Here is a 48512-nt window from a genome sequence, read left to right on the forward strand (position 1 = left end):
ATCTGCCGGTAGTCGCGGGCCTCGAACAGCTTCTCCGCGCCCCGGTGCATGTAGCCGATCACCGGCTCGGCGGTGACGATCCGCTCGCCGTCGAGCAGCAGCCGCAGCCGCAGCACGCCGTGGGTGGCCGGGTGCTGCGGGCCGATGTTGAGCACCATGTCGGTGGCGCCCGCCTCGCCGGTGAAGTTCTCGGCTCCCGCCCCGATGCCGACCGTCGTCTCCCTCATGACCCCAGAGTCTGCCATCCCGGCAGCCCACCGAGGCTTTCCGCCCTCTCGAAAACGTCAAGGGGCGGCATGCGGACGGCCTGCAGGACCCAGCCGAAGCCGCCCAGCCCCGCCGGGTCGGTGAGCTCGGCCCCCTCCCCCGCGTCGCTCAGCGCCCGCAGGTAGGCCGCCGGGTCGGTGGAGGCGAGCGCCAGCGGCGGACGCCCGCCGCTGACCCCGAGCGCGCGCAGGGCCTCGCGCTGGGTCGTCCACAGGCTGTGGAGACCGGGCACGGCGACGGCGTCCAGCGCGACGTGCGCGGTCACGTCACAGGACCCGTCCGGCACCGGGGCCACCTCCCGGCCGTCCCGGAAACCGGTGAAGGTGCCGAACGGCGGCCGCCGCCCCGCCGTGTGCCCGTAGTCGACAGCGACGGCCAGTCCGCGCTCCAGCCCGGCCACGGCCCGCGCCCAGGCGGCGTCCCGGGGCCCGCCGAACTCCACCACCTCCCCGGGCTCCGCGACCGGCCACCAGCGCGCGGCCCAGGCCGCGTCCGCCGCCGAGACCGGCTCGCCCAGGCGCTCCTCGCCGGTCGCGGTGTCCACCTCGCGGTAGCGCAGCACCCCGTCCCCGTCCACCTCCCCGGCGTCCAGCGGCACGTTGTCCAGCCATTCGTTGGCGAACAGCAGCCCGGTCGCGCCGCGCGGCGGCTCCGTCGTCCACAGGACTGTGGACGAGAGCCCGCCCGGACGCTCCGCGAGCTCCACGCCGTACGGGCGCAGCCGGGCCAGCACCTCGCCGGGCAGCTCGGCCAGCACGCCGGTCAGCAGCTCGCCGCGCCCGGCCCCGACGTCCACCAGGGCCAGCTCCTCCGGACGACCGAGGGCCTCGTCAACCTCCAGCAGCAGCCGGGCCACCGCACGGGCGAACCGGGGCGAGGCGTGCACCGAGGTGCGGAAGTGCCCTGCCGGGCCCTCCGGCCTGCGGTAGAAGCCGCCCTCCGGGTCGTACAGGGCCCGTTCCATGGCGGGCGCCCACCGCATCCAAGTCATGGGGCGGGACGTTACCGGGCCTCTCTGATCGGAGCGGGGGCCTCCCAACCGGAACCGGGACGTCTCCGACCTACGGAGTAGGACGGATCGCCCTACCGGCGGACCTGGGCACCTTCCCCGACTGCCTAGGCTGGAGAGGTGCATCGACTCAACGCCTGGCTCCGCCGTCACCCGATGGTGGTCGACGCCGCCTGGGCGTCGATCGTTCTCCTCCTGGGCCTGCTCCCGGACGGCAGCGTCCCCGACACCGGCTGGCGACACGACTCCGTGATCCTGGTCGCGGTGCTGCTGCCGCTGCTGATGGTCTTCCGCCGGCGTTACCCGGACGTCACCGTGGCCGCGGCCACCGGGGTCGCCGTCGGCCAGGTGGCCGCCGACATCGACCCGGGCGCCTCCTCCATCGCCTACCTGGTCTTCGCCTACACCGGCGCCGCCTTCGGCCAGAAGTGGACCTCCCGGCTCGCGCTGGTCGCGGGGCTCGCCGCCGGGCCGCTGGTGTTCTGGCGGATGCACCTGGTGAAGACCTCCACGGACCACACCGGGATCTACGTCTCCCGCCCGTACGGCCTGGGCGAGGCGGCGCTGATCACCCTCCTGATGAGCACCCCGTTCATCCTCTGCTGGGCGTGGGGCCGGCTGACCCGGGTGCGCCGCGCCTACCTGACCGAGCTGGAGGACCGCGCGGCGCGGCTGGAGCGCGAGCGGGACGCCCAGTCCAAGGTGGCGGTCGCGGCCGAACGGGCCCGGATCGCCCGCGAGCTGCACGACGTGGTCGCGCACAACGTCTCGGTGATGATCGTCCAGGCCGACGGCGCCGCCTACGTCCTCGACAACTCCCCGCAGCAGGCGAAGGAGGCGCTCGGCACGATCGCCTCCACCGGACGGCAGGCCCTGGTCGAGATGCGCCGCCTGCTGGGCGTGCTGCGCACCGCCGACACCGCCGAGGAGTACGTCCCGCAGCCGGGTGTCGAAGAGCTGCCGGACCTTCTGGAGCAGGTCCGGACGGCCGGGCTGGCCGTGGACTACGCGACCTCCGGGCACCCGCGCGAGCTGCCGCGCGGCGTCGAGCTGACGGTCTACCGGATCGTCCAGGAGGCGCTGACCAACGTCCGCAAGCACGGCGGCCCCGACGCCCACGCCCGGGTCGCGGTCGACTTCGGCGAACGCGAGCTGGCCGTCCTGGTGGAGGACGACGGCCGCGGCAGCACCGACGAGCAACTGACCGCCGGCGGCGCGGACGGTCTGGGCCACGGCCTGATCGGCATGCGCGAGCGGGTCGGCATGGTCAGCGGCAGCCTCGACGTGGGCCCCCGCCCCGGCGGCGGCTTCCGGATCCGCGCCGTCCTCCCGCTCAAGGCGGCGCACTAACCCCTCTTAGGAGCCCCCTTTGACCATCCGCGTGATGCTCGTCGACGACCAGGAGCTGCTGCGCACCGGCTTCCGGATGATCCTCCAGTCGCAGGGCGACATCGAGATCGCCGCCGAGGCGGGCGACGGCGCCCAGGCCCTGGAACTGCTGCGGCGCACGCCGGTGGACGTGATCCTCATGGACGTCCGGATGCCGCGCCTGGACGGGGTGCAGGCGACCCGCCGGATCTGCCTGGCCGAGGACGGCAGCCCGCTGCCGAACGCCCCGCACGTGCTCATCCTCACCACCTTCGACCTGGACGAGTACGCCTTCGCCGCGCTCAAGGCCGGGGCCAGCGGCTTCCTGCTCAAGGACGTCCCGCCGACCGAGCTGGTGGCCGCGATCCGCGCGGTGCACGGCGGGGACGCCGTGGTCGCCCCGACCACCACCCGCCGGATGATCGACCGCTTCGCCGAGGTGCTGCCCACCCCGCAGAGCGCGCCCGGCTCGGACGTCCTCGGTCCACTGACCGAGCGCGAGCGGGAGGTGTTCCTGCTGGTCGCCCAGGGGCTGTCGAACGGCGAGATCGCGGCCCGGCTGGTGCTCTCCGAGGCCACCGTGAAGACCCACGTCGGCCGGATCCTGGCCAAGCTGGGGCTGCGCGACCGGGTCCAGGCCGTGGTGCTGGCGTACGAGGCCGGACTGATCCGGGCCGGGTCGGCGGACTGACGCGCCCGTACACTGGGGCGGTACGTCCGGTACCCGTTGAGGACTGGAACGGTCATTCAGGACAAGGGTGGACATGGGTTCGTCCGACTTCGGCGACTTCGGTGAGTTCGCACCGCTCGGTGATCCCAGCGACCCCGGCAACCGCCCGGCGCGGCTCGCGGTCGGCGTGATCGGCACCGGCCGGGTCGGCCCGGCACTGGGCGCCGCGCTGCAGCTCGCCGGGCACACCGTGGTCGCCGCCTCCGGGGTGTCCGCCGCCTCCCGGCGCCGCGCCGACGCCCTGCTGCCGGGTGTGCGGATCGTCACCCCGCCGCAGGTCATGGCCGCCGCCGACCTGGTCCTGCTGACCGTCCCGGACGACGCCCTGGCCGACCTGGTGTCCGGCCTGGCCGCCACCGGCGCCGTCCGCCCCGGCCAGCTGCTGGTGCACACCTCCGGCGCGCACGGCGTCGGCATCCTGGAGCCCGCCACCCGGGCCGGGGCGCTGCCGCTGGCCCTGCACCCCGCGATGACCTTCGCCGGCACCTCCGTCGACCTGGCCCGGCTGGCCGGCTGCCCGTTCGGCGTGACCGCCCCCGAGGAGCTGCGACCGGTCGCCGAGGCCCTGGTGGTGGAGATGGGCGGCGAGCCCGAGTGGGTGCCCGAGGAGGTCCGCCCGCTCTACCACACCGCCCTCGCGCACGGCGCGAACCACCTGGTCACCCTGGTCGCCCAGGCCGTCGAGCTGCTGCGCACGGCCGGCGTCGCCGAGCCCGGCCGGATGCTCGGCCCGCTGCTCGGCGCCGCGCTGGACAACAGCCTGCGCTCCGGCGACGCGGCCCTCACCGGCCCGGTCGCCCGGGGCGACGCGGGCACCGTACGGCGCCACCTGGCCCAGCTCAGTACGGTGTCCCCGGACATCCCGGCGGCCTACAGGGCGATGGCCCGCGCCACGGCGCAGCGGGCGCTCGCCAACGGAACGATCGACGACGCGTCGGCGGCGGCGCTGCTGGACGTACTGAACGAGGAGAAGCGGTAGAGATGGCACGCGGTAAGCAGCCGAGCAAGCCCCAGCGGACGCCGAAGGTCCACCGGGCCGTCGTCACCCGCACCGTGGACGACTTCGAGGCCGCGTTCTGGCCGGACGAGAGCCCGGTGGACAACGCCGTGGTGATGACCATGGGCGCGCTGCACGAGGGCCACGCCGCGCTGATCCGGGCCGCCCGCAACCAGGTCGGCCGGGACGGCCGGGTCGCGGTGACGGTCTTCGTCAACCCGCTGCAGTTCGGCCCGTCCGAGGACCTGGAGCGCTACCCGCGCACCCTCGACGACGACGTGAAGCTGGCCGAGGAGAACGGCGCCGACGTGGTCTTCGCGCCGTCCGTGGACGAGGTCTACCCGAACGGCGAGCCGCAGGTGCGCCTGGCGGCCGGCCCGATGGGCGACCGCTTCGAGGGCGCCACCCGGCCCGGCCACTTCGACGGCGTGCTGACCGTCGTCGCCAAGCTGCTGCACATCACGGACCCGGACTTCGCCTTCTTCGGGGAGAAGGACGCCCAGCAGCTGGCGGTCATCCAGCGGATGGTCGCCGACCTGGACTTCGACGTCGAGGTCGTCGGCGTTCCGACCGTCCGCGAGGAGGACGGCCTGGCGCTGTCCTCGCGCAACCGCTACCTCTCCGAGGAGGAGCGCGGTCACGCCCTCGCCCTGTCCAGGGCCCTGTTCGCCGGCCGGGATGTCGCCGCCCAGGGCCCGAAGGCCGTGCGCGAGGCCGCCGCGGCCGTCCTGGACGGCGCCGAGGGCGTCACCCTTGACTACCTCGCCCTGATCGACCCGCACGACTTCACCGAGGCGGCGGACGACTTCCAGGGCGAGGCGGTGCTGGCCGTCGCCGCGAAGGTGGGCTCGACCCGCCTGATCGACAACGTCCGCATCATCGTTCGCTGAGAACCCGCTGCGTCCCGGCAGCAAGAAGCCCTTCAGGCATGCACTCACAGGAGGCGTGACCCGCAATGCTCCGCACCATGCTCAAGTCCAAGATCCACCGGGCCACCGTGACCCAGGCCGACCTGCACTACGTCGGCTCCGTCACGGTGGACGAGGACCTGCTCGACGCCGCCGACCTGCTCCCCGGCGAGCTGGTCCACATCGTCGACATCAACAACGGCGCCCGGCTGGAGACCTACACCATCGCCGGCCCGCGCGGCACCGGCGTGATCGGCATCAACGGCGCCGCCGCCCGCCTGGTCCACCCGGGCGACCTGGTCATACTCATCGCCTACGGGCAGATGGACACGGCCGAGGCCAAGGGCTACGAGCCGAAGGTCGTGTTCGTGGACGAGCACAACCGGATCACCGGCCTGGGCGGGGACCCCGCCGAGGCCCAGGAGGGCACCGGACTGCTGCGCGGTGACCAGGCGTACGGTGGCGAGGACGGCGCGGCCACCGCGGCCACGCGCTGAAGGAGCCACTGAGCCATGTCCGTTACCCATCGCCTCACCGCCCCGACCCCCGGTTGGACCGCCACCACCGACGTGGTCGTGGTCGGCTCCGGGGTCGCCGGTCTCACCGTCGCCCTCAACGTCCGCAAGGCCGGCCTGCGGGCCATGGTGGTCACCAAGGCGATGCTGGACGAGGGCTCGACCCGCTGGGCCCAGGGCGGCGTGGCCGCCGCCCTGGGCGAGGGGGACACCCCCGAGCAGCACCTGGCCGACACCCTGGTGGCCGGCGCCGGGATCTGTGACGAGGAGGCCGTCCGCACCCTGGTCACCGAGGGCCCGGACGCCGTCCGTCGGCTGATCGCCGCCGGCGCCCTGTTCGACCGCGGCGAGGACGGCGAGATCCTGCTGACCCGCGAGGGCGGCCACCACCGCGACCGGATCGTCCACGCGGGCGGGGACGCGACCGGCGCCGAGATATCGCGTGCCCTGGTCTCCGCCGTCCGCGCCGCCCCCGAGATCGAGCTGATCGAGCACGCGCTCGTCCTCGACCTGCTGACCGACGCCGAGGGCCACGCGGCCGGGCTGACCCTGCACGTGATGGGCGAGGGCCAGCGCGACGGCGTCGGCGCCGTCCGGGCCCGCGCGGTGGTGCTCGCCACCGGCGGCATGGGCCAGGTGTTCTCCGCCACCACCAACCCGGCGGTCTCCACCGGCGACGGCGTGGCGCTGGCGCTGCGGGCCGGCGCCGCCGTCACCGACCTGGAGTTCGTCCAGTTCCACCCCACCGTGCTCTGGCTCGGCCCGGAGGCCGAGGGACAGCAGCCGCTGGTCTCCGAGGCGGTGCGCGGCGAGGGCGCCCACCTGGTGGACGCCGACGGCGTCCGCTTCATGGTCGGGCAGCACGAGCTGGCCGAGCTGGCCCCGCGCGACATCGTCGCCAAGGCGATCACCCGGCGCATGCAGGAGCAGGGCGCCGAGCACATGTTCCTGGACGGGCGGCACTTCGGCGCCGAGATGTGGGAGCACCGCTTCCCGACCATCCTGGCCTCCTGCCGTGCACACGGCATCGACCCGGTCACCGCACCGATCCCGGTCGCCCCGGCCGCGCACTACGCCTCCGGCGGCGTCCGCACCGACCGGCGGGGCCGCACCAGCGTCCCGGGCCTGTACGCCTGCGGCGAGGTCGCCTGCACCGGCGTGCACGGCGCCAACCGGCTGGCCTCCAACTCGCTGCTGGAGGGCCTGGTCTTCGCCGAGCGGATCGCCGCCGACCTCGCCGGCCGGCACGCGGCCGGCGAGCTGCCCGAGCGCACGGTGGACGTCGCCGCCGCCCGGGCCGCCCACCCGGTGCCGCTGCCGCCGTCCGAGGCGCGGGCCGAGGTCCAGCGCCTGATGTCGCGCGGCGTGGGCGTGCTGCGCTCCGCCGCCTCGATGGCCGACGCCGCGGCCGGGCTCGCCCTGGTCGCCGGGCAGGCCCACTCGCACGCGGCCGAGGAGAAGCCGGCCGACCCCCGGGTGGAGACCTGGGAGGCCGCCAACCTGCTGCTGGTCGCCACCGCCCTGGTCGCGGCCGCGGCGCAGCGCGAGGAGACCCGCGGCTGCCACTGGCGCGAGGACTTCCCCGAGCGCGACGACGCCCACTGGCGGCGCCACCTGATCACCACTCTCGCCGCCTCCGGCGACCCCGTCAGCACCCCTGAGGAGCAGTAGAACCATGACCCACTCCCACGAGGAACTCCCCCTGGCCGACCAGGGCGGCTGCGGCGACGGCTGCGCCTGCGGGGACGGCGAGGGCTACGAGACCGGTCTGGACCCGCAGCTCGCCGAGCTGCTGGAGCAGGCCGGACTCGACCCGATCGAGGTCGAGGACATCGCCACCCTGGCGCTGGCCGAGGACCTGGCCGGCGGCGAGGACGTCACCTCGGTGGCCACCGTGCCCGCCGACGCCGTCGCGACCGCCGACTTCACCGCCCGCCAGGCCGGCGTGGTGGCCGGTCTGCGGGTCGCCGAGGCCGTCGTCTCGCTGGTCTGCGAGGAGGAGTTCGAGGTCGAGCGGCACGTCGAGGACGGCGACCGGGTGGAGGCCGGACAGGTCCTGCTGTCGGTCCGCTCCCGCACCCGCGACCTGCTGACCGCCGAGCGCAGCGCGCTCAACCTGCTCTGCCACCTGTCCGGCATCGCCACCGCGACCCGGGCCTGGGCGGACGCCCTGGAGGGCACCGGCGCCGTCGTCCGGGACACCCGCAAGACCACCCCGGGCCTGCGCGCTCTGGAGAAGTTCGCGGTGCGCTGCGGCGGCGGCGCCAACCACCGGATGGCGCTCTCGGACGCCGCCCTGGTGAAGGACAACCACGTGGTGGCGGCCGGCGGCGTGGCCGAGGCCTTCCGGGCCGTCCGGGCCGCGTACCCGGAGCTGCCGGTCGAGGTCGAGGTGGACGCGGTGGAGCAGATCGCGCCGGTGCTGGAGGCCGGGGCCGACCTGATCCTGCTGGACAACTTCTCCGTGGAGCAGCTGAAGGAGGCCGTCGCCCTGGTGGCCGGCCGGGCGAAGCTGGAGGCCTCCGGCGGACTGACCCTGGCCAGCGCGCGCGAGGTCGCCCAGACTGGTGTGGACTACCTGGCCGTGGGCGCGCTGACCCACTCCTCGCCGGTCCTGGACATCGGCCTGGACCTGCGCGCCTGACCGTCAGGTCGAGAGCAGTCCCTGCCCCGACCCCGTCCCGACTCGCAGAAAGCGTCCCCGTGCTCCTCACCATCGACGTCGGCAACACCCAGACCACGCTCGGCCTGTTCGACGGCGAGGAAGTGGTGGAACACTGGCGGATCTCCACCGATCCGCGCCGCACGGCCGATGAACTGGCGGTGCTGCTGCAGGGGTTGATGGGCAACCACACCGCGGTCCGGGAGGCCGCGGTGGAGGGCCTGGCGATCTGCTCGTCCGTCCCCGCCGTGCTCCACGAGCTCCGCGAGGTGACCCGCCGCTACTACGGCGACGTCCCCGCGGTGATCGTGGAGCCCGGCGTGAAGACCGGGGTGCACGTCCTGATGGACAACCCCAAGGAGGTCGGCGCCGACCGGATCGTCAACGCGCTGGCCGCCAACCACCTGTACGGCGGCCCGTGCATCGTGGTCGACTTCGGCACCGCGACCACCTTCGACGCCGTCAACGCCCGCGGCGACTACGTCGGCGGCGCGATCGCCCCCGGCATCGAGATCTCCGTCGAGGCGCTCGGCGTCCGCGGCGCCCAGCTGCGCAAGATCGAGCTGGCCCGCCCGCGCAACGTGATCGGCAAGAACACCGTCGAGGGCATGCAGTCCGGCATCCTCTACGGCTTCGCCGGACAGGTCGACGGCCTGGTCGAGCGGATGGCCCGGGAGCTGGCCAAGGACCCGGACGACGTCCAGGTGATCGCCACCGGCGGCCTCGCCCCGCTGGTCCTCGGCGAGGCCACCACCATCGACGTCCACGAGCCCTGGCTGACCCTGATCGGCCTGCGCCTGGTGTACGAGCGCAACCGGCCCAGCTGACCGGCGAGGGCCCGTCCGGCGGGATCCGCCGGGCAGGCCCTGGTCCCGTCGGGCCGATCGTGCGGAATTCGGCGCGACGTTACCGACAAATCGGATATTCCTCACGTAGTGTCAGCCCATGCCTACGCCACACGGATCGCGCGGCGGCATGGCCTTCAGCGCCGACGAAGTCCGCGTGCTGCGCCGAGCCCTCGCCCAAGCCCTGCACCCCGCCGTTCCCGTCCACCTCCAGGGGCCCGACCGGACGGCGTTCGCCGGGCCGGGCGCCGAGCTGTGGGCGGAGGACGTCCAGGACGCCCTGCGCCTGACCGAAGCGATCGACGAGGCCGTCCAGGAGGGCGGCCGGCTGCGCGCCTTCCTGCTCGCCGACCTCGGCCGCTACCGCTCCGCCCTGCCCGGCAGCACCCCCGGCTACCTGGAGCGACTGGAGGAGGCCGTGACCGACGGCTACCTGCCCGGGCCCGAGGACCTCACCGCGCTGCGCGGGCTGACGCGCCAGCCCTGCGGCCACGGCGAACGGGCCCGCCGCTCCCGGCTGGCCGGACGCTGCCACGCGCTGGCCGAGGCCGCCGTGCGCGAACGGCTCGCGCTCACCGCCGGGCCCCCGCGCCACCTGGTGGCCGTACCGAACCCCGCCGCACCCCCGAGCAGTCTCACCACCCCTGTAGGAGGACGGACCACGATGAGCAGCACCGACTCCCGGGACTCCCGCCCGGAGCAGCCCGCCGCCACGCCGACCCCGCCCCGCCCGCACCGGATGCCCACCCCGGCCGAACTCTTCGGCCGCCGTCCCAAGCCCCCGGCCCGCGCGGCCGAACCGGCCGAACCGGCCGAGGAGACCCCGGACGAGATCGAACTGCGCACCGGCACCGGCTGAACCGCCCGACCCCCGGAGGGGAGGCCGTCGACCCGACGGCCTCCCCTCCGTCCATCCCGACGCGGAGCACGGTGTACGGCTGGCTACCCTTGTGGGGTGAGCGATCAGAGCGTGATTCCCGCGACCGACGACCTTCCCGAGCAGATGCGCGTCCGGCGCGAGAAGCTGGACCGGCTCCGGGCGGCCGGCGTCGACCCGTACCCGGTCGGCTTCCCCCGCACCAGCACCATCGCGGACCTGCGTGCCAAGCACCCGGACCTGGAGGCCGACACCGCCACCGGTGAGCGCGCCGGCATCACCGGCCGGGTGATCCTCTCCCGCACCGGCGGCAAGCTCTGCTTCGCCACCCTGCGTGACGGCACCGGCGACCTCCAGGTGATGCTCTCCCTGGACAAGCTCGGCGCCGAGCGGCTGGCGGCCTGGAAGTCGGACATCGACCTGGGCGACCAGGTCGGCGTCGAGGGCGAGGTGATCACCTCCAAGCGCGGCGAGCTGTCGGTGATGGTGGACCGCTGGGAGCTCACCGCCAAGTGCCTGCGTCCGCTGCCGGACAAGCACAAGGGCCTGACCGACCCGGAGGCCCGGGTCCGCCAGCGCTACGTCGACCTGATCGTGAACCCCGAGGCCCGCGAGATCCTGCACCTGCGCAGCAAGGTCGTCCGCTCGATCCGCCGCACCTACGAGGACCGCGGCTACATCGAGGTCGAGACCCCGATGCTGCAGCCGGTGCACGGCGGCGCCAACGCCCGGCCGTTCAAGACGCACATCAACGCGTACGACATCGACCTCTACATGCGCATCGCGCCCGAGCTGTACCTCAAGCGGCTGGTGGTCGGCGGCGCCGAGAAGGTCTTCGAGATCAACCGCAACTTCCGCAACGAGGGCGCGGACTCCACCCACAACCCGGAGTTCACCTCGCTGGAGTCGTACGAGGCCTACGGCGACTACGACACCCAGGCCGAGCTGATCCGCGAGACGATCGTCAACGCCGCGCGGGACGCCCTGGGCACCACCGTGATCAAGGGCCTGGACCCGCACGGCGTGGAGCACGAGATCGACCTGGCCGAGCCGTGGGAGGAGGTCAGCGTCTACCCGGGCATCTCCGCCCACCTGGGCGTCGAGGTCACCCCGGAGACCGGCGTCGAGGAGCTGCGCGCGTTGGCCACCGAGCACGGCATCCCGTTCGAGAAGAACTGGGGCCACGGTCAGATCGTGCTGGAGATGGTCGAGCGCCTGCTGGAGGAGAACGCCGTCCGGCCGACCTTCATCAAGGACTACCCGACCGAGGTCTCCCCGCTGACCCGCCAGCACCGCTCGGTCGCCGGCGTGGCCGAGAAGTGGGACCTGGTGATCTTCGGCACCGAGATCGGCACCGCCTACTCCGAGCTGGTCGACCCGGTCGAGCAGCGCGCCCGCCTCACCGCCCAGTCCCTGCTGGCCGCGGGCGGCGACGTCGAGGCGATGCAGGTGGACGAGGACTTCCTGCGCGCCCTGGAGTACGCGATGCCCCCGACCGGTGGCCTCGGTCTCGGCGTGGACCGCCTGATCATGCTGCTGACCGGCAAGAACATCCGGGAGACCGTGCTCTTCCCGCTGGTGAAGCCGGAGCCGAAGGCTTCCGCCGCGACGGCGGAGAAGACCGAGGAGGAGTGACCTGATGGACTACGTCAGCGCGATCGTGCCGCCGCTGGTCATGGCGATCGGCTTCGGGTTCCTGGTGCGGGCGATCATCCGCAGCCAGGGCGGGGCCCAGAAGGCCAAGGAAGACGTCGACTGATCGACTGACGCCGTCCGCCCTCCCGAGCGACCCGCGCGCCGCCATTCCCGATTCCCGGGGGTGGCGGCGCGCCGGTTTGGCGCACTTCACAAGCTTTGCCCCATTCACTCCCTATCCTGGCCGCACTATGGTCCGGCAACTCGGCGAACTTGAGAACGCCATCATGACCCGGGTGTGGCAGTGGAACCGACCGGTGACGGTTCGCGAGGTTCTCCTGGATCTGCAGTCGGAACGCGAAATCGCGTACACCACGGTGATGACCGTCCTGGACAAGCTGCACAGAAAGGGCTGGTTGCGCCGCGAGCGGGCCGGCCGGGCCTATCGATATGAACCGGTCTCCTCGCGCGAGGCGTACACGGCGGCTCTGATGAACGACGCCTGGGCCACCAGTGACAATCCGGCCGCGGCCCTGGTGCACTTCTTCGGCCTGATGTCCCCCGAGCAACGCGAGGCACTGCGGGACGCGTTGCGGGTGGCGGCACTGTTCCCGTCCGATCCGCCCGGCGAGGATTCCGCCGAGGACAGCCCGGATACCGGCGGAGCGGATACCGGGGAGACCGAGCCCGGCGCGACGCGATAACGTCCCGCCATGGAGGTCACCATCCGCCGCGCGCGGACCACGGACGTACGGGCCGTACGCGGGCTCATCGACGCCTACTCGCGCGACGGCATTCTGCTCGACAAGCCCACAGTCACACTGTTCGAATCCGTCCAGGAGTTCTGGGTCGCGGAACGCGACGACGACGGCGCGGTGGTGGCCTGCGGCGCCCTGCACGTGATGTGGGAGGACCTCGCCGAGGTCCGCACGCTCGCGGTCGATCCGTCCTGCCGGGGCTTCGGGATCGGGCACCTCCTGCTGGAGAAGCTGGTGCAGACGGCGCGCTGGCTGGGCGTCCGTCGGATTTTCTGCTTGACGTTCGAGGTCCCGTTCTTCGCGAAACACGGTTTCGTCGAGATCGGCGAGGTTCAGGAAACCGATGATGGTACGACAGACCCGGCGGCGATCGCCACGGATGTCTATGAAGAACTCCTCCGCTCGTACGATGAAGGTGTCGCCGAGTTCCTTGACCTGGAGCGCGTGAAGCCCAACACACTGGGCAACTCGCGCATGCTGCTGCACCTCTGAGCGGCTCCGGAGCGGTCAAGGGTTTGTGTTTTCCGGAGAAAGGCGCTTTCCTTTCCTTAGGCAATGGGTCGTTTAGCGGAAAGGGAAGCCCGTGGCACAGAGGGTGCAGGTCATTCTTGAAGACGATCTCGATGGCGGTTCGGCGGACGAGACGGTGACGTTCGCGCTCGACGGCGTTGCCTACGAGATCGACCTGAAGAGCGCCAACGCGGACAAGCTGCGCGGTCTGCTGGCGCCGTACGTGGAGAAGGGTCGCAAGCAGAGCGGCCGGCTGGCCGGCACCCGCCGTCCCGGCCGCGGTACCGCGGCGCGCCCGTCCGGCAGCGCTCCCGACACCGCGAAGATCCGCGCGTGGGCCAAGGAGCAGGGCATGGACGTCAACGACCGCGGCCGGGTGCCGAGCACCGTCCGCGAGGCCTACGACAAGGCCAACGCGTCCTGACCCCGGCGCCACCGGCCCGCCGGAGCGGGTGCGGGGCCCCGGCGGCCGCGTACGGCACCGACGACACACGCGCGGGGCGCGGAGGGAACACCTCCGCGCCCCGCGGCGCGCACCCGCGGGACCGCGGCGCCACCGGCCCCGGGGCCCGCGCCGCAACGACCGGCCGGGGGCGCGGGCTCGGGCGGCGGAACAAACACGAGCTGTGCAACGCTGTAGGAGCGAAGCGGTAACGCGGCCGACCCCGGGACGGCGTACGACCGACCCGACCGCCGTCGAACCACCGTCACCGCGGCCCGACTTCTCGCCAGGCGAACACCGCCACCGCGGAAACTGCGCGAGAAGCGCCCCGATACCGGGTATGAATGCAGGTGGACGGGTTCTTCGACCCGTCCAGGGGCAGCAGGTACGACCGGCCGAAGAGGGTCCGGCTCCGCCCCGGCGGCTCTTGTTCGCCGATGGCGTAGCGGTTTCCGGTGCATCCGGCCCACCTGTGGGAACACCGATTCCCAGCATCAGGTTGGGATTGGTGTCGGCTGGTCGCGCAGCATCTCGCTCCTCTACCGGGGAGTGAATCCGTGGGCCGCGCCGCTGAGCGGGACTAGCATGCGGAAGGACAGGGCGGGGACGGACCCCGAACTGCCCGACCGCTCTGAGGAGCGATAAACGATGTTCGAGAGGTTCACCGACCGCGCGCGGCGGGTTGTCGTCCTGGCTCAGGAAGAAGCCCGGATGCTCAACCACAACTACATCGGCACCGAGCACATCCTCCTGGGTCTGATCCACGAGGGCGAGGGCGTCGCCGCCAAGGCCCTGGAGAGCCTCGGGATTTCTCTTGAGGCCGTACGCCAGCAGGTCGAGGAGATCATCGGTCAGGGCCAGCAGGCCCCGTCCGGTCACATTCCCTTCACCCCCCGGGCGAAGAAGGTCCTGGAGCTGTCGCTCCGGGAGGCGCTGCAGCTCGGCCACAACTACATCGGCACCGAGCACATCCTGCTCGGCCTGATCCGCGAGGGCGAGGGCGTCGCCGCCCAGGTCCTGGTCAAGCTGGGTGCCGATCTCAACCGGGTGCGCCAGCAGGTCATCCAGCTGCTCTCCGGCTACCAGGCCAGCGGCGGCAAGGAGTCGGCCACGGCCGGCGGGCCCGCCGAGGGCACCCCGTCGACCTCGCTGGTCCTGGACCAGTTCGGGCGCAACCTGACCCAGGCCGCCCGCGAGGCCAAGCTCGACCCGGTCATCGGGCGCGAGAAGGAGATCGAGCGGGTCATGCAGGTGCTGTCCCGCCGCACCAAGAACAACCCGGTGCTGATCGGTGAGCCCGGCGTCGGCAAGACCGCCGTGGTCGAGGGCCTGGCGCAGGCGATCGTCAAGGGCGAGGTCCCGGAGACGCTCAAGGACAAGCAGCTCTACACGCTGGACCTGGGCGCCCTGGTGGCCGGCTCGCGCTACCGCGGTGACTTCGAGGAGCGCCTGAAGAAGGTGCTCAAGGAGATCCGCACCCGCGGCGACATCATCCTGTTCATCGACGAGCTGCACACCCTGGTCGGCGCGGGCGCCGCCGAGGGTGCCATCGACGCCGCCAGCATCCTCAAGCCGATGCTGGCCCGCGGCGAGCTGCAGACCATCGGTGCCACCACCCTGGACGAGTACCGCAAGCACCTGGAGAAGGACGCCGCGCTGGAGCGCCGCTTCCAGCCGATCCAGGTCGCCGAGCCCTCGCTGCCGCACACCATCGAGATCCTCAAGGGTCTGCGCGACCGCTACGAGGCCCACCACCGGGTCTCCATCACGGACGCCGCCCTGGTCGCCGCCGCCACCCTGGCCGACCGGTACATCTCGGACCGCTTCCTGCCGGACAAGGCGATCGACCTGATCGACGAGGCCGGCTCCCGGATGCGCATCCGCCGGATGACCGCGCCGCCGGACCTGCGCGAGTTCGACGAGAAGATCGCCGACGTGCGCCGCGAGAAGGAGAGCGCGATCGACGCGCAGGACTTCGAGAAGGCCGCGTCCCTGCGCGACGACGAGAAGCAGCTCCTCCAGGCCAAGGCCAAGCGTGAGAAGGAGTGGAAGGCCGGCGACATGGACGTCGTCGCGGAGGTCAACGAGGAGCTCATCGCCGAGGTCCTGGCCACCGCCACCGGCATCCCGGTCTTCAAGCTGACCGAGGAGGAGACCTCCCGGCTGCTGCGCATGGAGGACGAGCTGCACAAGCGCGTCATCGGCCAGAAGGACGCCATCAAGGCGCTCTCCCAGGCCATCCGGCGCACCCGTGCGGGCCTCAAGGACCCGAAGCGCCCCGGTGGTTCGTTCATCTTCGCCGGCCCGTCCGGCGTCGGTAAGACCGAACTGTCCAAGACGCTCGCCGAGTTCCTCTTCGGCGACGAGGACGCGCTGATCGCGCTCGACATGTCCGAGTTCTCCGAGAAGCACACCGTCTCCCGGCTGTTCGGCTCCCCGCCCGGGTACGTGGGCTACGAGGAGGGCGGCCAGCTGACGGAGAAGGTCCGCCGCAAGCCGTTCTCGGTCGTCCTCTTCGACGAGGTCGAGAAGGCCCACCCGGACATCTTCAACTCGCTGCTGCAGATCCTGGAGGACGGCCGACTGACCGACTCCCAGGGCCGCGTGGTCGACTTCAAGAACACCGTCATCATCATGACGACCAACCTCGGCACCCGGGACATCTCCAAGGGCTTCAACCTGGGCTTCGCGGCCACGGGTGACACCCAGACCGGGTACGAGCGGATGAAGGCGAAGGTCGGCGAGGAGCTCAAGCAGCACTTCCGCCCCGAGTTCCTGAACCGTGTCGACGACATCGTGGTGTTCCACCAGCTGTCCGAGGACGACATCATCCAGATCGTCGACCTGATGATCGCCAAGGTGGACGAGCGGCTCAAGGACAAGGACATGGGCCTGGAGCTCAGCGTCGAGGCCAAGAAGCTGCTGGCCAAGCGCGGCTACGACCCGATCCTGGGTGCCCGTCCGCTGCGCCGCACGATCCAGCGCGAGATCGAGGACCACCTCTCCGAGAAGATCCTCTTCGGCGAGCTGCGGGCCGGCCACATCGTGGTCGTCGACGTGGAGGGCGAGGGCAAGGACGCCAAGTTCACCTTCCGCGGCGAGGAGAAGTCGGCCGTCGCGGACACCCCGGCCGCCGTCGCTTCGTCCGGTCCCGATCTGACGAAGTAAGGGCAACATTTAACAGACAACTTCACAGCCACCGAGCCCCCGGCGTTCGCGCCGGGGGCTCGGTGCGTTCCGCCTCCCCTTGCAGGGCCCGGACCTGGGGCTTTCCGACCGACCGTCAACTGACGGAAAATCGGCGAGCATAGCGCCGTGCCCATGTCAGGGTCAAGGTCTATCTTTTCCAGCCTCGCTTCGGTCAAATGACGTCCACCTGTCTTTCATATTGGTTTACCGGGCCTTGGCCAAGAGTCGGCTCGGTCGGGGAGGGCGTCACAACGTTGAAGACCACCAGGAGAGCCGCAGCGGTCACCACCGCGGCGGCGGTCATAGTCACGCTCGGCGCGGGTCTGTTCCCGAGCAGCGCCGTCGCGGCCGGCTCGGCACCGGTTCCGAAGGACCCGGCGGACGCGGTCCAGGCCGTCAACACCGAGCACAACATCCCGGGCCCGATGACCGCCAAGGTCGACGCCGAGAAGAAGGCTGCCACCGAGCAGCTGCTCAACGGCACCGCCCAGGTCGAGCAGCACAACGGCAGCACCAGCGTGAAGCTCGGCAAGGACAAGTACGTCGAGCTCGCCCGTGAGCGCACGGACAAGATCTTCACGATCCTGGTCGACTTCGGCGACCAGGTCGACAACACCACCAAGACCGCCGACGGCAAGGTCAAGTACGGCGGCGAGGCCGGCCCCAAGCACAACGAGATCGAGGCGCCGGACCGCGCCACGAACAACTCGACCGCCTGGCAGGCCGACTACAACCAGCAGCACTACCAGGACCTGTACTTCTCCAAGGACAAGCCCTCGCTGAAGACCTTCTACGAGAAGCAGTCCTCGGGCCGCTACTCGGTCGACGGCGTGGTCTCGGACTGGGTCCGGGTGCCGTGGAACGAGGCCCGGTACGGCTCCGACTACTGCGGCTCCAACGTCTGCGCCAGCGCGCAGGACCTGATCCGCGACGCCGTCGACATCTGGTACAAGGACCAGCTGGCGAAGGGTCAGACCGAGGCGCAGATCAAGGCGACGCTGGCCCAGTACGACCAGTGGGACCGTTACGGCTCGCACCACGACGGGAACTTCAACCAGCCCGACGGGTACATCGACCACTTCCAGATCGTGCACGCCGGTGAGGACAAGTCGGCCGGTGGCGGCAAGCAGGGCAGCAAGGCCCTGTGGGCCCACCGCTCCTACGTCTACGGCAACCTGACGGGCCAGGCCGGCCCCGAGGGCAACAAGCTCGGCGGCGTCCAGGTCGGCAACACCGGCCTCTGGATCGGCGACTACACGATGCAGCCGGAGAACGGCGGCCTCGGCGTCTTCGCCCACGAGTACGGCCACGACCTCGGTCTGCCGGACCTCTACGACACCGCCGGCAAGGGCATCGACAACTCCGTCGGCTTCTGGTCGCTGATGTCCTCCGGCTCCTGGCTCGGCGAGGGCAAGGACAGCATCGGCGACATGCCGAACGACCTCGACGCCTGGAGCAAGTACCAGCTCGGCTGGCTGAAGGTCGACCACGCCAAGGCGGGCACCGAGTCGACGCACCACATCGGCCCGGTGGAGTACAACTCCAACCTGCCGCAGGCGCTCCTCGTCGACCTGCCGAAGAAGAGCATCACCACCGACATCAACAAGCCCTTCGCGGGCAACAGCGAGTGGTGGAGTGGCAGCGCCGACAACCTGAACGTCACGCTGACCCGGGACATCGACCTGACCGGCAAGACCAAGGCCGGCATCAACGCCAAGGCCTGGTACGAGCTGGAGCAGGACTTCGACTACGTCTTCGGCGAGGTCTCCACCGACGGTGGCAAGACCTGGACCGTCGTCGACGGCACCTGGAACGGCGCCGCCCTGCCCAAGGAGAACGGCCGCCCGGCCCTCAGCGGCCTCACCGCCGCCTGGGGTGACCTGTCCTTCAACCTGGACGCCTACGCCGGCAAGAAGATCCAGTTCCGCTACCACAACACCACCGACGGCGGCCTGCACTACCGCGGCTTCGCGGTGGACAACATCGCGGTGACCGCCGACGGCGCCACCGTGTTCAGCGACGACGCGGAGAACGGCGACAACGGCTGGACCGCCGCCGGCTTCACCCGCTTCGGCGGCTCGTACACCAAGGACTACGCGCAGTACTACATCGCGGAGAACAAGCAGTACGTGTCGTTCGACCAGACGCTGAAGACCGGCCCGTACAACTTCGGTTCGGCCGCCAAGCCCAACTGGGTCGAGCACTACGCGTACCAGCCCGGACTGCTGATCTGGTACTGGGACGAGTCGCAGACCGACAACAACGTCAGCGCCCACCCGGGCCACGGCCTCGTCCTGCCGGTCGACTCGCACCCGACGCCGATGAAGTGGTCGGACGGCACCCTGATGCGTCCGCGCATGCAGGGCTTCGACTCCACCTTCGGCTCGCGCCGCGTCCCGGCGCTGACCCTGCACAAGGCGGACGTCGAGACGGTCATCCCGAAGTCCAAGGGCGTCGACGAGTTCTCCGACCTGAAGTCCTGGTGGTCGAAGGACGACCCGTACGCCGGTGTCGACGTGCCGAAGACCGGCACCAGCATCGAGGTCGAGAACGAGTCCGCGAACTACCTGGAGACCTGGATCCGGGTCCGCCCGGTCGACAACTGATCGTCCCCGACGGTCAGGCCGTGACCGCACGGCACTGAAGTCTCTCCGTCCGGCCCGCCCCCGCCATCGCGCGGGGGCGGGCCGGACGCTTTTCCGCGCGCCCGCCGGCCGTCGGAACCCCGCGGCCGGGTGGCACTGGTCACAGCGGTTCGGCGTCGTACGACCGCGCCTAGTAGTCGGGCCGGGCGAGCCCGCGGGGCGGATCGGACCGGTCGCGGGCGATCCGAGCCCGTGATCACCGCTCCGCCGGCCGGACCGTCCGACTCCCGTCCCGACTACCTGCCGTAGTACGTCGACGCATTTGGGACCGTGCCCGGTGACCGCTAGACCTGTGTGGTCCCCGCTCCGCGAAGCGCCCGACCGGGCGCTCCGTGCCGCCCCCGTACGACCGTGAGGTACGCCAGGCGATGTCCACCGTCCCGCCCGTGGGGCCGGCCCTGCGCCGGCTCGCCGTCCGTGCGACGGCCCAGGCGGCCGCCTGGCAGCCCCGGATCGGCCACACCGTCCGCAGCCGTGCCATGCCGCCGCTGCGCCTGCTCATGACGCCCCGGCACGCCACCCTGCCGGGCAGCCGGCAGCGGGCCGAGCGCGACCACGCGGTGGTCTCCGCCGGGGCGGCGGCCGCGCTGCTGCTGGCGGGCGTCGCGCTGGCGGCCGCTCCGGGCAGCGCCTCGGCGCAGACGGTACGGCCGACCACCCCCGGCAGTTCGGCCTTCACGGCCCCGCGGGCCCATGCGCCCGACCCGGGCCTGGTGCAGGTGGCCGGCCCCAGTCCGTACGAACTGCCGAAGGGCGCCCCCTCGGCGCAGGCCTTCGTGACCGTGGCGCCCAACCTGCTGCCGCTCGGACCGGAGGCCGCGGAGCCCGCGCCCGCCGCGGCGCCCGCCCAGGAGCCGGAGGCCCCACCGGCCCCCGCACCCGCCCCCGACTGGTCGGCACCGGTGCCGGACGCACCGACCAGCAACCCGTACGGGGTGGCGAACTCCGGGTACGCGGCCGGGTACCACACCGGGGTGGACTTCGCGGTCTTCCCGGGCACGCCGGTGCTGGCGGTCGGCGAAGCGACCGTGGTGTCGGCCGGCTGGGACGGCGCGTACGGCAAGGAGGTCGTGCTGCGGCTCGCCGACGGGCACTTCGCGCAGTACGCCCACCTCTCCGTGCTGTCGGTCCCGGCGGGCGCCCGGGTCTCGGCCGGCGAGCGGGTCGGGCTGTCCGGGAGCACCGGCAACTCGACCGGGCCGCACCTGCACTTCGAGATCCGCACCAGCAACCGCTACGGCGCGGTGGTCGACCCGATCGCCTACCTCTCCGGACGCGGCGTCAGGGCGTTCTGAGCGCTCGGCTCAGGGGCGCACCGCGACCGGACGGCCGACCAGGGCGCCGATCTCCAGCGCGACCTCCTGGGCCGCCGCGATCGCCCCCTCCAGGTCCGCCGTCCGCGGCTTCTCGCCCCAGACGTTCTCGTACTCGCTGCGGGTCTCGCCCTCCTTGAGCAGGAACATCGCCGAGTGGATGGTGAACAGGGACATCGCGGCGCGCAGCCGGTCCTGGAAGTCCGCGTCCGGGCCGTGCACCAGCTGCATCATGGTGATCATGCGTTCCCGGAAGGCCAGTCCGGCGGGGGACTCCCGCAGCGCGGGCTGGTTCTCGTGGAAGAAGCGCAGCAGTGGGGCCCGCTCGGTCATCCCGTCGGCGAAGCGGCGGATCAGCTCGTCGCGCATCGCCGGGCTCCAGTCCTGCTCGCGGCCCCACGCGATGGTCTCGTCGATCGGCGCGGCCATCCGCTCGACGATGCCCAGGACGATGTCGTCCTTGGTCTTGAAGTGGTAGTAGAGCGCGGCCTTGGTGACGCCCAGGCGGTCGGCGATCTCGCGCAGTGAGGTCTGCTCGTAGCCCTGCTCCGAGAAGAGCTCCAACGACACCTCGATGATGCGAGCCCGGGTGTCGCTGCGGGGGCTGTGCGGAGTGCCCATGGCCTGCCTCATGACTGCGTCGGTGACTGCTGCGGATCCCAGGGTGGGCGTCCGCCCCGGGCCCATTCTCCCTGCCCAGGCGGCCGGTCTTAAAACTGGCTTGACGACCGGCTAGGAAACAACTTACCGTGCCGACGATCGGTAAACTAGCCGGGCGACAAGTAAGTGAGCCGCCACACGGCGCGACGCTCGTCCGAACCACCCCTCCGGGAGACCCCACCCCATGTCACAGTCCAAGACCGCCGGCCCGGTACCGGAGGACAAGACGGCCGAGGAGGAACAGCCGCGGTCACCCCGCGAGATCCGCCTCGTGATGGTCGGCTTGGTCGTCACGATGCTGCTGGCCATGCTCGACAACCTGATCGTCGGCACCGCGATGCCGACGATCGTCGGTGACCTCGGCGGCGCCGATCACCTTTCCTGGGTGGTCACCGCCTACACCCTGGCCACCGCCGCCTCCACCCCGATCTGGGGCAAGCTCGGCGACCTGTACGGCCGCAAGGGCACCTTCCTGACCTCGATCGTGATCTTCCTGGTGGGCTCGGCGCTGTCCGGCCTGTCGCAGAACATGAACGAGCTGATCGGCTTCCGCGCCGTCCAGGGCCTGGGCGCCGGCGGTCTGATGGTCGGCGTCATGTCGATCATGGGCGCGCTCGTCCCGCCGCGTGACCGCGGCAAGTACCAGGGCATGTTCGCCGCCGTGATGGCCCTCGCCACCATCGGCGGCCCGCTGGTCGGCGGCTTCATCACCGACCACCTGAGCTGGCACTGGACCTTCTACATCAACCTGCCGCTCGGCGTGATCGCGCTCGCCGTGGTCATCGTCACCCTGAAGCTGCCGAAGGTCCGCAACACCGCCCGGATCGACTACCCGGGCGCCGTGCTGCTCACCGTCGGCATCACCTCGCTCGTGCTGATCACCACCTGGGGCGGCCAGCAGTACGCCTGGGGCTCCAAGGAGATCCTGGGCCTGGCCGCGCTCGCCGTCGCCTCGCTGATCGGCTTCTGCTACGTCGAGCAGCGGGCCCAGGAGCCGATGCTGCCGCTGAGCCTGTTCCGGAACCTGAACTTCACCCTGGTCTCGATCATCGGCTTCGTCGTCGGCTTCGTGATGTTCGGCTCGACCGTCTTCCTGCCGCTCTACCAGCAGATAGTCCAGGGCGCCTCGGCGACCAACTCCGGCCTGCTGCTGATGCCGATGATGTTCGGCATGCTGGTCGTCTCGCTGGTGGTCGGCCAGGCCGTCACCAAGACCGGCAAGTACCGGATCTTCCCGATCATCGGCACCATCGTGATGACCGGCGGCCTGATCCTGCTCTCCACCATGGGCACGGAGACCAGCAGCTTCACCTCGGCCTGCTGGATGATCGTGCTCGGTGCCGGCATGGGCTTCCTGATGCAGATCACCATGCTGGTCGCGCAGAACAGCGTCGAGCTCAAGGACATGGGCGTGGCCAGCTCCACCGCCACCCTCTTCCGCACCATCGGCGGTTCCTTCGGTGTCGCGCTGTTCGGCGCCCTGTTCAACAACCGGGTGAAGGACACCATGAGCGAGCGGCTGGCCGGGAAGCCGCTGCCCCAGGGCGGCGCCAAGGACCCGGGCCAGACCAGCCCCGCCGAGCTGCGCAAGATGCCCGACTACATCCAGGACGCCTACCACCACGCGGTGTCCAACGGCATGCACACCGTCTTCCTGTGGGGCGCCGGGGTGGCCGTGATCGCGATCGCCGCCGCGGTGTTCCTGCGCGAGGTGCCGCTGCGCGGCACCGGCAAGGGCGAGAAGCCGGCCGAGGCCTCGCTGGAGGCGGCGGCCGTCTGACGGTCCGCTCGTGCGTACGGCGCCCCCGGGAGGCTTCGAGCCTTCCGGGGGCGCCGTCGTGCCGTCGCCGTCCCGCCTACTGGGGGAGCCGGTAGACGCCCTGTTCGACCGGCTCGACCAGGCCGTCGGCGACCAGCCCGTCCAGGGCCCGGGCGCGCTGCACCGCGTCCGGCCAGACGGCGTCCAGCCGGGCCTGCGGCACCGTGCCGTGCGCCTCGCGCAGCACCGCGAGCAGCTTGCCGCGCACCTGGCGGTCCGTGCCCTCGTAGGTCTGGCCGCGCCGGGCCGGGCCGTCGTACGGCGGGCGGCCGGCTCGCTGCCAGGCGCAGACGGTGAACAGCGGGCAGTCCCCGCACTCCGGCCCGCGGGCGGTGCAGACCAGCGCCCCCAGCTCCATCACGCCGACCGCCCAGGTGGCGGCCGTCCCGGCGTCCTCGGGCAGCAGCGCGGCCGCGGTGCGGCGCTCGGCGGCGGTGGTGGCGGTGGCCGGGTACTCGACGCCGGTCACCGCACGGGCGAAGACCCGGCGGACGTTGGTGTCCAGCACCACGTGCCGCTGGCGGAAGGCGAAGGAGGCCACCGCGGCGGCGGTGTACTCCCCCACCCCGGGCAGCGAGAGCAGCGTGGCGTGGTCGTCCGGAACCTCTCCGCCGTGCTCCTCGGTGATCGCCACGGCGGCCGCGTGCAGCCGCAGCGCGCGGCGCGGGTAGCCCAGCCGGCCCCACATCCGGACCGCCTCGCCGGGCGCCTCGGCGGCGAGGTCGGCGGGGGCGGGCCAGCGGGTGAGCCAGGCCTGCCAGGCGGGCAGCACCCGCTTCACCGGGGTCTGCTGGAGCATGAACTCGCTCACCATGACCGCCCAGGGCGTCGCGTCCGGGGTCCGCCAGGGCAGGTCGCGCTTGCTGGACTCGTACCAGTCGATGACGGTCGAGTGCAGCAGCGGAAGGGGCATCGGCGGCGAGGGGGCTTCGGTGGCGGTGATGGCAGTCATGGCCCTTCGATCCTCCCATGGCGGTGGGCGCGACCGAAGTGGCGGATTGTATTCCGCTTGATCCGAAATGACCCGGAAGTCCGGATTCGGCCTCTCCCTCGAACGGATCAAATGGCGGATCATGTGAAAGAAGGGGCGACTGTGCGGTGTTGGTGAGTCAATCGACACACACAGTCTCGTAGAGTTTGGTCGTGCCCTCTCTGCGTCAACCCGTGGGACCGCTGCCGGCCTCGATCTACTGGCGTCGGCGCGTCGTCGTGCTCGTCGCCGTCGCGGCGGTCGTCGCCCTGATCGCCTGGCTGATGACCGATCAGGGCGGCGGTGACGGCGGCTCACCGAGCAAGGCCGCCCAGGCCGCACCGACCCAGTCCGAGAGCCAGACACCCGCTCAGACGATCGCGCCCGGCGCTTCGCCGAGCGGCCCTGCGGCGCACCCCGCCACCGGCGGCACCGGCGGCGGGCCGGTGGCCAGCGGCGGTGGCAGCGAGGTCGGCCTCAGCGGGGGCGGCACGGGTGGTGCCGGCGGCACCGGTGGCAACCCGGCTCCGGCCGGCGGGTCCGGCGGCGGTTCGGCCGGCGGGTCCGGCGGCTCGGGCGGCGGCGCCCCGGCGGTGAACACCCCCGAGGTGATGGCGCTTCCGGTCTGCTCCTCCTCCCAGGTGGCCCTGGAGCTGGCGGGCACCCAGAACTCGTACCAGCCCAAGGACAAGCCGAAGCTGGCCCTGACGGTCAAGAACTCCTCCGGTGCCAACTGCCGGGTGGACCTGGGCCGCACCGCCTCCGTGATCACGGTCAGCAGCGGCAGCAACAACGACCGGGTGTGGTCCTCCGGCGACTGCCCGCCCGACAAGGGCAGCATCTGGGTGCAGATCCCGGCGAACAGCAGCCAGACCGAGACCTTCACCTGGGACCGCAGCCGCAGCAAGCCGCAGTGCGCGACCGCCGACCAGGCGGCGCCGGCGAGCGGTACGTACGTGGTGCTCGCGGAACTCACCGGGCTCTCCGGGGACAAGGTCTCGGCGCGGACCTCGATCCGACTGGACAACTGAGCCCCCGTCACTCCCTTACGGAGCCCCCGACCGCAGCGCGGCCGGGGGCTCCGGCTTCGTGGGGGCCCGGTTCAGCGGGGCCCCGGCTTCGTGGGGGTCCCGGAGACGCGGGACGGCCCCCGGGGAACCGTTTCTCCGGGGGCCGTGCGCGGTCTGCCGCACGTCGGGTCAGACGTAGCGTTCCAGGATGGACGATTCGGCAAGGCGGGACAGGCCCTCGCGGACCGAGCGGGCGCGGGTCTCGCCGACGCCCTCGACCGTCTGCAGGTCGTCGATGCTGGCGGCGAGCAGCTTCTGCAGGCCGCCGAAGTGCTCGACCAGTCGCTCTATCACCGTATTGGGCAGGCGCGGGATCTTCGCCAGCAGGCGGTAGCCGCGCGGGGAGACGGCGGCGTCCAGGGACTCCGGCGAGCCGGAGTAGCCGAGCGCCTTGGCGACCGTCTGGAGGTCCAGCAGCTCGGCGTGGGTGAGCGCTTCCAGGTCGCCCAGCACCTCGGTGACCGTCCGGCCCTTCTTGGCGGCGCGCTCCGGGAAGTAGTCCCGGGCGACCAGTTCGCGCTCGGGCTCCACGCCCGCGATCAGCTCGTCCAGCTGGAGCGAGAGCAGGCGGCCGTCGATGCCGAGCTCCAGCACGTAGCCGGCGATCTCGGTGGCGATCAGCCGGACCATCTCCAGGCGCTGGGCCACGGCGGTGACGTCCCGGACCGTCACCAGGTCCTCGATCTCCAGGGCGGAGAGCGTGCCGGCCACCTCGTCCAGGCGCAGCTTGTAGCGCTCCAGGGTGGCCAGCGCCTGGTTGGCGCGGGAGAGGACCGTGGTGGAGTCCTCCAGCACCCGGCGGGTGCCGTTGACGTACATGGCGATCAGCCGCATCGAGTGCGAGACCGCGACCACCGGGTAGCCGGTCTGCCGGTTGACCCGCTCGGCGGTGCGGTGCCGGGTGCCGGTCTCGTCGGTGGGGATGGTGGAGTCCGGCATCAGGTGGACGCCGGCCCGGACGATCTTGGTGATGTCCTTGTCCAGCACCACCGCGCCGTCGAGCTTGCACAGCTCGCGCAGCCGGGTCGCGCTGAACTCGACGTCCAGCACGAAGCCGCCGGTGCACAGGGACTCGACGGTCCTGTCGAAGCCCAGCACGATCAGGCCGCCGGTGTTGGCCCGCAGGACCCGTTCCAGGCCGTCACGAAGCGCGGTACCGGGCGCGATGGCGGTGAGGGAGGCCCGCAGCAGGGCCTCCTCACGGGAGGCCTTGTCCGCCCCCCGGTCGCTGGCTGCCACGTGACTCCTCCGGTCGACCCCGTGCCGCGCGCCTCGCGCCGTGCGCCGGTCCGCGGTCTGTTGCTCTGTCGCTCAGTACCGCTCCGGTACTGCCTTCTGGCCAATGAGACTGGGGAAAGTCTAACTGCGTGCGGCTTCGGCAGGGCTGGGGTCAGCGCAGTTCGTCGGAGTCGAGCGGCTCCCAGCCGTCCATCAGCTCCTCCGGGTACGCGGGGACCTTCGCGGCGCGGGGCGCCGGCGGGGCCGACGGGGCCTCACCACGCGCCTCGCCGCGCGGCTTGGCGGCGGCCCGGCGACGGCCGGGGATGGCCCGCAGCGCCTCGCCGATGTCCGCCACCTCGACCACCTTCATGCCCGGCGGCACCTTGCCCGGATCCGGCGGGACGAGGGCGTGGGTGAAGCCCAGCCGGTGCGCCTCGGCGAGCCGGCGCTGCACACCCGTCACCCGCCGCACCTCGCCCGCCAGGCCGACCTCGCCGATCGCCACCAGGTTGCTGGGCAGCGGGGTGTCGGTGGAGGAGCTGGCCACCGCGAGCGCGACCGCGAGGTCGGCGGAGGGCTCGGACAGCTTCACGCCGCCGACCGTCGCGGTGTAGATGTCCTGCTTGCCGAGCTTCACCCCGCCGTGCCGCTCGACCACGGCCAGGATCATCGCGATCCGGGGCGACTCCAGGCCCGAGGTGGTGCGGCGCGGGGAGGGGATCTGCGAATCCACCATCAGCGCCTGCACCTCGGCGACCAGCGGGCGCTTGCCCTCCAGGGTGACGGTGAGGCAGGTGCCCGGGACGGGCTTGTCACGCCTGGTCAGGAAGAGGCCGGACGGGTCGGCCAGGCCGACGATGCCCTCGTCGTGCAGCTCGAAGCAGCCCACCTCGTCGGTGGCGCCGTAGCGGTTCTTGACCCCGCGGATGAGCCGCAGCCGGGCGTGCCGGTCGCCCTCGAAGCTCAGCACCACGTCCACCAGGTGCTCCAGCAGGCGCGGGCCGGCGATCTGGCCGTCCTTGGTGACGTGACCGACCAGCAGGGTGGCCATGCCGCGCTCCTTGGAGGCCCGGATCAGCGCGCCCGCCACCTCGCGGACCTGGGCCGGGCCGCCGGGAGCGCCGTCCAGCTCGGCGGAGGCGATGGTCTGCACCGAGTCCAGGATCAGCAGGCCCGGGCCGACCGCCTCGATGTGCCCGAGCACCGCGCCGAGATCCTGCTCGGCGGCGAGGTAGAGGTGCTCGGAGAGGGCGTTGATCCGGTCGGCGCGCAGCCGGACCTGGCCGGCCGACTCCTCGCCGGTGACGTAGAGCGTGCGGTGCTGCCCGGTGGCCGCCTTGGCCGCGACGTCCAGCAGCAGGGTGGACTTGCCGACGCCGGGCTCGCCGGCCAGCAGCACCACCGCGCCGGGGACCAGGCCGCCGCCGAGCACCCGGTCCAGCTCCGGCACGCCCGTCGAGCGGGCCGTCGCGACCTGGCCGTCCACCTGGGCGATCGGGCGGGCGGGCGCGCTGACCGGGCCGGCGGCGGTGGTGCGGATCGGCACCGCGCCGTACTCCTCGACCGTGCCCCAGGCGTTGCACTCCGGGCAGCGGCCGACCCACTTGGGCAGCTGGTTGCCGCACTCGGTGCAGCGGTACGCCGGGCGCGGCTTGGCGGTGGTCTTGGAACGCGGAGGCATGCGGCCCACGGTAGTGCCTGGGTGTGACAGCCGCGGTCCCCGACCGGACGCGCCGGGCGTCCACACAGATGGGCGATGTTGTTACCCGAAAGAAGTACACGCGCGGTGAACGGCGGGGGCGGACGGCCGGTTGTCCCTACCGTCGGACGGGTGACAACGCGAACTGTTGGGCCCGTCGGGGCGCAGGACGCCGTGCTCGCGGCGTACGACCGGCAGGCGGACGGCCTGTTCACCTACTGCCTCTCGGTGCTGTGCGAGCACGACGCGGCCGCCGACGCGCTGCGCGAGGTCCGCGAACTGGCCCGGCGGCACGGAGCCCGGCTGGCCGAACCCGGGCTGGTGCGGGCCTGGTTGTTCTCGCTGGCCCGGTACTGCTGCCTGCGGCGGCTGGCGGACGGGACGGGTGGGGAGGCCCGGGTGGATCCCGGGGCGGAGCCGGGTGCCGGGCTCGGGACGGAGCTGACCGAGGCCGAGGCGGTCCGGCGGCGGCGCGAGCTGGCCTCGCTCGCCTGGCCGGAGGCGGCCGGGACGGACCCGGAGCAGCGCGAGGCGCTGGAGCTGTCCGTCCGGCACCGGCTGACCCCTCTGGAGGTGGCGGCCGTCCTGGGCCTGCCGTTCGAACGGACCCGCGGGCTGCTCTCCACCGCCGAGGCCGAGGTGGCCCGGACCAGGGCGGCGCTGCTGGTGCTCGGGGTGGGCAGCTGCCCCGAACTGGACCGGCTGGGCGGGGCCGGGGCGGAATCCTGGCGGGACTGGGTGCTCGGCCCGGCGCTGCGGCGGGAGCTGGTGCAGCACGTGGTGGACTGCCCGACCTGCCGGGGGACGGCGGAACGGGTGGCCGCCGGAGAGGCGGCCGAGGGAGCGGCGGGACTGTCGGGGCTGCCGCTGCTGACGGCGCCCTCCTCGGCGGGCGGGGTGGCGCCCTCGGCGGCCGGGGCGGCGGGGCGGCGCGGTTCGGCGGCGGTCGAGCCGGGACCGCGCTTCGACCCCGGCGGCTTCCCCCGGCACCGGGCGCCGGATGCGGGCCGGGGGCTGGCGGTCCGTCGGCGGGTGGTGACCACCGGGGTGCTCGCGGCCGTCCTGGCGGCGCCGGTGGTCGCGCTGTGGGCCGGGCACCGGGGCGGTGGTGGGTCGGGGTCGACGGCCTCGGTCTCGGCCGTGCGGGTGGACGAGGCCGGGCGGGACGCCGGGCGGGACGCCGGGCAGCGGCCGCCGTGGTCGGCGGCCGGGGCGGAGGCGGCCGGGGGCGCGGGGACGCCGGGGCTGGAGCTGGCAGATGCGGGCGGCGGGGGCGGCGCGGGTGGTGCAGAAACGTTGCCCCCCGGATTTCCACGGATCAGCTTCCAGGGACCACTGGTCCCGGTGCCGGGCCGCGGCGCGACCCCGCTCGGCAGCCCCACCCTGATCGCCGCCCCGGCCCCGCTGGTCGAACGGGCCTCCGCCCCGGGCGCGGCCGACCCGGCCCCGGCCGGGCTGCTCACCGTCGAGGCCGGGGAGTACGGCAGCCGGACGGTGCTCACCCTCACCGACTCCGGCACCACCGAGATCCGTTGGCACGCCGTGACGGACGCCGGCTGGCTCCGGCTCAGCCGCGACTCGGGGACGCTGGCACCCGGGCAGCGGATCACCGTGATCGTCACCGTGGACGAGGACCTCGCACCCACCACCCACTGGACCGCCCGGATCGCGCTGTCGCCCTCGCAGGCGGTGGTCACCCTGGAGGGCGGGCCGCAGAACCGCGGCGGGCCCTCGTCCTCCTCGGCGGAGCCCTCGTCGGTGCCCTCGTCGGCACCGAGCGGGGGGACGTCGGCGCCTGCCACGGCGAGCGCGACGGCCACGGCTCCGCCTTCGTCCACGCCGAGCCGGACGGTCACGCCGTCGCCGTCGGGCTCGGGCACGCCGTCGCCCTCCGGGGCGCCGACCGGTACGGCGGCGCCCTCGGCGACTCCGACCGACGGCGCGTCGCCGCACCCGACGGGCGCGGCGTCGGGCCGGTAGCAGGATCCGGGGTGGCCGGGCCGGGTGGCGGAAGCCGGCGTCAGGTGCGGCGGATCGGAGGGATCTGGTAGCTGCCGTCCAGCAACGAAGGCTTCGGCTGGTAGAGCCGGATGATCGGGCGGAACTCGCCGAGCGGGGTGGGCAGCCAGTTGGCGGCGGCCGTCGGGTCCTCGGGCGGTTCGTGCTGGAGGGTCAGGGTCAGCGAGCCGTCCGGGCCGTACACCAGGCCGCGGGTGCGGTCGCCGATGGAGTAGCGGTTGATCGGGTTCTCCACCAGGTAGTAATCCGGCACCGAGTACATCGTGACGGACCAGAAGGCCTCGGTCGGCGGGGGCTGTTCGAAGCGGAGGGTGTAGCTGTTGGCACCGGTCAGCGGGCGGCCGTCGGAGTCGTCGTAGGTGACCGCGTACGAGGCCTCGTAGGCGTGGTTGCCCCAGAGGCCGGCCCGGGCGGCGGCGGCGCGGCTGAGGTAGGCGGCACGGCGGTCGGGGATGCGCCACTCGGGGTCGTCCAGGGTCCCGGGGCCCAGGTGGTCGAGGTTGTAGTCGAAGAGGTGGAGCGCGGAGCGCCACTCGCCGAGCGGGTGCTCCTCGGGCGGGCGGGTGGCGTCCTCGACCCGTTCGCGTCCGGCGGCCAGGCCCTTGGCGAGCGCGAGGGTCCACTCCGCGGCGGCCGCGCGGTAGGGCGAGGTCCCGTCGTCCAGCAGGCCGAGCGGGGCGAAGCGGCGCTGGTACTCGATGTCGGGGGTGGCCGGCGGGAAGGCCTGCATCCACACCCGCAGGCGCTCGAAGAAGGCCAGCCGCTCGGGGACGTCCGGGTCGGGCTCGGGCAGTCCGGCGACCAGGCCCCCGGGTTCCAGCGGTTCCAGGAGGAGCCCGGCCTGCAGCGCCTTGACCCGCGGGAGGTCGCGCGAACCGTTGCAGGCGAAGCGGCCGACGATCGTGCCGAGGGTGGTGGGCAGCTCGATCACCCGGTCCGGGTGTGGGGCGGTGCCGTGCCAGTCGGGCGGGACGACCAGCCAGGTCTGCGCGTCGGTGCCGGTGGCGCGGCTGCCGAGGTAGGCGACGTTGTCCGTCCAGGCGCCGATGAACTGCAGCACGTAGTAGGCGCCCTCGGTGTCCGGGACGTGCAGCACCTGCGGGCCCTCGGACAGGTCGAGCTGGGCGATCGAGTAGATCGTGTCGTTGTTGACCGAGACGAACTGGTCGCCGGGGCCGGCCAGCCGGGTGGCGTGGCTGAAGTGGTTGAACGGCGCCGCCGGGAGGGTGCCCAGGCCGCCCTTGGCGAAGCGCTCGACCATGGTGAGGCCGGCGACGAGCGGGTAGCCGTAGACGTAGGCGTCGGCAGCCAGGGCCTCCAGCTCGGGCAGGTTCATCGGGGGTCCTTCGTCGGGTCGGAGCCGGGTCGGGTCGGGCCTGGGGCCGGGTCAGGCCTGGGGCCGGGTCGGGCCTGGGGCCGGGTCGGGCCTGGGGCCGGGTCAGGTCTGGGCCGGGGTGGGGCCGGTCAGTGCGGGGTGAGCGGCGGGGGCTGCCAGCGGCCGTCCAGGACGGATGCCTCCGGGCCGTGGATCCGGAGCACGACGGCGAACGGGCCGTCCGGGGCGGGCAGCCAGTTGGCGGAGTGCTCGGCGTCGGCGGGGCGCTTGTGCTGGACGTAGAGGGTGAGGCCGCCGTCCCGGTCGCGGACCAGGCCGGGGGTGTGGCCGCCGACCGAGTAGCGGTCCAGGGTGTTGTCGACCAGCCGGTGGCCGGGGAGCGCGTAGACGGTCGCGGACCAGAAGAAGCGGGCCGGGGGCAGGGCGTCCGGGGCGAAGCGGATCCGGTGGTCGCGGTCGCTGGCGTTCGGCGGGCGGCGGCCCTCGCCGTCCGCCGCCCAACGGCCGTACCAGACCTCCTCGACGGGCAGCCCGTACGGGCCGAGCTCGGCGGCGACGGCCTGTCGGAGGAAGTCCGCGCCGAGCTGTTCGCGGCTGCCGAACAGGCTGGCGCAGTCGCGCAGTTCGGCGACGGCGCGGGTCAGCCGGGCGCGGCCGTCGGCGATCCCCCGGTCGAGTTCGGCGCGGACCTCCAGCGGGAGGACGGCGGGCTCGAACTCGCCGCGGCCGTCGATGCCGAGGTCGGTGAGGCGGCCGCGCAACTCGGTCTCGGCGGACGGGAGCCCGTCGGTGAGGGGGAAGAAGCCGAGCAGGAAGTCCAGGAAGGTGAGGAACTCGACGCCCTCCAGGACCTCGTCGCGCCAGACCGGCCAGACCGGGTCGGGGGCGGGGGCGGGCGCAGGGGTGCCGGCGTACTCGTGCAGCGGGCGCAGCCGGTACTGGTCCTGAACGGCCCGCAGAGCGGCGAGGTCGGCGGGGGTGCTCCCGGTGAGGCGGGTGTGGCCGACCAGACCGACCAGCCGGGTGGCCGTGCGGATCACGCCCCTGAGGCCGGGCGGCGGCTCGCCGTGCCAGTCGGGGCCGGCCACCAGGTAGTCCCCCGCCTCCTGGCCGGTGGTCCGGGAGCCGATCAACCCGGCGTGCAGGGCGTCGAGTTCGTGCACCGCGAGGACGTGGTAGCGGTCCTGGGCGGGGACCGAGAGCACCCAGGGTTCGGCGCGCAGGTCGAGCCAGGCGCGGGAGGGGAGGGTGTCGTTGTCGGCGGTGACGGCGTCGGTGTCGGCGGGGGTGGCCGGGCGCGCGGTGTGGTGGAAGGCGCCGAAGCCACCGGCGTAGCCGGGGTCAGCGTCGTCCAGGGCCTGGGCGTAGAGGCTGCGGTAGGTCCGCAGGACGGGGTGGCCGCGGATCCAGGCCTCGGCCGCGGTCGCGCGGATGGTGGCCGGATCGACGAGTGCCGGGTTGACCATGCTGTCGCTCTCCCAGGCCGGATCAGGTCATGGATCGTGTCATATCAGTACATTTGGGATGCTAAGTGGGGCGGGGTGGGGTGGCACGTCGGGCGGCGCCCGGCCCGGCGTCCCGGCCAGCGGCCCCGGTGTCCCGGCCGGCGGTCCCGGCCGGCCTCCCGGTCGTTGCGCCTGCTCCGGCGGCTCCGCTCCGGCGCTCTGCTCAGCGCTAAGCCGGGCGTACGGGCGGGGCCGCCGGGACAGGCTGGGCGGTATGAAGATCCTCCTGCTCGGTGGCTCGTCCTTCCTCGGGCGCGCCTACGCCGTTGAGGCGCTCGCCCGCGGCCACCAGGTCACCACCTTCAACCGCGGCCGCCACGCCCCCGACCTGCCCGGGGTCGAGGCCGTCCGGGGCGACCGCGACAGCGCCGAAGACCTGGCGCGGCTCGTCGAGGGCCGCCGCTGGGACGCCGTCGTCGACACCTCCGCCCAGCAGCCCGCCCAGGTCGCGCTCTCCGTTCGGCTGCTGCGCGAGCGGGCCGACCACTACACCTTCGTCTCCTCGGTGCACGCCTGCGCCGACTGGGCCACCCAGGTGATCACCGAGGACTCCCCGCTCCTCCCCTGCCCCGCCGACACCCCGCCCGACCAGCCGTTCGGCCGCGAGCTGAAGGCCGGCTGCGAGCGTGCGGCGCTGGCGGGCTTCGGCTCCGACCGCACGCTGGTGCTCAGCAGCGGGCTGCTGGTCGGGCCCTACGAGGTCGGCGGGCGGCTGCCCTGGTGGCTGGAGCGGATGGCCCGCGGCGGGCGGGTGCTCGCACCCGGCGATCCGGGGCGGGCCATCCAGGTGATCGACGTCCGGGACTTCGCCGCCTTCGGGCTCGACCTGTTGACGGCCGGGACGGCGGGGCGCTTCCTCACCACGGCGCCGCCCGGGCAGCTCACCTTCGGACAGTGGCTGGAGACCTGCCGGGAGGTCGCGGGCGCCCCGGAGACCGAGCTGGTCCGGGTCGACGACGGCCCGCTGCTGGCCGAGGGACCGGACCGGGTCGAGCCCTGGACCGAACTCCCCTTCTGGGCACCGGACCTGCCGGACTGGGCGTACATCTGGCAGGTCGACAGCAGCCGCGCCCGGGAGGCCGGGCTGCGCTGCCGCCCGTTCACGGAGACCGCCCGGGACACCTGGGAGTGGCTGCGCAGCCGGGGGCCGGTCGAGGACACCGACGCCGAGGGGCGCAAGGGCGCGCCGGGGTCGCTGTTCAAGCAGGGCATCGAACCCGCCAAGGAGCAGCGGCTGTTGGCCGCGTACGGGTGACGTGCAGGCCGACGGTGACCGGCCGGAGCGGGAGGCCGGCCGGCCGGAGCGAGAGGCCAGTCGGGCCGGCTTCCCACACCGGGCGGCGACTCGGTGGGTGCGGTTCGGTGGGTGCGGTTCGGTGGGTGCGGTTCGGTGGGTGCGGTTCGGTGGGTACGGTTCGCCGGGTACGACGACTCAGTGGGTGCGGCGGGTCACCAGCTCGGCCAGGGCCAGCAGTTCGTCGGCCGCGGACGGCTCCGGCACGGCCACGGCCAGCTGCGCCATCGCCGCGGCCATCCGCTCGCAGGACTCGCCCTGCGCCCAGCCGCGCCCGCCGGCCGCCTCGACGGCGCTCGCGCACTGCGCCAGCTCCTGGGCGCTGAGCGGGCGTTCCAGTGTGTAGAGCTCGGCGAGCCGGAGGCCCTCGGCGGTGCCCGAGCCGAGCGCCTTGACCACCGGCAGGGACTTCTTCCGGGCGACCAGGTCCGCGCCGACCGGCTTGCCGGTGACCGCTGGATCCCCCCAGATACCGATCAGGTCGTCGATCAACTGGAAGGCCAGGCCGATCTCGCGGCCGAAGCCGTCCATCGCCTGCGCCGCCTCCTCGGACCCGCCGCCGTACAGCGCGCCCATCGCGCAGGCGGCACCGAGCAGGGCGCCGGTCTTGGCCTCGGCCATCGCCAGGCACTCGGCGAGCGAGACGTCGTTGCGCTGTTCGAAGGCGCAGTCGATCTGCTGGCCCTCGCAGAGTTCGACCACGCAGTCGGCGAGCCGGCGGATCGAGCCGCGGGCGGCCGGGTGGGCGTCCTCGGCGACCAGGCGCAGCGCGAGGGAGTGCATCGCGTCGCCGGCCAGGATGGCTTCGGTGGTGCCGAACACCCGCCAGGCGGTGGGCCGGTGGCGGCGGGTGTCGTCCCGGTCGATGACGTCGTCGTGGAGCAGGGTGAAGTTGTGCACCAGCTCCACCGCGGCGGCCGCCGCGACGGCCGTGCCGGGGCTGCCGCCGAGGGCCTGGGTGGCGGCGAGGACCAGGGCGGGGCGGATCGCCTTGCCGGAGGGGGCCTCGGAGGGCGTGCCGTCCGCCTCCCACCAGCCGAAGTGGTAGCCGGCCACCTTGCGCATCGTGCCCGGCAGTGAGTCGACGGCGGCCCGCAGGACCGGGTCGACCAGCCCGCGGGCGCGGGCGAGGATGTCGGCCGCCTCGTGGCCCTCTTTGTGGTCCCGCTCCAGCGTGGAGCTCGTCATGGGTTCCTCCCCCTGTAGGGCGCGTGTCATGGGACGGCCGGCCCGTGGGCGGCCGGGTGCGCCGGGACGGCGGGCCGGTGGCCGTACGCGCCGCGGCGCGCCGCCCGGCCGGGGCTGCTGGTCCCCGGCCGGGCTGCGCGGATTCGACCGGAAACCGAGCCGGCGGCTGTCCGTCAGCGTTGGGCGACGTCCACGTTCTCAAGCACCCCGACGGCGTCCGGAACCAGGATCGCGGCCGAGTAGTAGGCGCTCACCAGGTAGGAAATGATGGCCTTCTCGTCGATTCCCATGAACCGCACCGAAAGGCTCGGCTGGTACTCGTCCGGAATTCCGGTCTGGTGCAGGCCGATGACACCCTGGTTGTCCTCGCCGACCCGCATCGCGATGATCGAGCTGGTGTGCCCGCCGACGACCGGGATCTTGTTGCACGGGAAGATCGGCACCCCGCGCCAGGCGCTGACCTGCCTGCCCTCGACCTCGACGGTGCCCGGGTAGAGGCCGCGCTTGTTGCACTCCCGGCCGAAGGCGGCGATGGCCTTGGGGTGGGCGAGGAACATCCTGGTGCTGCGGCGGCGGCTGAGCAGCTCGTCCATGTCGTCCGGGGTGGGCGGCCCGGAGTGGGTCTGGATCCGCTGCTCGTACTCGGCGCTCTCCAGCAGGCCGAACTCCGGGTTGTTGATGAGCTCGTGCTCCTGGCGCTCGCGCAGGGCCTCGATGGTCAGCCGGAGCTGGTGCTCGGTCTGGTTCATCGGCTTGTTGTAGAGGTCGGCGACGCGGGTGTGCACCTTGAGGACGGTCTGCGCGACGCTCAGCTCGTACTCGCGCGGCTTGAGCTCGTAGTCCACGAAGGCGCCGGGCAGGTCGTACTCGCCCTGGTGGCCGGCGGAGAGGTCGATCGCGGCCTCGCCGTGCTTGTTCTGCGCCCGCTCGAAGCCGTTCAGGTACTCCATGATCTGCAGCTGCAGCGACTCGGAGCGGTCGTGCAGCTCCTGGAAGGACGGCCAGGCGAGCACCATCACGGTGCCGGCGGTGGCGGCGCGGACGGTGTACGGCCAGCTGCCGTCCTCCTCCTGGAGCACCTCGTCGCCCAGGTGGTCGCCGTCGGCCAGGGTGCCGACCACCGTCTCCTCGCCGTACTTGCCGGTGCCGAGCCGGTCGAGCTTGCCGTGCGCGATCAGGAAGACCTCGCTGATCGGCGTGCCGGCGGTGACCAGGACGTCGCCCGCGTCGAACTGCCGCTGCACGAAGCGGCCGGCCAGCTCCTCCAGCACCGCCTCGTCCTCGTACCCGCGCAGCACCGGCACCTCGACCAGCGTCTGCGGGACGATCCGCACCTCGGAACCGGTCTTGACGAAACTCACCCGGCCGCGGCCGACCTTGTGGCGCAGACGGCGGTTGACCCGGTAGGTGCCGCCGGAGACCTGCACCCAGGGCAGCATCCTGAGCAGCCAGCGCGGGCTGATGCCCTGCATCTGGGGCGCGGACTTGGTGGTCGTGGCGAGGTTCCGCGCGCCCGCCGTGCTCAGGGACTGCTGCTGCCGGATCTCCGGCTGCGCGCCCGGCGCAGGAATACCGGCATTGGTTTCGGTCGACATAGGGGAAGCCCTTCGCATGCCCGATGAAGTGTCGCCTTGCACATTCTTGGTTGCAGCTTCATGGTGGGCCCGTTCGGGGTAAGCCGCAATCACTCGTTCGAGTGGCTCTGAATAACCGAACAAATAGTACGACTAGATCAACTGATCGATATTTGTTCGACTATTTATTCGAACATATTGGAATGCCGCGCCCCGTCTTGCTCCATCGACCGTACGGCTGACACTACAGCGGACCGTTCCAGTCCAGCGTCGGTTCCAGCACCCCTTCCAGGGTGAGCAGCCAGCGCTTCACGTCGATCCCGACCCGGCCGCCGCCGAAGCCGCCGATCCCGTCCGCCGCCACCACCCGGTGGCAGGGCACCAACAGGGCCACCGGGTTGGCGGCCATCATCTGCCCGACCGTCCGGGCGGCCAGGCCGGGTTCGGTGACGTCCTCGAACACCCCGCTGCGGGCGGCCAGTTCGCCGTAGGTGATGGTCCGGCCGTACGGCACCTGCTCCCAGAGCGTCCGCAGGACGGCGCGGTGGGGCCCGGAGCTGAGGCTCCAGTCGATCGGCAGGCCCAACTCCCGGGTGCGTCCCGCCAGGTAGGCACCGATCCGCTCGGTGACAGCGGTGATCTTCATGGGATCGGTGCACGGCGGCGCCTCGCCGTCCCGTCCGCCGTAACCGGCGGCCGCCACGCCCAACGGCGTCACCGCGATGTGCATCGGACCGCTGGGCAGCGGGGTCGGCACGGTCAGCCAGGACAACGACCAGGACTGCGGCACGCTCGGGCCCCCACCCTCCACCGGGCCGGCCACCGGCCAGCCCGGCGACCGCGGGGCGTTCCGGACCGGCCCGCCCCGCGCGCCATCGTACGGCGGGCGGGGCGGGCGCTCGGTCGGTCCGGTCAGAGCTGCTCCTTCAACCTGCGGGCGGTCGACGCGCACCAGTGCACCAGCTCGGCGCGGTCCGGCGAGTGGCCCTCGCACAGCACCGCCAGCTGGGCCTCGGTGATCCGGTCCGGGCCCGGGATCTCCAGCAGGTACGCCAGGTCGGCCAGTACGGTGGCCAGCCGCTCCGCGTCCGCGTGGTCCAGGGTGGCCGCGCTCTGGTGGTGGCTGATGGTGAGCGAACCGGGCATGGTGAACCTCCTCCGTACCCCCTCCGTCCACGGTACGACCGACCCGGCCACCCCGCCCGCCGCGGAGGCACGCACGCGTGGGCGGAGCGACCGGCTGTGCTCCGGGGCCGGCCGGATGCGGTGCGCGGTGGGCCGCACCGGTGTCGGCCGGGGGTGCGCCCCGGAGCCGTCCGAGGGGTGGGTCAGTGATCCGGGCCCTCCTCCCAGCGACGGTTCCGTACGGCCGGTACGCCCAACACTACGGCCCCGGCCACCACTTGCCAGACCGCTCCGACCAACAGCACCTCGCCGGCACCGAACCGGTCCGACAGCGGACCGGCCGCCGCCAGGCCGAGCGGGCCGACGGCGAAGGCGCCGAGCGCCCCGAAGGAGGTCAGCCGGCCCAGCAGCTCCGGCGGGACCCAGTGCTGCATCGTGGTGGCGTACAACGTCCCGCAGACCGCCGAACCGACCCCCGCCACCAGCGCGGCGGCGACCACCCAGGCCAGCGGCGCCCCGGCCGCCAGCGCGGCCGACGGCAGCGCCCAGCCGAGGGCCGCCACGCCGGCCACCGCGAGCGGCCGCTCCGGGCGGCGGCCGAGCATCAGCAGCCCGCCCAGCACCGCGCCCGCCCCGTACACGCCCATCACCAGGCCCCAGGCCCGGGCGCCGCCGAGCTCCCGCTGCGAGATCAGCGGGCCCAGCACCAGGAAGGGGGCCCAGACCAGCAGGTTGAACAGGCCCATCTGCGCGGTGGTGATCCACAGCCACGGGCGGGTGGTGAACTCCGACCAGCCGGCCCGCAGTTCCCCGCACACCGAGCCCGCGCCGCCCGGGCTCGGGCGGTCGGGCGACCGCAGACCCGCCAGCGCCAGGGCGCCGACGCCGTACGTCAGCGCGTCGATCAGCAGCACCACCGCCGGGCCCCGCACCGCCGTGACCAGGCCGGCCAGCGCGGGGCCCGCCACCGTGGACACCGAACGGGAGAGGCCCAGCAGGGTGTTGCCGTCCGCCAGCAACTCCTTGCGGCGCACCAGGTCGGGCACGATCGCGCCGAAGGCGGGCATGAACAGGCCCTCGCCGATCCCCCAGACCGCCACCAGCGCCACCATCGCCCCGACCGGCGCGTGCCCGGTCGCCAGCAGCACGGCGAACAGCGCCTGGACGAGCCCGCGCAGGACGTCCGAGCCCAGCATCAGCCGGCGGCTGCCCAGCCGGTCGGCGATCAACCCGCCGGCCAGCAGGACCAGCACCACGGGGAGGATCCGGGCGGCCAGCACCCAGCCGAGGTCGGTGCCGCTCCCGCCGCCGTCGAGCACCGAGAAGGCGACCGCGACCGGCGCCATCGAGGAGCCGAGGAGGGAGGTGGTGTACCCGATGAAGAAGCGGGTGAATTCGCGCTCGCCCAGCACGGCGAGACGGTCTCCCGGACGCCGCGCAGGGGCCGGGATCCGTTCTGTTTCCACTGCCATGGGCAGTCAGTCTGCGCTCGCGCGGAAGCGGGTTTCAAGGGTTTCCGGCGAAAAACCTGAGCCGTTCGGCATCAATTTTCCGGCCAGCGGGATCCACCGCAGTAAATCACCGATCAGATGGCGAATGAGCTGCTATTTACTGCGGAGGACGGATATATTTCCGCAGCGCTGGTTCATGTCGTTTACTGCGGAAGAAGGCGGACGGATGACGGAGTTCCCCCCGGTCGAGTACGGCGTTGCCGTCGAGCGCTACCTGGCCGCCTCCGGGCTCGCCGAGGGCTCCCGGCGGATCTACCGGATCGCCCTGAGCACCTGGGCCTGGGCACTCGCCGACCGGCCCGCTCCCACCGGCCCCGAACGGCGGCGTGCCCGCCCGCCCGTACTGCCGCTCGCGCTGCTCGACCACCCGGACGCCGCCGGACGGCTGCGCACCGCCGTCGCGCGGCGCACCGCCGAGACCGACCCGCGCACGCTCAACCGCGAACTCTCCACCCTGCGCGCCGCCGTGGCCTGGTGGCGGTCCCGGGGCTGGATCGACGGCGACCCGAGCGCCGGCCTGCGCCCCCGCCCGCTGGCCCGACCGGCCGGGGCCGGAGCCCCGCTGACCGCCGAACAACTGCACGCCCTGTTCGTCCGACGGGCACCACTGCGCGAGCAGACGCTCTGGCACCTGCTGCACGAGTCCGGCGCCGCCATCGAGACCGTACTGGCCCTGGACACCGACCAGTTGGACCTGCCCGGCCGCCGCACCCGCCCCCGCTGCGACCGCACCCAGCTCCGCTGGAGCACCGGCACCGCCCGGCTGCTGCCGCTGCTGATCGCCGGCCGCTCCGGCGGCCCGCTCTTCCTCACCGACCGCCGGGCCCCGGCCGGCACCCCCGCCGCCGACCGCTGCCCCCACACCGGCCGCGCCCGCCTCTCCTACCGCCGCGCGGCCGAACTGTTCACCGCGCACACGGAAACCCTCGGCCCCGGCTGGACCCTCCGGCAGCTGCGGGAGGGACGGTAGGGACGGTAGGGCCGGTAGGGACGGTAGGGACGGTAGGGACGGTAGGGGTCACCCGTCATGCGGGGGCGGCCGGCGTTCCGGCGGGCAGTGGCCCGCGGCCGCTCATCCGGCGGCCCGGGTCGGGGTCGCGGCCCGGTCGAGGCGGGCGTAGCCGGCGTCCTGGGCGAGTAGTTCGCGGTGGCTGCCGCAGGCCACGACGCGGCCGCCGCGCAGCAGGACGATCCGGTCGGCGTTCCGTACGGTGAGCAGGTTGTGCGAGATGATGATCGTCGTCCGTCCGCTCATCAGCCGCCCGAGCGGCTCCAGGATCCGCCGCCCCGACTCCGAGTCCAGCCCGGTGGTCGGCTCGTCCAGCAGCAGTACGGGAGCGTCCCGGACCATCGCCCGGGCGATCGCGATCCGCTGGCGCTGGCCGCCGGACAGCAGCCGCCCCTGCTGGCCCACCACCGTGTCGTAGCCCTCCGGCAGCCGGCTGACGAACTCGTGCGCGTCGGCGGCCCGGGCGGCCGCCACGATCTGGGCGTCGGTGGCTCCCGGACGGCCGTAGGCGATGTTCTCCCTGATGGTGCCGTGGACGACCAGGGTCTCCTGCAGCAGCACCGCGATGTGCTCGCGCAGATCGGCCAGCGCCAGGTCGCGCAGGTCCATGCCGTCCAGCCGGACGGCACCGCGCTCAGGGTCGTAGAAGCGCAGCAGCAGCTTGGCGATGGTCGACTTGCCCGCCCCGCTCTCCCCGACCAGCGCGACCGTCTCGCCCGGTTCGGCGTGGAAGGAGACGTCGTTCAGCGCCAACCGCGGCGCGTCCGGGTAGCGGAACCGCACCCCTTCGAAGGCCACCGCCCCGCGCACCCGGGCCGGGCGCAGCGGCTTCGGCGGATCGGCCACGTCCGGCTGCTGGTCCTGGAGTTCGATGATCCGCTCGGCGGCGGCTGCGGCCGAGAAGAATCCGTTGCTGAGCCGCCCGATCCCCTTGACCGGGCCGTAGAGGCGGCTCAGGAGGGCGACGAAGACGAGGAGCTCGCCCAGGGTGAGGCGGCCCTGGGTCAACTCCCAGGCCCCCAGGCCGAGCACGATCAGCGCACCGGCCAGTTCCAGCATCTCCACGATCGGCTCGAACAGCGCGCGCAGCCGGGTCGCCGCCATGGTCGCGCGGAACCGCGCCAGGTTCTCCCCCAGGAAGCGCTTCTGCTCCCAGTCCTGCCGGTTGTACGCCTGCACGAGGGCGATGTTGCCGAGGGTCTCCTCGGCCAGGGCGCTGACCGAACCGCTGCGGCGGCGCCGTTCGCGGGACGCGGTCCTCACCTTCCCCGAGAAGCGCCGGGCGGTGATCCAGAACAGCGGGGCCACCACCAGGGCCGTCAGCGTGAGGTCCCAGCGCAGGTAGAACAGCAGGCCGAGGAAGACGGTCAGCTCGGCGACGTACGCGACCGCTTCCAGGACGCCCGAGAGCAGGAAGGTCTCGACCGCCTCGACATCCCCGGTCAGCCGCGACAGTACGTCGCCCAGCCGCCGCCGCTCGAAGAAGCCCAGCGGTAGGCACTGGAGGTGGCGGAACACGTCCGTGCGCAGATTGAGGAGGAAGCGCTCGCTGACCCAGGTGGAGAGCGTCTCGTCGACGAAGCCCAGGCCTCCCGCCAACAGGGTCAGCCCGGCGTAACCGAGCGCCACCGGCAGGAACAGCCCGAGTCTGCGCGGCACCAGCACGTCATCGACGACGATCTTGAACAGCCAGATCATCGCCGCGTCGACCACCGGGCCGAGCAGGACGATCGCCACCAGGAGGATCAGCCAGCGCCTCCCCCCTCGGGTGTAGGGCCAGAACTGCCGGAAGGTCCGCCGCAGCGGTACGGCCGGGGCCGGGGCGACGACCGGGTCCTCCCGGCCGTCGCCGTCACCCGTGTCGACGGCCGTCAACCGCCGCAGGGACCACACCAGTTCGTCCTAGCCAGGGACCATCACCGGTCCGTGACCGTCAGCACCGGTTCCAGCGGCGCAGGCCGCGAAGGCCACGACGGTCGTCGTCGCCGAAGTCGCGGAAATCGTCGAAGTCGCCCCGGCCGCCACGGAAGTCCCCGCGGTCGTCCCCGCGGCCGCCGTACCCGCGGCCACCGCGGTCGCCGCGGTCGCTCCGCAGCGTCGGAAGGAGGTTGGCGAGGATGCTCATCACTGCCACCTTTCTCTCGGTTTGTCCCCCACCGGAATGTACGGATGGGCGGGCGGAAGTACTCAGCCCGGGACGCATGTCACCGGATGTGTTCGGTGTCACCGAGTGTGTTCCGGCGTGCGTCACGGGCTCCGTCACGGCTTCCGTCACGGCTTCCGGCTTCCGTCACGGCTTCCGTCACGGGCCCGTTCCGCTCGGCCCGGGAACCGTTACCCAGCCGATGGGCCACCGTGACACGGCCGGGCGGGCGCCGCGACACGGGCCTCCTACCGTCACTGACGACGCACCGGCTGCCCGTACGGGCCGGCCGTACAGGCAGCGTGCGTCCGCGAGAGCCGCGGTCTCGCCATTGCCGCATTCACCGGAGCACGAAGGAGAACCACCGTATGAGCAGGAGCCGTACCCACCGCTCGCCCGCCCGCCGGATGCTGGCGGTCTGCGCGCTGACGGGCGCCGCACTGATGTCCGCGGTCACCGGCGGGCAGGCCTGGGCCGACGGAGCCCCGCAGGCCGCCACTCCCACCGCCCACGCCCCCGCCAACGCGGCCCCGGCGGGCTCGGCCGCAGGCGGGGGCCGCCCCTCCGCCGTCCCTGCCCCCGCCGCCGCCGAAGCCGCGCCCGGCTCCGCCGCCGCGCCGGCCAGGCCCGCCCCGGCCGGCTCCGTCCCCTCGGCGCAGCCCGCCCCCGCCGGCGCGCAGCCGCAGGTCCGCGCGGTGCCGAAGGGTGCCGCCCAGGCCGGTGACGGCTCGGGCGAGACCGACGGCAACGGCCTGATGCTGGCGGGCGGCGGCGCCGTCGCGGCCGTCGGTGCCGGTGCGCTGGGCTTCGCCCTGCTGCGCCGCCGCTCCGGTGCGCGTGGCTGACACCGGTCCCGAGTCCGCCGGGCACCCCGGCGCCCTTCCTCCGCACCCGGCCGGGCGGGGAAGCGGCGCCGGGGTGCCCCGGGCGGCGGGGACCGCCAAGCGGCACGGCCGCGGGCGGCGGCGCGCCGCCCGGCCCGCCCCGAGCATCCTGCGCCGGAGCGTCTTCGGCACCGCCGGCCTGCTGTGCCTGGTGCTCGGGACCTCGCTCGCGCTGTCCGGCCGGGACACCCCGGTGGTGCGGATCGAGACCTCCGGCCACGACCCGGCGGCCGCCGCGCCCGGCGCGACCGCGCCCACCGGCACCGCCCCCGTGGGTGGCCCGACCGCCGACGCCCAACCGCTCGCCGCCTCGCCGCCCACCCGTCTGCAGATCCCGTCCGTCAACGTGGACGCCCCGGTGACCGACCTCGGTCTGAACGCCGACGGCACCGTCCAGGTGCCCTCGGCCGACCACGCCGACCAGGTCGGCTGGTACCGCAACGGCCCCACCCCGGGCGAGGCGGGCCCCGCCGTCCTGATCGGACACCTGGACACCAAGTACGGCCCGGCGGTCTTCAAGCACCTGCCGGAACTCCACCCGGGCGACCTGATCCGGATCCGGCGCTCGGACGGCGGCACCGCGGACTTCAAGGTCCGCAGCCTGCTCCAGGCCGCCAAGGACCACTTCCCGACCGACACGGTGTACGGCGACACCCCGGGGCCCGCGCTGCGGCTGATCACCTGCGGCGGGCGGATCGGCTCGGACGGCCACTGGACGGACAACATCATCGTGCTGGCCGACCCGGCCACCTGACCGGGCCGCCTGACCGGACCGCCCGCACCGGAGGTGGAACCGCCGGTCACCGCCCCCACGACCTACCCACCGGAACGGCCGCCGGGACGGACCGGCTACAACGGTCACAACGGCTACGGCAGCAGGACGGCCACGAGGACGACGAACCGGCACCGCACCGCGACCAGGAGGACGAGCACCGACCGTGGCACCACCGACCCCGCTCCGCCGCCGCTCCGGCGCCGTGCCCGCGGCCGCCCTCGCCACCCTGGCCGTCCTGACCGTCCTCGGTGTCCTGGCCTTCGGCCGTCCCGCCCCCGGCGGCCTGCGGGACGACGGTCCGCGCGCGGCCGTCACCCGGCCGCCCTCGGCCAAGCCGCTCTGGCCCGGACTGGCCACCGCGCCGCCGCCCGCCACCTCCGCGACCGGGTCCGCCACCCAGGCGCCGCCGCCGCAGCCGGTACCCGACCTGACCGTCCCCGGGCACGACCTCGCCGCCGTCGACGTCCACACCCTCCTCGCCGAGGACCCGGCGGTGAGCGCGGAGGAGCGGCGCGCGCTCGGCTCCTGCACCGACTGCGAGGTGCGGGCCCCCGAGTTCCGCGACCTCACCGGCGACGGGCAGCCCGAACTGATCACCGCCGTGACCACTCCCGGACAGGTCGTGCTGCACGTCTACACCCTCGTCGGCGATCGCGTCCTGCCGATCCTGCGGGTGCAGATCAAGCCCGACTTCGGCGCTGAGACCCTCGGCTCCGACCTGTGGCTGTATGAGCCGACCACCGTCACCACGCGCACCACCAGCCACTACCACTGGGACGGGACCAGGCTCGCGCTGGTCGAGAAGCGGGTGGACGGCATCGGCCTGCTCACACCCACCGCCCCGGGCGCCGAGCCGCCCACCGGATCCGGATCCGGATCCGGCGGCGCGGTGCCCGTCCCGATGCGCCCCTCCGCCGAGGCGAAGCCGGGCGCCGGCGCGGCCGTCCCGACCGCACGCCCCGGCCGACCCCAGCCCCAGCCCGCCCAGCCGTCCCAGCCGTACGCCCCCACCGTCGTCCCGGAAGCGAAGCGATGACCACCGCAGCCGCCCCCGCCCAGCCGCACATCCTGCTCGTCGAGGACGACGAGGTGATCCGGGAGGCCACCCGGATGGCCCTGGAGCGCTACGGCTTCCCGGTCACCACCGCCGCCGACGGCCTGGAGGGGCTGGAGGCCTTCCACGCCGTCCACCCCGACCTGCTCCTGCTGGACGTCATGCTGCCGCTGCTCGACGGGGTCGGCCTGTGCCGCCGGATCCGGGAGGAGAGCCAGCTGCCGATCCTGATGATGTCGGCCCGCACCGACCCGGTGGACGTGGTGTCCGGCCTGGAGGCGGGCGCGGACGACTACGTGGTCAAGCCCTTCGAGAGCGCGGTCCTGGTCGCCCGGATCCGTACCGTACTCCGCCGCGTCCGGGTGGCCCCGGCGGCCGTCCCCCCGGTTCCCGGTGCTTCCTCTCCTTCCTCCCCTGCCACCCCTTCTTCCGACGCCCCGGCAGCCCCTGTCGCCTCCCCCGCCCCCTCCCCCGCCGTCCGCAACTTCGACGGTCTGCAGGTGGACACCGACAGCATGGAGGTGCGGGTCGACGGCCACCTCGTCCCGCTCACCCCCACCGAACTGCGGCTGCTGCTGGAGTTCACCGCCGCGCCCGGCATCGTGCTGGAGCGTTCGGCGCTGCTGGAGCGCGTCTGGGACTACGAGTGGGGCGCCGACACCCGGGTGGTGGACGTCCACGTGCAGCGGCTGCGAGCCAAGATCGGCTCCGGCCGGATCGAGACCGTCCGCGGCTTCGGCTACAAGCTGCGGCGCCCCGCATGACCCCGCGCCTGCCCCGGCCGTCCCTCGCGCGGCTGACGCTGCGCCGGATGACCCTGCGTCGCCAGATCGCCACCGCCGTCGCCGCCATCTCCGTCCTGGTCGCGGTGGCCGTCGGCCTTCTGGTCCACCAGGCGATGATCCGTCAACACGTCGACCAGGCACGCTCCTCGGCGCTCACCGCCCTCACCTCCGCCCTCACCGACTACGGGCGCAACCTCCCCAGCCCCGGCGCCGCCGTCGACGACCCGGCCCTCCCCGCACGGCTGCACGACCTCGCCGCCGGCGGCCGGCAGGGCACGGTGCTCGCGACCGACCAGCAGGGCGAGTCGATGTGGGCGGCGGGCCCGGTCCAGGACGGGGTGCTCTCCGTCCGGGTGGACTTCACCCAGGACCGCCGGGCCATCGCCGACCTGGACCGGATCATCCTGATCACCGTCATCGCCGCAGTCTTCACCACTGTGCTGGCCGGCGTGCTCGTCGCGGACCGGATCAGCCGCCGCCTGCGCACCGCGGCCACCGCCGCCCGGGGCATCGCGGCCGGCGGCACCGACACCCGGATCGGTGAACTCGTCGACGGGAAGGACGAGGTCGCCGACCTCGCCGCCGCCGTCGACCTGATGTCCCGCACCCTGCACCGCCGCCTGGAGGACGAACAGCGCTTCACCGCCGACGTCGCCCACGAACTGCGCACCCCGCTCACCGGCCTGGTCACCGCCGCCGAACTGCTGCCGCCCGGCCGCCCCACCCAACTGGTGCAGAACCGGGTCCAGGCCCTGCGCGCGCTCGTCGAGGACCTCCTGGAGGTCTCCCGCCTGGACGCGGACGTCGAGTCCCCCGACCTCTCCGCCGTACCCCTGGAACGCGCGGTGCGCCGCACCGTCGCCCTCACCGGCCTCGACGTCTCGATCGGGATCACCTCCGACCAGGAGGTCCGCACCGACCTGCGTCGCCTCGACCGCATCCTCGGCAACCTGCTGCTCAACGCCCACCGCCACGGCGCCGGCCCGGTCGAACTCCACGTCGACGGCCGCCGCATCACCGTCCGCGACCACGGTCCCGGCTACCCCGAGGACCTCCTCGACCACGGCCCCCAGCGCTTCCGCACCAACGCCCCCGAACGCGGCCGCGGCCACGGCCTCGGCCTCACCATCGCCACCGGCCACACCCGCGTCATCGGCGCCACCCTCACCTTCACCAACCACCCCGCCGGCGGCGCCCTCGCCACCCTCACCCTCCCCCCGGACTGACCCCCGCCCCCACCAACGCCGAAGGGCCGGCTGTCGGGTTCGAAGGGACGACCCGGCTCTACACGGACTGGCGTGCGGCACCCTGTCCGACATGGGCGGGCTCAGAACACCTTGAGCGCCACGCCGCCAAGGGACAGGACGGACTGTTCTTCGTCTTATGACCAGGATGGGTCACAGCACCACCCGGCCGCGCGGATCTACCAGCACATGACCAGCGACCGGGACCGTGCCATCGCCGACAAGATGGGCGATGCCGCTCGCAAGGCGCTTGGTGAGGACGACGACCCCCAGGACGCTTCTGGCACGCCGATGGCACGGCCGGAGTAGGCATCCAAACGCCAGACATCTCGGCACCCGCTGAGAGCGCCATCCCCCTCGGGGGATGTGGACCCTTTGTGGACTCCACCTGCACGAACGCCCCGAACCGGACTCCGGCTCGGGGCGTTCTTCACTGTTCCACTGCTGAGCCCCCTGTCGGGTTCGAACCGACGACCCCCGCTTTACAAGACGAACCCGGGTCATGACGGGGAGTGACGCCTGATGCCGCGTGGCGCTGAACCTGCAGGTCAGCGCCGCGCGGCGGGTTTCGTGATCCAGTTCGGAGCGCTTCCTTCTACCCCGTCCGCTCACGCATCGCTCACGCACAGAGACCCCAGGTGGGTCCACGCAGCGGTATCCGCCGCCAGGATTCGGCAGCCCCGCTTCGGCACAGACCGGGGGTCGCTTCAGCCCGCCCCGAGCAAACGCAAGGTTCAACGTGTAAATAGTGGCCGTCACCTCTCACTCCTCAGCTTGTTGTCGGTCCGACCGTCCGGCTTTCACCCTCGGCCGCCTGGCCATCCACGATGCGTCGCCACCGTGCCGCAGCCAGAAAGTGTCGGCGACGGGTGAAACGAGGACCACGGACGGCGGATCAAAAGCGGGTCACTGCGTGATCTCTTGATCATCCTGACTTCACTGGTACGGGAGTCAGGA

41 protein-coding genes (1 of these 41 only partly in view) are annotated in these 48512 nt (G+C 72.9%); 26 read left to right on the forward strand and 15 right to left on the reverse strand.

The genetic code is table 11. From position 1 onward, the window contains the following. Together ACH4J0_RS27055 and ACH4J0_RS27060 are read right to left on the reverse strand one after the other, a co-directional pair. Positions 1 to 227, reverse strand: partial view of an NADH-quinone oxidoreductase subunit D gene (locus ACH4J0_RS27055; protein WP_396243182.1) — the 5' end (the start) only. Its footprint begins 943 nt before the window's first position; 227 of the gene's 1170 nt are visible here — the first part of the coding sequence; the start codon lies at positions 225 to 227; the stop codon falls past the left edge of the window. Then, a complete protein-coding gene (locus ACH4J0_RS27060; RefSeq protein WP_396243183.1) occupies positions 224 to 1258 on the reverse strand; it encodes an SAM-dependent methyltransferase in 1035 nt (344 codons plus the stop codon). Before ACH4J0_RS27060 ends, ACH4J0_RS27055 begins: the two co-directional genes overlap by 4 nt. A 138-nt stretch (positions 1259 to 1396) precedes the next feature. Here ACH4J0_RS27060 and ACH4J0_RS27065 point away from each other — a divergent pair, with 138 nt between their 5' ends. From ACH4J0_RS27065 to ACH4J0_RS27140, 16 genes are all read left to right on the forward strand, one after another. Further along, a complete protein-coding gene (locus ACH4J0_RS27065) occupies positions 1397 to 2626 on the forward strand; it encodes a sensor histidine kinase (RefSeq protein WP_396243184.1) in 1230 nt (409 codons plus the stop codon). 19 nt (positions 2627 to 2645) lie between these two features. Further along, entirely contained in the window at positions 2646 to 3335 is a 690-nt protein-coding gene (locus ACH4J0_RS27070) for a response regulator (RefSeq protein WP_396243185.1), read from the forward strand. Between the two features lie 73 nt (positions 3336 to 3408). Further along, the gene (locus ACH4J0_RS27075) at positions 3409 to 4353 is read left to right on the forward strand and encodes a Rossmann-like and DUF2520 domain-containing protein (RefSeq protein ID WP_396243186.1); all 945 of its coding nucleotides are present in this window, start codon (positions 3409 to 3411) and stop codon (positions 4351 to 4353) included. A 2-nt stretch (positions 4354 to 4355) separates the two neighbouring features. Continuing rightward, positions 4356 to 5261, forward strand: a complete 906-nt coding sequence (gene panC, locus ACH4J0_RS27080; RefSeq protein ID WP_396243187.1) for a pantoate--beta-alanine ligase — start codon at positions 4356 to 4358, stop codon at positions 5259 to 5261. Positions 5262 to 5326: 65 nt separating this feature from the next. Next, positions 5327 to 5776, forward strand: a complete 450-nt coding sequence (gene panD, locus ACH4J0_RS27085; RefSeq protein ID WP_396243188.1) for an aspartate 1-decarboxylase — start codon at positions 5327 to 5329, stop codon at positions 5774 to 5776. A gap of 15 nt (positions 5777 to 5791) precedes the next feature. Next, positions 5792 to 7465 carry an L-aspartate oxidase gene (locus ACH4J0_RS27090; RefSeq protein WP_396243189.1) on the forward strand — a complete coding sequence of 558 codons (1674 nt, stop codon included), beginning with the start codon at positions 5792 to 5794 and terminating at the stop codon, positions 7463 to 7465. Between the two features lie 4 nt (positions 7466 to 7469). Next, the gene (gene nadC / locus ACH4J0_RS27095; protein ID WP_396243190.1) at positions 7470 to 8438 is read left to right on the forward strand and encodes a carboxylating nicotinate-nucleotide diphosphorylase; all 969 of its coding nucleotides are present in this window, start codon (positions 7470 to 7472) and stop codon (positions 8436 to 8438) included. 59 nt (positions 8439 to 8497) lie between these two features. Further along, a complete protein-coding gene (locus tag ACH4J0_RS27100; RefSeq protein ID WP_396243191.1) occupies positions 8498 to 9283 on the forward strand; it encodes a type III pantothenate kinase in 786 nt (261 codons plus the stop codon). A 118-nt stretch (positions 9284 to 9401) separates the two neighbouring features. After that, positions 9402 to 10160, forward strand: coding sequence for a hypothetical protein (locus ACH4J0_RS27105; RefSeq protein WP_396243192.1), 759 nt, complete (start codon positions 9402 to 9404; stop codon positions 10158 to 10160). 96 nt (positions 10161 to 10256) lie between these two features. Beyond that, positions 10257 to 11813 carry a bifunctional lysylphosphatidylglycerol synthetase/lysine--tRNA ligase LysX gene (gene lysX, locus ACH4J0_RS27110; RefSeq protein ID WP_396243193.1) on the forward strand — a complete coding sequence of 519 codons (1557 nt, stop codon included), beginning with the start codon at positions 10257 to 10259 and terminating at the stop codon, positions 11811 to 11813. A gap of 251 nt (positions 11814 to 12064) precedes the next feature. After that, positions 12065 to 12517, forward strand: a complete 453-nt coding sequence (locus ACH4J0_RS27115; RefSeq protein WP_396243194.1) for a BlaI/MecI/CopY family transcriptional regulator — start codon at positions 12065 to 12067, stop codon at positions 12515 to 12517. Positions 12518 to 12526: 9 nt separating this feature from the next. Next, complete coding sequence (locus ACH4J0_RS27120; protein WP_396243195.1) at positions 12527 to 13063, forward strand: amino-acid N-acetyltransferase; 537 nt, start codon at positions 12527 to 12529, stop codon at positions 13061 to 13063. A gap of 91 nt (positions 13064 to 13154) precedes the next feature. Next, positions 13155 to 13505, forward strand: coding sequence for an Lsr2 family protein (locus ACH4J0_RS27125; protein WP_396243196.1), 351 nt, complete (start codon positions 13155 to 13157; stop codon positions 13503 to 13505). Between the two features lie 666 nt (positions 13506 to 14171). Beyond that, complete coding sequence (locus ACH4J0_RS27130; protein ID WP_030284384.1) at positions 14172 to 16691, forward strand: ATP-dependent Clp protease ATP-binding subunit; 2520 nt, start codon at positions 14172 to 14174, stop codon at positions 16689 to 16691. 275 nt (positions 16692 to 16966) lie between these two features. After that, positions 16967 to 19318, forward strand: a complete 2352-nt coding sequence (locus ACH4J0_RS27135; protein WP_396243197.1) for an immune inhibitor A domain-containing protein — start codon at positions 16967 to 16969, stop codon at positions 19316 to 19318. Between the two features lie 407 nt (positions 19319 to 19725). Next, a complete protein-coding gene (locus ACH4J0_RS27140; RefSeq protein WP_396243198.1) occupies positions 19726 to 20652 on the forward strand; it encodes a M23 family metallopeptidase in 927 nt (308 codons plus the stop codon). Positions 20653 to 20661: 9 nt separating this feature from the next. On the opposite strand, the gene ACH4J0_RS27145 is transcribed toward ACH4J0_RS27140, so the two are convergent. After that, positions 20662 to 21303, reverse strand: a complete 642-nt coding sequence (locus ACH4J0_RS27145) for a TetR/AcrR family transcriptional regulator (protein ID WP_396243199.1) — start codon at positions 21301 to 21303, stop codon at positions 20662 to 20664. Between the two features lie 211 nt (positions 21304 to 21514). Between ACH4J0_RS27145 and ACH4J0_RS27150 the strand changes: the two genes are divergently transcribed. Continuing rightward, on the forward strand, positions 21515 to 23110 hold the full coding sequence (locus ACH4J0_RS27150; protein WP_396243200.1) for an MDR family MFS transporter: 1596 nt from the start codon (positions 21515 to 21517) through the stop codon (positions 23108 to 23110). Positions 23111 to 23186: 76 nt separating this feature from the next. Here ACH4J0_RS27150 and ACH4J0_RS27155 read toward each other — a convergent pair whose 3' ends face one another. After that, entirely contained in the window at positions 23187 to 24101 is a 915-nt protein-coding gene (locus ACH4J0_RS27155) for an A/G-specific adenine glycosylase (RefSeq protein ID WP_396243201.1), read from the reverse strand. Between the two features lie 191 nt (positions 24102 to 24292). On the opposite strand from ACH4J0_RS27155, the gene ACH4J0_RS27160 reads away from it, so the two are divergent. Beyond that, positions 24293 to 25150 (forward strand): hypothetical protein, encoded by an 858-nt coding sequence (locus tag ACH4J0_RS27160; protein ID WP_396243202.1) that lies wholly within the window; start codon positions 24293 to 24295, stop codon positions 25148 to 25150. Between the two features lie 168 nt (positions 25151 to 25318). Here ACH4J0_RS27160 and disA read toward each other — a convergent pair whose 3' ends face one another. After that, positions 25319 to 26377, reverse strand: coding sequence for a DNA integrity scanning diadenylate cyclase DisA (gene disA / locus ACH4J0_RS27165; protein WP_391492578.1), 1059 nt, complete (start codon positions 26375 to 26377; stop codon positions 25319 to 25321). A 202-nt stretch (positions 26378 to 26579) separates the two neighbouring features. Then, positions 26580 to 28091, reverse strand: coding sequence for a DNA repair protein RadA (radA, locus tag ACH4J0_RS27170; protein WP_396243203.1), 1512 nt, complete (start codon positions 28089 to 28091; stop codon positions 26580 to 26582). 150 nt (positions 28092 to 28241) lie between these two features. Between radA and ACH4J0_RS27175 the strand changes: the two genes are divergently transcribed. Next, positions 28242 to 30089, forward strand: coding sequence for a sigma-70 family RNA polymerase sigma factor (locus ACH4J0_RS27175; protein ID WP_396243204.1), 1848 nt, complete (start codon positions 28242 to 28244; stop codon positions 30087 to 30089). Positions 30090 to 30129: 40 nt separating this feature from the next. Here the strand turns inward: ACH4J0_RS27175 and ACH4J0_RS27180 are convergent, their stop codons facing one another. Together ACH4J0_RS27180 and ACH4J0_RS27185 are read right to left on the reverse strand one after the other, a co-directional pair. After that, on the reverse strand, positions 30130 to 31464 hold the full coding sequence (locus tag ACH4J0_RS27180; RefSeq protein ID WP_396243205.1) for a DUF1254 domain-containing protein: 1335 nt from the start codon (positions 31462 to 31464) through the stop codon (positions 30130 to 30132). Positions 31465 to 31592: 128 nt separating this feature from the next. Then, positions 31593 to 32930, reverse strand: coding sequence for a DUF1254 domain-containing protein (locus tag ACH4J0_RS27185; protein WP_396243206.1), 1338 nt, complete (start codon positions 32928 to 32930; stop codon positions 31593 to 31595). 253 nt (positions 32931 to 33183) lie between these two features. On the opposite strand from ACH4J0_RS27185, the gene ACH4J0_RS27190 reads away from it, so the two are divergent. Continuing rightward, positions 33184 to 34224 carry an NAD-dependent epimerase/dehydratase family protein gene (locus ACH4J0_RS27190; RefSeq protein WP_396243207.1) on the forward strand — a complete coding sequence of 347 codons (1041 nt, stop codon included), beginning with the start codon at positions 33184 to 33186 and terminating at the stop codon, positions 34222 to 34224. A gap of 177 nt (positions 34225 to 34401) precedes the next feature. Here ACH4J0_RS27190 and ACH4J0_RS27195 read toward each other — a convergent pair whose 3' ends face one another. The 5 genes from ACH4J0_RS27195 to ACH4J0_RS27215 form a co-directional block, all read right to left on the reverse strand. Further along, positions 34402 to 35451: a family 2 encapsulin nanocompartment cargo protein polyprenyl transferase gene (locus tag ACH4J0_RS27195; protein WP_396243208.1), complete on the reverse strand. Its 1050-nt coding sequence runs from the start codon at positions 35449 to 35451 to the stop codon at positions 34402 to 34404. 173 nt (positions 35452 to 35624) lie between these two features. Continuing rightward, entirely contained in the window at positions 35625 to 37046 is a 1422-nt protein-coding gene (locus ACH4J0_RS27200; RefSeq protein WP_396243209.1) for a family 2B encapsulin nanocompartment shell protein, read from the reverse strand. A 223-nt stretch (positions 37047 to 37269) separates the two neighbouring features. After that, a complete protein-coding gene (locus tag ACH4J0_RS27205) occupies positions 37270 to 37815 on the reverse strand; it encodes a methylated-DNA--[protein]-cysteine S-methyltransferase (RefSeq protein ID WP_396243210.1) in 546 nt (181 codons plus the stop codon). Between the two features lie 122 nt (positions 37816 to 37937). Further along, positions 37938 to 38171: a hypothetical protein gene (locus tag ACH4J0_RS27210; RefSeq protein ID WP_396243211.1), complete on the reverse strand. Its 234-nt coding sequence runs from the start codon at positions 38169 to 38171 to the stop codon at positions 37938 to 37940. A gap of 182 nt (positions 38172 to 38353) precedes the next feature. After that, positions 38354 to 39622: an MFS transporter gene (locus tag ACH4J0_RS27215; RefSeq protein WP_396243212.1), complete on the reverse strand. Its 1269-nt coding sequence runs from the start codon at positions 39620 to 39622 to the stop codon at positions 38354 to 38356. A 205-nt stretch (positions 39623 to 39827) separates the two neighbouring features. Between ACH4J0_RS27215 and ACH4J0_RS27220 the strand changes: the two genes are divergently transcribed. Then, positions 39828 to 40631, forward strand: a complete 804-nt coding sequence (locus tag ACH4J0_RS27220) for a hypothetical protein (RefSeq protein ID WP_396243213.1) — start codon at positions 39828 to 39830, stop codon at positions 40629 to 40631. A 102-nt stretch (positions 40632 to 40733) separates the two neighbouring features. On the opposite strand, the gene ACH4J0_RS27225 is transcribed toward ACH4J0_RS27220, so the two are convergent. Both ACH4J0_RS27225 and ACH4J0_RS27230 read right to left on the reverse strand, forming a co-directional pair. Beyond that, positions 40734 to 42545 (reverse strand): ABC transporter ATP-binding protein, encoded by a 1812-nt coding sequence (locus ACH4J0_RS27225; RefSeq protein WP_396243214.1) that lies wholly within the window; start codon positions 42543 to 42545, stop codon positions 40734 to 40736. A 58-nt stretch (positions 42546 to 42603) separates the two neighbouring features. Next, entirely contained in the window at positions 42604 to 42795 is a 192-nt protein-coding gene (locus ACH4J0_RS27230; RefSeq protein ID WP_396243215.1) for a hypothetical protein, read from the reverse strand. Positions 42796 to 43181: 386 nt separating this feature from the next. Here ACH4J0_RS27230 and ACH4J0_RS27235 point away from each other — a divergent pair, with 386 nt between their 5' ends. The 5 genes from ACH4J0_RS27235 to ACH4J0_RS27255 all read left to right on the forward strand — a co-directional run bounded on the left by ACH4J0_RS27235 (position 43182) and on the right by ACH4J0_RS27255 (position 47537). After that, the gene (locus ACH4J0_RS27235; RefSeq protein ID WP_396243216.1) at positions 43182 to 43658 is read left to right on the forward strand and encodes a hypothetical protein; all 477 of its coding nucleotides are present in this window, start codon (positions 43182 to 43184) and stop codon (positions 43656 to 43658) included. After that, complete coding sequence (locus ACH4J0_RS27240; protein WP_396243217.1) at positions 43651 to 44451, forward strand: class F sortase; 801 nt, start codon at positions 43651 to 43653, stop codon at positions 44449 to 44451. The genes ACH4J0_RS27235 and ACH4J0_RS27240 overlap by 8 nt, the downstream gene beginning before the upstream one ends. A gap of 184 nt (positions 44452 to 44635) precedes the next feature. Then, positions 44636 to 45508 (forward strand): hypothetical protein, encoded by an 873-nt coding sequence (locus ACH4J0_RS27245; protein ID WP_396243218.1) that lies wholly within the window; start codon positions 44636 to 44638, stop codon positions 45506 to 45508. Then, the gene (gene cseB / locus ACH4J0_RS27250) at positions 45505 to 46290 is read left to right on the forward strand and encodes a two-component system response regulator CseB (RefSeq protein ID WP_396243220.1); all 786 of its coding nucleotides are present in this window, start codon (positions 45505 to 45507) and stop codon (positions 46288 to 46290) included. The genes ACH4J0_RS27245 and cseB overlap by 4 nt, the downstream gene beginning before the upstream one ends. Positions 46291 to 46337: 47 nt before the next feature. Then, entirely contained in the window at positions 46338 to 47537 is a 1200-nt protein-coding gene (locus ACH4J0_RS27255) for a sensor histidine kinase (RefSeq protein ID WP_396243221.1), read from the forward strand. Positions 47538 to 48512 lie beyond the last annotated feature (975 nt).

This window comes from Kitasatospora sp. NPDC017646, assembly GCF_044329365.1.
Lineage (GTDB): Bacteria > Actinomycetota > Actinomycetes > Streptomycetales > Streptomycetaceae > Kitasatospora.

What these genes read in the sequence shown, in the direction of transcription:
- ACH4J0_RS27060 (WP_396243183.1), bottom strand. Translation starts at nt 1,258, where the DNA reads ATGACTTGGATGCGGTGGGCGCCCGCCATGGAACGGGCCCTGTACGAC.
- ACH4J0_RS27075 (WP_396243186.1), top strand. Translation starts at nt 3,409, where the DNA reads ATGGGTTCGTCCGACTTCGGCGACTTCGGTGAGTTCGCACCGCTCGGT.
- panC (WP_396243187.1), top strand. Translation starts at nt 4,356, where the DNA reads ATGGCACGCGGTAAGCAGCCGAGCAAGCCCCAGCGGACGCCGAAGGTC.
- panD (WP_396243188.1), top strand. Translation starts at nt 5,327, where the DNA reads ATGCTCCGCACCATGCTCAAGTCCAAGATCCACCGGGCCACCGTGACC.
- ACH4J0_RS27090 (WP_396243189.1), top strand. Translation starts at nt 5,792, where the DNA reads ATGTCCGTTACCCATCGCCTCACCGCCCCGACCCCCGGTTGGACCGCC.
- nadC (WP_396243190.1), top strand. Translation starts at nt 7,470, where the DNA reads ATGACCCACTCCCACGAGGAACTCCCCCTGGCCGACCAGGGCGGCTGC.
- ACH4J0_RS27105 (WP_396243192.1), top strand. Translation starts at nt 9,402, where the DNA reads ATGCCTACGCCACACGGATCGCGCGGCGGCATGGCCTTCAGCGCCGAC.
- ACH4J0_RS27115 (WP_396243194.1), top strand. Translation starts at nt 12,065, where the DNA reads ATGGTCCGGCAACTCGGCGAACTTGAGAACGCCATCATGACCCGGGTG.
- ACH4J0_RS27120 (WP_396243195.1), top strand. Translation starts at nt 12,527, where the DNA reads ATGGAGGTCACCATCCGCCGCGCGCGGACCACGGACGTACGGGCCGTA.
- ACH4J0_RS27130 (WP_030284384.1), top strand. Translation starts at nt 14,172, where the DNA reads ATGTTCGAGAGGTTCACCGACCGCGCGCGGCGGGTTGTCGTCCTGGCT.
- ACH4J0_RS27140 (WP_396243198.1), top strand. Translation starts at nt 19,726, where the DNA reads ATGTCCACCGTCCCGCCCGTGGGGCCGGCCCTGCGCCGGCTCGCCGTC.
- ACH4J0_RS27145 (WP_396243199.1), bottom strand. Translation starts at nt 21,303, where the DNA reads ATGAGGCAGGCCATGGGCACTCCGCACAGCCCCCGCAGCGACACCCGG.
- ACH4J0_RS27150 (WP_396243200.1), top strand. Translation starts at nt 21,515, where the DNA reads ATGTCACAGTCCAAGACCGCCGGCCCGGTACCGGAGGACAAGACGGCC.
- ACH4J0_RS27155 (WP_396243201.1), bottom strand. Translation starts at nt 24,101, where the DNA reads ATGACTGCCATCACCGCCACCGAAGCCCCCTCGCCGCCGATGCCCCTT.
- radA (WP_396243203.1), bottom strand. Translation starts at nt 28,091, where the DNA reads ATGCCTCCGCGTTCCAAGACCACCGCCAAGCCGCGCCCGGCGTACCGC.
- ACH4J0_RS27180 (WP_396243205.1), bottom strand. Translation starts at nt 31,464, where the DNA reads ATGAACCTGCCCGAGCTGGAGGCCCTGGCTGCCGACGCCTACGTCTAC.
- ACH4J0_RS27185 (WP_396243206.1), bottom strand. Translation starts at nt 32,930, where the DNA reads ATGGTCAACCCGGCACTCGTCGATCCGGCCACCATCCGCGCGACCGCG.
- ACH4J0_RS27190 (WP_396243207.1), top strand. Translation starts at nt 33,184, where the DNA reads ATGAAGATCCTCCTGCTCGGTGGCTCGTCCTTCCTCGGGCGCGCCTAC.
- ACH4J0_RS27195 (WP_396243208.1), bottom strand. Translation starts at nt 35,451, where the DNA reads ATGACGAGCTCCACGCTGGAGCGGGACCACAAAGAGGGCCACGAGGCG.
- ACH4J0_RS27200 (WP_396243209.1), bottom strand. Translation starts at nt 37,046, where the DNA reads ATGTCGACCGAAACCAATGCCGGTATTCCTGCGCCGGGCGCGCAGCCG.
- ACH4J0_RS27210 (WP_396243211.1), bottom strand. Translation starts at nt 38,171, where the DNA reads ATGCCCGGTTCGCTCACCATCAGCCACCACCAGAGCGCGGCCACCCTG.
- ACH4J0_RS27215 (WP_396243212.1), bottom strand. Translation starts at nt 39,622, where the DNA reads ATGGCAGTGGAAACAGAACGGATCCCGGCCCCTGCGCGGCGTCCGGGA.
- ACH4J0_RS27220 (WP_396243213.1), top strand. Translation starts at nt 39,828, where the DNA reads ATGACGGAGTTCCCCCCGGTCGAGTACGGCGTTGCCGTCGAGCGCTAC.
- ACH4J0_RS27230 (WP_396243215.1), bottom strand. Translation starts at nt 42,795, where the DNA reads ATGAGCATCCTCGCCAACCTCCTTCCGACGCTGCGGAGCGACCGCGGC.
- ACH4J0_RS27235 (WP_396243216.1), top strand. Translation starts at nt 43,182, where the DNA reads ATGAGCAGGAGCCGTACCCACCGCTCGCCCGCCCGCCGGATGCTGGCG.
- cseB (WP_396243220.1), top strand. Translation starts at nt 45,505, where the DNA reads ATGACCACCGCAGCCGCCCCCGCCCAGCCGCACATCCTGCTCGTCGAG.
- ACH4J0_RS27255 (WP_396243221.1), top strand. Translation starts at nt 46,338, where the DNA reads ATGACCCTGCGTCGCCAGATCGCCACCGCCGTCGCCGCCATCTCCGTC.